Origin of the sequence: Parazoarcus communis (assembly GCF_003111665.1) — a bacterium.
GTDB lineage: Bacteria > Pseudomonadota > Gammaproteobacteria > Burkholderiales > Rhodocyclaceae > Parazoarcus > Parazoarcus communis_B.
This window is the reverse complement of the sequence record NZ_CP022188.1, coordinates 2,623,890-2,681,560: the sequence shown is the minus strand read 5'-3', so window position 1 is coordinate 2,681,560 and position 57,671 is coordinate 2,623,890. Positions and strand designations below refer to the sequence as shown.

Below are 57,671 nucleotides of genomic sequence, written 5' to 3'. Positions count from 1 at the left end.
AGGTCTGCAGCCAGGCCTTGTCTGCGATGGCGTCGGGCAAGAGATCGAGCGCACGGTCGGAGAGCACGATCCATACGCTCGCGAACAAGGCGTAGGGCAGCACCACCCGCCAGGCGGCACGACGAAGCGCCTTGCTGTCAGAATCTGTCGCCGTTGCCGACGGGTCTGCTTCCATTCGGTCAGTCTCCTGCAGCGGTCAGGTGCCGCCTGAGGACAGGGCGCGATGGACATCCCGATGTTGCTCCGCGATGTCGACAAATGCGTCGAATCCGCTCAGGAAGGCGTCGACCACGTCCGGGTCGAAGTGCAGTCCGCGCCCCGCCTCGATGAGTTTCCGCGCGTCGGCGTAAGACATGCCTGCCTTGTAGATGCGATCCGAAATCAGCGCATCGAAAACATCGGCAACGGCCATCAGCCGCGCCGAAACCGGAATCTCGTCGCCCCTGAGCCCGTCCGGGTAGCCACTGCCATCCCAGCGCTCGTGATGCCAGCGCGCGATCTCCTTTGCCAGGGCCAGAAAGGGCAAGGGCTGCTCGATGTCCCCCTCTGCCAGTTCGATCGCCTCCGCACCAAGGCGGGAGTGCGTCTGCATGATGATCCATTCATCGGCAGCAAGTGGCCCGGGCTTGAGCAGAATATGGTCCGGGATCCCGACCTTGCCGATGTCGTGCAACGGCGCCGAGCGCGTCAGCAGCTCGATGTAGCCCGGGTCCAGCCTCGCTTGAAAACGCGGATGAGCCTGCAGCCGGGTGGCCAGCAGACGCACATAAGCCTGCGTGCGCAGAATGTGGTTGCCGGTTTCCGGGTCGCGCGTTTCGGCCAGGTGAGCCAGCGCGCGGATCGTCACCAGCTGCGTCATGTCGTTCTCGGCCATTCGCCGCGCCACTTCTGACTCGAGATCAAGGTTCCGGTTGTGCAGCATTTCTCGCGCGCGTTTGACCTCAAGCTGGTTGCGCACGCGGGCGAGCACAACCGCAGGGTGAATCGGCTTGGTGATGTAGTCCGCCGCGCCGAGTGCCAGACCCTGCTCTTCGTCGCGCGGGTCGTCCAGCGCGGTGAGGAAGATCACCGGAATGTCACGTGTCGCAGGCTGCCCGCGAAGGTGCGCCAGCACCTCGTAGCCGTCCATGCCCGGCATCATGACGTCGAGCAGGATCAGGTCCGGCACGGGTCCGTGCGCACAGATCTCGAGCGCCCGTGTGCCCGAAGGCGCCGCCAGCACATCGTAGTGAGGCTGCAGCAGCACCCCCAGGACCGCGAGATTGTCCGGCACGTCATCGACGACGAGGATCGTTCCCCCAGCCTCGGGGAGCACGTCAGGACTGGGCTCCGTATTCTGTTCAGGCCACATGTATGAATTCCGTCATGTTCGGTCGTTCCCGGCAAGCACACAGCATGAAGCAGCACCCTGACATCGCGCAGTCCGCCACCTTGCACCATGCGTCACGGACGCGCCGGCGCGGTACCCGCCTGTCGCCCCCCATCATGGCTGGCGCCGCCCTGCCACGCCCACGCGGGCCGCTCGAAGGCTTCGGCCAGGTAGTCGATCAGCACACGGATCTTGACCGAGAGGTGTTTGCGCGAAGGATAGACCGCGTAGACATCGATCTCCCCGACCAGACATTCTGGCAGCACTTCAACCAGACGACCCTGTGCAAGATCATTTCCCACGAGAAAATCAGGCTGCTTTACCAGCCCCTGGTGAGCGAGCGCCAGCGCGCGGCAGGTGTCGCCGTTATTGGTGCGGACATGCGGTTTGGTCTGCACCTCTTGCTCACCCTGCGGCGTCGTGAAGCGCCAAACGTCACCCTGCGCTGCATAGCTGTATGCAATCACGCGATGACGGGCAATGTCCTCGACCGAGGCTGGCACGCCGTGCTGCTCAAGGTATTCCGGACTGGCGCAGATCAACAGCCGGGTGGACGCAAGCCGCCGATGGACAAGGGTCGAATCCTGCAGCCGACTGATGCGGATGACGACATCGAAGCCTTCGTCGACGACGTCGACCAGTCGGTCGGAGAGACTGATGTCGAGTTCGACATCGGGATACTTCGCCATGAACCCGCCCCACAGGGGCGCGAGGTGCTGTATTCCGAAAGAATAGGGCGCGTTGATGCGCAGACGCCCGACCGGATTGCCACTGACCACGCCCACTGCACGATCCGCCTCTTCCAGTTCGGCAAGGATCTGTTTGCAATGCCCGTAGTAAGCCCGCCCGGCCTCGGTCAGCGACAGCCGCCGGGTCGTGCGCTGCAGCAGGCGGGCACCGAGGCGGGTCTCGAGCTCGATCACACTGCGCGACACCGCTGCCTTGGACAGGCGCAGCACTTCGCCCGCTGCGACAAAACTGCCCGCCTCGACGACTGCAACAAAGCTGTTCATTTCGCGGAAACGTCCCATTGGGACATTGTCTCGATTTCAGAGACAGTAAGTCAAACGCTCAACTATTTATCCACCCCTGAGTCGTCAATACACTGCGGACATCGAATACGCACCAGGACAAGGCGGACCCCGTGCCACTCCCTACACTCTTCATCTCTCACGGCTCACCCATGTTCGCCGTCGAGCCCGGCCTGCTCGGCCCCCGGCTCGGCGAACTGGGTCGCAGACTGCCACGACCACGTGCCGCAGTCGTGCTGTCGCCGCACTGGATGACCCGCGGGGTCAGGGTTCAGAGCGGCGCCGCACTCGACACCATTCACGACTTCGGCGGCTTTCCGCGCGAACTGTATTCGCTCCAGTATCCCGCCCCTGCGGCGCCCGCGCTTGCCGCGGAAGTCATCGCGACGCTCGCCCACCACGGCATCGAGGCACGTGCCGACGCCGGGCGCGGTCGGGACCACGGCGCATGGGTGCCGCTGATGCACCTTTTCCCCGAAGCCGACGTTCCCGTCATTCAGGTCTCACAACCGGCCATCCCGTCGCCGCTCGCCTTGCTGGAGCTCGGTCAGGCCCTTGCCACGCTGCGCGAGCAGGACATTCTGTTCGTCGCCTCAGGCAGCCTCACCCACAACCTGCACGAAGTATTCGCTGAACACGCAGCGCAATCCGGCGTCGAAGCCTATGCCAGCACGTTTGCCGACTGGGTATGGAAGCAGATCGATGAGGGCGCACTTGGCGAACTGCTGGACTACCGTACAAAAGCGCCATTTGCAGTCCGCGCCCACCCCACCGACGAACACTTTCTGCCCCTGTTCGCGGCAATCGGCGCGGCCGGCAAGGACTGGACGCAGAGCGCACGCATTTCGGGCGGCATCACTCACGACGTGCTTGCAATGGACAGCTTCATGTTTGGCACCGGGCCCGGCCTCGCGCCGCCGAACCGATAAACCCGACGGACAAGACGATGAACACAACCTACACACGCACTGCCGTTTCGCTGCACTGGCTCATGGCACTCGGGCTGATCGGTGCATTCTCGCTCGGCGTCTACATGCACGAACTGCCGCTGTCGCCATTCAAGCTCAAGCTCTACTCATGGCACAAATGGGCAGGCGTCAGCCTTTTCATGCTGGTGCTGGTGCGCCTCGCCTGGCGCCTGCGCCACCCGGCACCGCCGCTGCCCGAGACCATGCCCAAGGCGCTGCGGATGATCGCCCATGGCACCCATGTCGCGCTCTACCTGCTGATGCTTGCCATCCCGCTTTCCGGCTGGCTGATGAGTTCGGCCAAGGGTTTCCAGACCGTCTGGTTCGGCATCGTCCCTCTGCCCGACCTGTTGTCTAAGAACGCTGAACTCGGCGACCTGCTGCAGTCGGTGCATGAAGCGCTGAACCTCAGCCTGGCCGCACTCGTCATCGCCCATATTGGCGCGGCACTCAAGCACCACTTCATCGACCGTGACGACATCCTGCGCAGGATGCTGCCGGGGAAACGACAGGGCTAATCGGCCTGAACCGCGCCCCCCATTCACCACAACAGCACCTTGCATGCTTGCAAGTGCGCACACCCACCCGGAGCCCCTCATGAAAACAGGCACACTGCGAAACTTCGCCACGGCCGCTGCCCTCTCGCTGGCCACAATCACCGCCGCAAGCGCGGCCGAATTCACCGCTATCGATAAGGCAGCAAGCCGCTTCACCTTCCAGTACACCCAGATGGGTGTCGGCATGGATGGCAAGTTCGACCGCTTCGCCGCCAATATCAGGTTCGACCCCGCCCACCCCGAAGCCGGGCGCGCCGCCTTCGACATCGAGGTCGCCAGCATCGACACCGGCTCGACCGAGGGCAATGAAGAGGTCAAGACCAGGACCTGGTTCAACACGGCCGCGCATCCGCTTGCCCGCTTCGAATCGACCGCGTTCAAGGCACTTGGAGACAAGCGCTACGAAGTCGCGGGCAAACTCACGATCAAGGGCCAGACCCGAAACGTGACCGCACCCTTCACCTTCGAAGCGCAGGGCACGGCGGCCACCGTAAAGGGCAGCTTGAAGCTCAAGCGCAACGACTTCGCAATCGGCGAAGGCGAATGGGCCGACACCACCATCGTCGCCAATGAAATCCAGATCAACTTCCAGTTGCGTGCGCTTCAGGCTGCCCCCTGAAATCGTCACTGCACCACCACTGCGCCACTTTCCCACCCTCAACTCAATCAGGACCAAAGATGAAAAAATCCCTCGCCATTCTGGCGCTCGCAGCGCCGTTCGCCCTGTTCGCGGCACCCTCGCATGCCGCGCCGGAAACCTATGCAATTGACGGCACGCATACCTTCCCGCGCTTCTCGTATTCCCACTTCGGTTACTCGAAGCAGCTGTCGCGCTTCAACAAGACCACGGGTACGGTGACCCTCGACAAGGCCGTTCGGACCGCTGCGGTAGATGTCACCATCGACATGAAATCGGTGGACACCGGCTTCGAACTCTTCGACGGCCACATCCAGGGCAGCGATTTCCTCGATACCGCCACCTTCCCCACCGCACACTTCAAATCGACGAACGTGGTGTTCGACGGCGACAAGCCGGTCAGCATCGACGGGAACCTGACCATCAAGGGCGTCACCCGTCCGGTCACCCTGACGGTCACCTCCTTCCAGGCCATGCCGCACCCCATGCTGAAGAAGGATGCCATCGGCGCCAACGCCACGACGGTGATCAAGCGTAGCGAGTTCAACGCCGGCAAGTACGCCCCCAATGTCGGCGACGATGTCACCCTCGACATCGCGATCGAAGCCATCAAGCAGTAAGGGTTCATGCAGGCACGCCGCGTCGTCCGGCGCGGCGTGCTTGTCTGCCTGCGTACATTGGGCAAGAATGCGGCATCCCGCCCACTCCGTGGCGCCACCAGGCCATGAACCGACGCCATGCCCCTGTTCAACGAACATCCCCTGCGCCTGTCCCTGAACGACGAGGTTCACGCCCGCCCCCCGGTTCCGCTCGACACCCCTGAGTTCGTCACTTACCTGGCCTTCCTGCACCACGAAGGCAGCGCGGGACGCGAGACCAGGCACCTCGAAGCACTGGCTGAGCAACTCGGCCTCCCGCAACCGCAGACCGAGACCGGCCACGTCTTCATCGATGCCGAATCGTTCCGCCTGAAGTGGGAGCGCCACAACGAGTTCTCGAGCTACACCTTCTTTCACCGCATCGCACCAGATGACAGCGCGGGCGAGAATGCCCTGCTGGCGGTACCGGCCAACTGGCGCAAGGACATTCCCGGCCAGCTCGTCGCCGCCGCGCATATCGAGCTGCGCTCGGTCTCGGACGTGCCGCCCGATACGGTCATGGTGCAGGTTTCACCACACGGCAAGACCCTGGTGGCCGCACAGGTCGCCGAAGGCGCGGGCTGGGTCTTCACCGATTTCCACATCCACGAAGACGGCTTCTCGCATTTCCTGCTGATCGACGCCGGCCTCACCCCGCGGCAGTCCGGCCGCATGGTGCAGCGCCTGGTGGAGATCGAGACCTACCGCGTGATGGCGCTGCTCGCCTTCCCGGTCGCCAAACAGGTTGGGCGGCTGCTGTCGCGCGCCGAAGACGAACTGGCGGACCTGATGGACGGGCTGGAGCAGGCGCGCAATACCGAGGACGACCGCGCTGTCCTCGCCCGGCTGACCCGTCTCGCAGCCGAGGTCGAGCGCTCGGTGGCCCGCACCACTTTCCGCTTCGGCGCCGCAGCCGCCTATTACCGCCTCGTGGGACAGCGCATCGAAGAGCTGCGGGAGGTACGCCTGCCGGGCTTCCCGACCGTGCGCGAGTTCATGGAACGCCGGCTCACGCCGGCCATCAGCACCTGCGCCACCATCGCCCGCCGTCAGGAGGATCTCTCCGGCCGGATCGCGCGCAATTCGCAACTGCTGCGCACCCGCGTCGATATCGAGCTCGAACGCCAGAATCAGGAACTGCTCGCGCAGATGAACCGGCGCGCAAAGATCCAGCTCCACCTGCAGGAGACAGTCGAAGGCCTGTCCATCGTCGCCATCACCTACTACGCATCGCAGCTGGTGAACTACATGGCCAAGGGCGCCAAGCACCTCATCGAACCAGCCACGCCGGAAATCATCACCGCTGTGTCGATCCCCGTCATTGCCGGGCTGGTAGCAATCAGCCTGAGGAGCTTGCGCAAGAAGCTGGCACAGGAATCAGAATGAAAAAACGCCAGCGAATGCTGGCGTTTTGAACTGCTTGAGACAGAAGCAATCAGGCTTGAGTCATCTTGCGACGACGAAGCACGCCAAGACCGGCGATACCGATACCGAGCAGCGCGAGCACGCCAGGCTCGGGAACGTTATTGTTACCCTGACACTGCGGCAGCGTGGGGTTCAGCTGGCAGAAGGTCAGTGTTTCCTGCAGCTTGGCGCTCGCAAAGTCAGTCACGAACTGCGTGATCTGGGCTGCATTAGTCGTGTTGAACAGCGACAGATTGAAGACTTGGCCGCTATGTCCGGTTGCCAGGGGGCCGATCGATGTAATCGTACCCGCTCCCGACAGCACGGCGTTATACAGCGCGTTGTTGGTGGTCAGAAGGCCATCGACAATTGACTGCGTCACTGCACTGCCGCCGACCGTGCCGCGAGCGGTGGTGTCGCCGTTCGACGGCTCGTCGGTAAAGATGATGATGTTCTTGACCGCATTGCTGCGGAAAGAAAACAGCGATGTCTGACCATCAAGTGCGTTGAGTGCGAAAGCGGAAGCAGTATATGCGGGTTCAGTACCACCTGAAGTCCCCAGCCCCGCAGCAGCCGTCGCGAAGAGCGATGCGGAGGTCAGATCCGTCACCATACGTGGCACAACCGAACTGTTTCCGTACCCAACCAGGCCATATCGGGCATCAACCTGCCCGGTGCCGGTCAGGGTTGAAGCGAACAGCCCGATGTTATTGCGCAGGTTGGTCTGGACAGTGCCCATGGAACCCGACTCGTCCACGATAAAGATGATGTCGCTGAGAATGGCGGATTGGGCTGGTGTGCCAAAACCGACCATCGCAAGACCCAATGCCGTGGCCGCGAAAACTTTTTTGATTTTCATCATATCCCCCAAACAGTATGCAGTCAGTTCATAAACAGTTACATGACCACCTAAAGCAAACTACGTGCCACATTATATAAATCAATAAGTTAATTCATTTTTGCGCATATTTTGGCCGTCAGTTGTAAAGAAACTCGACAATTGATCTTTAGATAGAACGAATCAGGGTGCATACATCGGCCACGACGACGGAGCATCGAATCTAAACGTTCAAGCCTCGCCCCCACGCTTGAAACGCAGCCAATTCGCCAGCGAGCCCTATAATGCTGTTTTGTCCAGACGAGACATCTTCACCGTGACCTCCCCGCTTTTCGAATCCACCATCAAGAGCCTGCCGCTGCTCGGTCGCGGCAAGGTGCGTGACATCTATGCAGTCGACGCTGACAAGCTGCTGATCGTGACCAGCGATCGCCTGTCCGCTTTCGACGTCATCCTGCCCAACCCGATTCCGGACAAGGGACGGGTGCTCATCGCGATGGCCAACTTCTGGTTCGACAAGCTCGGCCACGTCGTTCCGAACCAGCTCACCGGCATCGACCCCGAGACGGTCGTCGCCGCCGACGAGCGTGACCAGGTGCGTGGCCGTGCGCTCGTGGTGAAGCGCCTCAAGCCGTTGCCGATCGAGGCGGTGGTACGCGGCTATGTGATCGGAGGCGGGTGGAAGGACTATCAGGAAAGCGGCGCAATCTGCGGCATTCCGCTGCCCGCCGGCCTGAAACAGGCCGCAAAACTGCCGGCGCCGATCTTTACCCCGTCATCGAAGGCCGAAGCCGGCGAGCACGACGAGAACATCTCGTTCGCCCAGGCACAGGCAAACTCCGACGCGCAACTCAACGCCAGCCTTGCCGGCACCGGCAAGACCGGCGCAGGCCTTGCCGAGGAAGCACGTCAGGCAGCACTCGCGCTGTACACCGAAGCGGCCGACTATGCCGCAGGACGCGGGATCATCATTGCCGACACCAAGTTCGAGTTCGGCATCGACGCAGCCGGCACCCTGCACCTGATCGACGAGGCACTCACACCTGATTCGTCCCGTTTCTGGCCGGCCGACAGCTATCAGGAAGGCATCAGCCCGCCGTCCTACGACAAGCAGTACGTTCGCGACTACCTCGAGACCCTGGACTGGAACAAGCAGGCACCGGGCCCAGTGTTGCCTGCCGACGTTGTCGAGCGCACCGCCGACAAGTACCGCGAAGCCTATACCCGGCTGACCGGGCACACGCTGGCCTGATCCCGATCCGCCCTCTCCGCAACGGAGAGGGCTTTCAAGGCTCGCGACGGCAAACCGGGCCGTCCGTCCTGCCTGACTTCGCCTCCCCTGAATCCGCACGCGAGTCGCGAACTCGTGGCCGCAGTTCCCCTCTAACGGGGGTCCGGAACGGTTCCGCGCCAATGACGATACCGGCCGGCATCCATCCACCCGAAGGAGGTTGTCATGGGCAAGACATTCAACACCCTGGATCAGCACTTCCACCTGCCCCATGTCCGGGAGGTCAAGGCAGACCGACCGTTCAGATGGCTGGCGCTGGGCCTGAGCGACATGCGGGACAATCTCGCGGCCAGCCTTGCCTACGGGGTCTTCTTCGCAATCGCCGGTTACCTCATATTGTCCTACGCAGCGAACATGCCGTATCTGTTCACTGCGGCCATCTGCGGCTTCTTCCTGGTCGGGCCACTGGCCGCCGCAGGCCTGTATGAGATCTCGCGCCGACATGCTGCGGGACAGACTGCCTCGTTATCCGACTCCCTGGCCGGCCTGCGCAAGCACCGCGAAGGGCTGATGTATTTCGGTGCCTTCTTCGCGATCGCCCTGATCGGCTGGGAGCGCATTTCGGCCATCCTGTTCGCTCTTCTGTACCAGGGCGGGGCACCCGATCTGTCGAACTTCTATCGCGATGTTTTTCTGTCCGGCGAGTACACCCACTTTGTCATCGCCTATCTGGTGATCGGCGGTGCGCTCGCTGCGGTGGTATTTTCCCTGTCGGTGATCTCGATTCCGATGACCATGGATCGCGACACCGACGGCATCACCGCCGCAATGACCAGTATGCGCGCCGTTGGCGTGAATCTCGGCGCCATGGCGGTATGGGCTGCACTCATCGTGGCACTTGTCGGCATCGGCTTCGCCACCATGATGATCGGCATGGTGGTCATACTGCCCCTGCTCGGCCATGCCAGCTGGCACGCTTACCGTGAAATGATCGAGTGAGCGCCGACGATGAATTTCGCCAAGGGCGCCGATAGCGGCGCCCTTATCATTTTTTGCGGCACAATAGAAACATCAACGGACAAGACAACCCGGACATCATGCAAGAATCGCTTACCCCGAATACAGCCAACCCATTGCTGGACTTTTCCGGCCTGCCCCGTTTCAACGATATCCGCCCCGCGCATGTCGCACCGGCCATCCAGCAACTGCTGGGTGAATATCGCAGCCTGATCGAAACCCTGACCCACGCCACGGATACGCCGACCTGGGATGATTTCGTCGTGCCGATGAACGAAGTCGGCGAGCGCCTGGGCCGGGCCTGGGGCGTTGTCGGCCACCTCCACAGCGTGATGGACGTGCCCGAATGGCGTGAGGCCTATAACGCATTGCTGCCCGAGGTTTCGCGCTTCTATGCCGAGGTCGGGCAGAACCTTGCCCTGTTCGAAAAGTACAAGGCCCTGAGCGAAAGCCCGGAATACGCCACGCTGTCGCCTACCCGGCAACGCATCCTCGATCATGAACTGCGCGATTTCCGTCTGTCGGGTGCAGAGTTGCCGGACGCGGAAAAGCCCCGCTTTCAGGCCATTCAGGAAGCCATGTCGCAACTCGGTGCCAAGTTTTCCGAGAACCTGCTCGACGCCACCAACGCGCACGCTGAATGGGTCGAAGACGAAGCGAAGCTCGCCGGCATTCCGGCCGATGCAGTCTCTGCCGCGCGGGCTGCCGCGGAGAAAGAAGGCAAGCCGGGCTGGAAGTTCACCCTGCAGATGCCGTCCTACCTGCCGGTACTGCAGTACGCCGATGATCGCAGCCTGCGCGAGCGCATGTATCGCGCCTATGCAACCCGCGCCTCGGAACTGGGCAAGCCCGAATGGGACAACGGCCCGCTGATCGGTCGCATTCTCGCGCTGCGCGATGAAGAGGCGCGCATGCTGGGGTATCGCAATTTTGCCGAAGTGTCGCTGGTGCCGAAAATGGCCGACACTCCGCAACAGGCACTCAGCTTCCTGCACGAACTCGCCGCCAAGGCCAAGCCTTTTGCCGAGCGCGACCTGGAAGAACTGCGCGCCTTCGCCAGCCGCGAACTCGACATCGCCGACCTGCAGCCTTGGGACGTGGGCTACGCCTCGGAGAAGCTGCGCCAGGCGCGCTACGCCTACTCCGACCGCGAAGTGAAGCAGTACTTCCCCGAACCCCGGGTCCTGGACGGCCTGTTCGGCGTGATTCGCACCCTGTATGGCGTCGATATTCTCCCCGACCAGGCCCCGCTGTGGGATCCGGATGCGCACTTCTTCCGCATCGAGAAGGCGGGCGAACTGGTCGGTCACTTCTACCTTGACCTGCACGCACGCGAAACCAAGCGTGGCGGTGCATGGATGGATTCGGCCCGCAGCCGTCACCTGGGGCGACATGGCACCACGACCCCGGTCGCCTATCTGGTGTGCAACTTCTCCGGACCGGTGGACGGCAAGCCGGCAACCTTTACCCACGACGACGTCCTGACCCTGTTCCACGAAGTCGGTCACGGCCTGCATCACCTGCTGACGCGGGTCGACGAGCTGGCAGTGTCGGGCATCAACGGCGTCGAGTGGGATGCGGTCGAGCTGCCGAGCCAGTTCATGGAGAACTTCTGCTGGGAATGGGATGTGCTGAGCGGCATGACGGGGCACGTAGACACGGGCGAACCCTTGCCGCGCGCACTCTACGACAAGATGATCGCCGCCAAGAATTTCCAGAGTGGCATGCAGACCGTCCGCCAGCTCGAGTTCTCGATGTTCGACCTGCGCCTGCACAGCGAGCTCCAGCCGAGTGGGGAAGGCGATCAGGCCACGGTAGCCATCGAACGCGTGATGGCACTGCTGACCGAGGTCCGCAACGAGGTCGCGGTGCTGATTCCGCCAGCATGGCATCGCTTCCCGCACAGCTTCTCGCATATCTTTGCTGGCGGTTACGCAGCGGGCTACTACAGTTACAAGTGGGCCGAAGTGCTGTCGGCCGATGCGTTCGAGGCATTTGAAGAGGCCGGCGCGGGCAAGGGCAGCTTGCTCGACCCCGAAACCGGAGCACGTTTCTGGCGTGAAATCCTCGCAGTCGGCGGCAGCCGTCCCGCCCTGGACTCGTTCAAGGCCTTCCGCGGCCGCGAACCGCGGGTCGATGCACTGTTGCGACACAACGGAATGGTAAGCGCATGATCAGACCTGCCCTGCTCGTCCCCCTGCTTGCCTTGGGCCTGTCGGCCGCGGTGCCGGCACAGACCACTTACAGGTGGGTGGACGCGCACGGGCAGGTGCATTACTCCGACCGGCCTCCCCCACCCGAGATTCAGGAGCTCGAAGCCAGACGCTTTGCAGCGCCACCACCCGACCCGACCTTGTCCTACACCTTGCGCAAACTCACGGCGGATTTCCCTGTCACGCTGTACACGGCGAGTAACTGCGGCGATTTGTGCGATTCCGCGCGCAGCCTGCTTGGCTCGCGCGGGATTCCGTACACCGAGTTTCCGCTCGCAAATCAGGCCGATCTGGCAGCCTATCGGGAACGCTTCGGCGTACCCGAACAGGTACCGTCACTGAGTGTGGGAAGCGCGCAATTCAAGGGGTTTGAACCGGGCGCCTGGAACCGGCTGCTGAACGACGTGGGCTACCCCAAGGCGCCCTGAGCAGACGCCGGCGCAGCCTGTCGCACAACGCGCGGGCCGCGCACTCGCCGCCCGTGCACCATCCCGCGCGGAGGATCGATACGGGTCAGAACGGCAGCCCAAGGGCTCCGAGCGCCTCAGGGTCGAGTGGCTCGCCATTGACCAACAGCGCACCGTCCTTGTAGCGCATGTCGGTCGTCAGCAAACCGTCCTTCTCCAGCACCACCCCGTTACCCGTGATTCCGGCAACGCGTTCATTCACCGCGGCACTGACGGCCTGATCGATCTCGGCATCGGACGCATCGATTTCCATTTCGGTCACATAGCCGACAATGCTCTGACGCTCACTCATTTCGATCAGGCGCACAAGCAAGGCCTTGGGGATGCTTACGCGCAGGCTGGCAACGAGATCGCTGAAGGGGTTCATGCCAGCCTCCCCCTCGGTACCGACGTAGTCGATCCGGGCACCCATCTCGGCGCGGCCTTCGTTCAGGCTCGCCCCCACGCGCTTGAGCTCAATCGCGGGCGAGCGCTTCAGCATGACAGGCAGCTGCTGCATCACCGCGCCCATCAGTTCTGCCTGCTGAGCTTCGATATCGGCGGCTTCGCCTGCGGTCTGCTCGACACTGCGGGTGATGGAGTCGAGGGCGCCGGCGTCGATGCGCTCGAGGGCGAGCACGAAACTGAGGTCGTCCACGGTCTCACCGCCGCCGACCATCTGCTTCACGCCGAAATCGACGCTCATGTTGACCACCTCGCCATCGAGCGCAGCCTGGGATTCGATCTTCAGGCCATCGAGATTGAAGCTTGCCTCACCGCCGCGCGCGCTGAAGCTCGCGCGACCGACGCTCAGCGACGAAGGGCCGGTCCAGAACCGGTACTGCTGCGGCCGGGCGGAATCGAGCGTCAAGGCAAGGTTCTCGACAACCAGCACATTGCCATCCGGATCGCGGACGTCGAGCAAGGGCAGATCGATGCGCCCCTTCGCCTGCTGACGATCGGCACTGATCCTGATCTCGCCATTGATGCCGCCCCAGACCAGGTCCATTGCCTCGCCCGCCTTGCCGCGGTAATCGGGCGACGAGATACGGTGCTGCAGCTCGCCCCCCCAACCGACCAGGGTCAGGACTTCAAGCGGGGATCGCCCCTGCAAGGCAGCGTCGAATCCGTCTTTCAGTTCAGCGGGCAGAACGACATCAGAATGAACCTGAGCCGCACGTCCGGCGGGAAAGGGGCCATGGTCGATGTGGTGCGTCACGCGAAAGTCGATCGGCTCGTCGCCATCGTTCAAGGTCCATAGCGTGTGCGCCTCGGCACCGAAGATGCCGCGCTTGTAGTCGAGCACCCGGATCTGCACCGCGGGACTGCTCATCGCCATCATGCTGTCCCTGAAACCTGACTCGATATTGCCGCCGATCGCATAGCTCCCACCGACCAGCGCCAGCGCTGCCGCACCGATCGCCCCTGCTACCACTACTGCCTTGCCCATAACATCCTCTTTAGCCCGGAAAGCTTCGCGCATGCGCGCGAAAGGCCGTCATTATCACCGCATGTTCCGGCTGGCGCATCCGGATCGCACAAATAACGCGCAATTGTCGTCAGTCGGCAGAAACTCAGCGCGGCATCATGCGCACCCGCCCCATCTCTGACAGCGCCTTGGGCACGCCAAGATGGAAGCCCTGCCCATAATCGACGCCAATCTCGCGCAAGACCTCCAGAACTGCCTCGTTCTCCACGAACTCTGCAATCGTGACCAGGCCCATGGTGTGGCCGATGGTGTTGATGGCCTGCACCATGGCGCGGTTTGTCGGGTCGGTCGCGATGTCACGTACGAAGGAGCCGTCGATCTTCAAGTAATCGACCGGTAGCGTCTTCAGGTAAGCGAATGAGGACAGGCCACTGCCGAAGTCGTCAAGGGCAAACGCACACCCCAGCTTTCTGAGCTCCCCCATGAAGCTGACCACCCGTGACAGGTTGGCCACTGCCGAGCTTTCGGTGATCTCGATGCAGATTGCCCCCTGCGGCAGCGCTGCGCGCACCAGGCCGGCACAGATGTCCTCCAGCAGACGTTCGTCACTCAGGGAGTTTCCCGACAGGTTGATGCACCAGGTGCCCTCGACCCGACCCTCCTTGCGGTAAGTGTCGCTCACCCACGCGAGTACATTACGGAACACCCATTCGTCGATGCGCGGCATCAGGTTGTAGCGCTCTGCAGCCGGAATGAAGCTCCCCGGGCTGATCAGGCGTCCGTCCTCCTCCAGCCGCACCAGCACCTCGTAGTGAATGGAGTGCGCCACCGAAAGCGGCACGATGGGCTGCACGAACAGCCGCAACCGGTCTTCGTCGAGTGCGCCATGCAGTCTCGCGACCCATTGCATCTGGCCGTGGCGCTCCATCAACTGATCGTCATCGGGGCGGTAGACGTGCACACGGTTGCGCCCGCCCTCCTTCGCCGCATAACAGGCGGTATCCGCGGCAGAGAGGATGCGGCCCATCTCGCGCTCGGTTTCGGTCACCGGCACCAACCCGATGCTGACGCCGATCGAGAACGACTTTCCCTCCCAGGCAAAGCGGTAGGCACGGATCGCCTCGCGGAAGCCCTCTGCCATCGCAATGGCCTTTTCCACCGGGCAGTTGAAGAAAATCACGCCGAACTCATCGCCGCCGAGACGTGCGAGCAGATCTGCTGCGCGCATGCGTTCGCGCATCAGCGTGCACACCTGACGCAGGAGTTCGTCGCCGGCCACGTGGCCACAGGTGTCGTTCACGACCTTGAACTGGTCGAGATCGAGATAACAGAGGATGTGCGTTGTCCCTGGAGGTACGCCGGGTGTCAGCAGGTCGGCAAGCCGGCGTTCGAATTCGCGCCGGTTGGGGATACCGGTCAGCGCATCCTGGCTGGCCTGCCGGGTCAGTTCGCGGGTCAGATTCAGGGTCACAGTGACGTCCTGACACACGAGCACCACGCCGATCAGGTAGCCCAGGCGGCTGCGTATCGGGGCAGCGGAATCCTGCACCGGAATGCGCTCCCCGTCCCGGCGCACGAGCAGGCCATGATCGGGCGCCCGCATCTCGCGGCCGTTCGAGAGCACGGTGCGGACCGGATTCTCCAGCGCACGCCCGGTGAGCTCCTCTTCGAGACAATAGATGCTTGCGATGTTGCGGCCCTTGGCCTCGTCCAGCGTCCACCCGGTGAGGCGCTCGGCCATCGGATTGAGGTACTGCACCGTGCCGGTTTCGTCGGTCGTGATCACGCCGTCGCCGATGGACGCCAGCGTCACCTGCGCGAGATCACGTTCGTTCTGCAACTGATCGGCAATCTGGCGGCGTTCGGTCACATCCCGCATCAATCCGGTATAGACCTTCTCACCCTGTGCGCGGCCCTCGCTGACCGAGATCTCGAGCACACGGGGCGTCTTCCCCTGCCGGTGCAGTCGCAGTTCCATCTTGTCCTGCAGTCCCATCAGCCGTTCGATCTGACGCGCCGGCCGCAGCGGCGGGTCAGCCAGCAGATTGGCCAGCGGCATGCCGACAGCGTCTGCACCCTGCACCTCAAGCAGTTTCTCCGCGCCCGGATTCAGGCTGCGCAGGAGGCCATCCTGACCAAAGGTGACAATGCCATCGCGCACATCGCGGATGATGGCGCGGGTCTGCCCCACCGCACGCTCCAGTGCCTCCATCATGCGGTTGTATGCGGAGGCGATCTGCCCGACTTCGGTAAACGGCTCGACCGGCACCCGTACCGACAGTTCGCCGGTCTTTTCCTGCACCTCCATCGCCCGCAGCAACTCGAGCAGTTCGGTGCGCGCGCCATGTTCCGACACGTTGAGACCGAGAACCTCCTCCTCCGCAGAGACTCGCAGGGGGATGAAGCGGTCCAGTCCGCGCAGCAGCACCCAGGCCAGCCCGAAAGACCACACGCCGCACGTAACCACCCCGAGCAGTTGCACCAGAAACTGCTCCCCGCGCCCGAGGCCGGTACCCAGCGCAAGCGGGTCGGCAAACAGTGCAACCGCGAGCGTGCCCCATATGCCTGCCGCAAGATGCGCCGGGATGGCCCCGACGGCGTCGTCGACGCGGTATCGCAGCAGCAACTCATGGCAGGACACCATCGCCAGCGCACCGCCTGCGCCGACAATGAGCGCCGCGCCGGAATCGAGCACGTGCGCCCCCGCCGTCACCGCGACCAGACCTGCAATGCCGCCATTCAGGGTATGAACCACGTCAGCGTAGCCGCGCTGACGCCAGCCCAGGGCCAGACCTGCGAGCACGCCCGCCACCGCTGCCAGCACGGTATTGACCAGAATGCCCGGCACCCGTCCGTCGAGCGCCAGCGTGCTGCCGCCGTTGAACCCCAGCCAGCCGAACAGCAGGAGCATGACACCGAGCATCGCCAGCGGCAGATTGCCGCCCGAGATGGGCTGCTCCCTGTCCTCCGCATCAAAGCGTCCGCTGCGCGGGCCGATGATCAGTACGCCGGCCAGTGCAACCCAGCCCCCGACGCCATGAACGACCGTTGAACCCGCGAAGTCGATGAAACCGAGGGCTGCCAGCCAGCCGCGTTCGCCGCCGAGTGTGCCACCCCAGGCCCAGTGACCGAACACCGGATAGATCAAACCGCCAATGATCGCAGCCACACCGAGATAGGCAGAAAAGCGCATGCGCTCCGCAACGGCGCCGGAAACGATCGTCGCCGCAGTCGAACAGAACATGGCCTGAAACAGGAAGAAGGCAGCCAGCGCACTCGTGCTGCCATGTCCAACCGAAAGCATGAAGTGATCGGTACCGGTCAGTCCGGCCGCTGACGAGCCAAACATCAGCGCGAATCCGAACGCCCAGTAAAGCGCCACCGCAACCGCAAAGTCCACCACGTTCTTGATCGCGACGTTGATCGCATTGCGACTGCGAGTGAGCCCGGACTCAAGACACAGGAAGCCCGCCTGCATCAGGAACACCAGGCCCGCACACAACACCACCCACATCACATCAATGTCGACCGCACTCATCGGATCATCCCGTTCTCCGTGCCTGCCGCACGGGATGGGGCGATACGCCCCATCGACCGCACCAGCCTGGTGCATTAGGCCAGCCTGCACACGGTGCAGGCGGATGCTCCCTCGTTGTCAGCAAGAAGAGTGCCGCTCCGAACCTTGCGCCGACGCTCATGGCACAATAGGCGCTGTTCCCACTGTCCGTCGCACCGGTCGGCCTGACGCAAGCGCGCGTCGCCCGGTGCCATAAGAGTTTCATGAAAATCGCCACCTGGAACGTCAACTCCCTGAAGGTCCGCCTGCCTCACGTCCTCGACTGGCTGGCGGCCAACAAGCCCGATGCCCTGTGCCTGCAGGAACTGAAGATGGAGGACAAGGCCTTTCCTGTCGCCGAACTGGAAGCGGCGGGCTATCACGCTGCCTTTATCGGACAGAAAACCTACAACGGTGTGGCGATCCTGAGCCCCAAACCGATGGACGCTGTCGTGCGCAACATCCCGGACTTCGAAGACGAACAGAAGCGCATCATTGCGGCTACGATCGATGGCGTCAGGGTGATCTGCGGCTATTTTCCGAACGGTCAGGCGGTCGGCTCCGACAAGTTCGAATACAAGCTGCGCTGGCTTTCGGCCCTGACCGAATGGGTCAAGGAAGAGATGCGCCAGTATCCGAAACTGGTCCTGACCGGCGACTTCAACATCGCCCCCGAAGCGGCCGATGCACATCCCGACTGGAAGGACGAGATTCACGTTTCAGAGCCCGAGCGCGCGGCCTTCCGCGCCCTCACCGCACTGGGGCTCATCGACGCCTTCCGGCTGTTCGAGCAGCCCGAGCGCAGCTTTTCATGGTGGGACTATCGAATGATGGCCTTCCGGCGCAATTTCGGTCTGCGCATCGACCACATCCTGGTGTCGCCCGCGTTGCAGGCCGATTGCAGCAGTTGCACCGTCGACAAGGCGCCGCGCAAGCTCGAGCGCCCTTCGGACCACGCACCGGTCGTCGTCGAACTCGCTGGGTGAGCACCTCATGACGAGTGCCGAGCGTTTGCAGAAAAACTATCCGGTCATCGACGAACTGTCGCCCGCTGCGCGCGCGCGCCTGCTGAACGCTGCACGATGGATGGAAGTGCCGGCGGACACGCTGCTTTTCGACGACCATCAGTCCTGCGAAGGTTTCCCTTTCGTGATCGAAGGCTCGGTGCGGGTCGCAAAGTGCGCCCCCAATGGCCGGGAACTGCCGCTCTATCGCGTTACGCCAGGTGAGACCTGCATCATTTCCTCGTCCTGCCTGCTCGGCAACGAGGACTACAACGCCCGCGGCATCACCGAGACCGACACCCTGCTGATGCTGCTGCCCAAGCCGGTGTTCGACGAACTGCTGGCCGAGCCGGCTTTTCGCGGCTTCGTCTTCAACCTGTTCGCCGAACGCATTGCCGATCTGATGCAGTTGATCGAGGAAGTGGCTTTCCACCGCCTGGACCAACGCCTCGCCACCCTGCTGCTGGGCAAGGGACGTATCCTGCATACGACGCATCAACACCTCGCAGACGAACTCGGCAGCGTGCGCGAATTCGTCAGCCGCCTGCTCAAGGGCTTCTCCGCGCAGGGTCTGGTCAGACTATCGAGGGAGCAGATCGAGATCCTCGATCCTGCAGGATTGCGCCGGATTGCCAGCGGCGCCGACAACCGCAGCCCCTGACTCGCGGTTCGAGGCAATAACAGCCACGCAGCTGAAATCCCGTGCTATGTATCCCCGGTTACAGACCGGGCCTCCTGCCGCGTGCTCCAATAGCGTCACTTTCCCCTTGGAGCACATCATGAAATCGAACGTGGGCAGCATGGACAAGATTCTTCGCATCGTTGCCGGCATCGTCTTGCTGGCACTGGCCATCATGGGCATTGGTACGCCGTGGACCTATATCGGTATCGTACCGCTGGTCACCGGCGTGATGGGTTGGTGCCCGGCCTACACCCTGCTCGGTGTAAACACCTGCCCGATGAAGAAACAGTAAGCTTCACGGCACACACGCAAAAGCCGGGCAAGCCCGGCTTTTTCATGCCTTTTTGCCCGCACTGCTGCAGTAGTTGGCGATAGCAACAAACTCGGCAACCGACAGGCGCTCGCCGCGCAGCCCGGGGTCGAGCCCCAGCGCAGCGAACCCTGCCTCATCGAGAAACTCCCGCAGGGTATTGCGCAGCGTCTTGCGCCGCTGACCGAAGGCCGCGGTCACGATGGCCCCCAGCAGGGCTTCATCCCTGGCGGTAAGTTCCTCGGCCGGCAGCGGCACCAGGCGCACGATGCTCGACATCACCTTGGGCGCCGGACGAAATGCCCCCGGCGGCACATCGAACATCCGCCCCATGCGGAACCGGTACTGCAACATCACCGACAGGCGGCCATAGTCCTCGGTACCCGGCTCGGCCACCATCCGCATCACCACTTCCTTCTGCAACATGAAGGTCATGTCCTGCACCTGCTCCGCAAAGACCGCGAGGTGAAACAGGATGGGGGTCGAGATGTTGTACGGGAGGTTGCCGACGATGCGCAGCGGATTACCCAGCGTGCCGAAATCGAACTTCAGCGCATCGCCCTCGTGGATGCTGAGGCGTTCTGGCGAGTAACGCTCGCGCAGGCGGGCAATCAGATCGCGGTCGATCTCGACGACATGCAGATGATCGATACGGTCAAGCAAGGGCGCGGTCATCGCGCCCAGCCCAGGCCCGATCTCGACCATGGTCTCGCCGGGCTGCGGACGAATGGCATCGATGATGCGACGGATGATGTTGGGGTCGGACAGGAAGTTCTGACCAAAGCGCTTGCGTGCGCGATGGCCGTCTGTTTCGCGATCGTTGCTCATGCGGATTTCCGTTTTGAGGCCGCCATCGAAATCGCCAGCTCCACCGCAGCAAAAAGGCTGCCGGGGTCGGCGCGACCGCTGGCGGCCAGATCCAGTGCCGTACCATGATCAACCGAGGTCCGGATGACTGGCAGGCCCAGAGTGACATTGACGCCGCCGCCGAAGCTGGCGTGCTTGAGCACGGGCAGGCCCTGATCGTGATACATCGCCAGCACCGCATCGCCCTGTGCCAGTGTGTGCGGCACAAACAGGGTGTCTGCCGGCAGCGGGCCGACAAGCATCATGCCTTCCGCGCGCAGACGATCGAGAACGGGTGTGATCACCTCAATCTCCTCACGTCCCATGTGCCCGCCCTCGCCCGCGTGCGGATTGAGGCCGGCCACCAGAATCCGGGGAGCCTCGAGGCCGAAGCGGCTCTCAAGGTCACGATGCACGATACGCAGCGTCTGTTCGAGCAGTGCCGGGGTAATCGCAGCCGGCACCGCCGACAGCGGGAGGTGGGTCGTGACAAGGGCCACCCGCATTCCGCCGCCGACCAGCATCATCACCACCAGGGGCGTAGACGTCTTTTCCGCGAGGTACTCGGTATGGCCGGTAAAGGGCACACCGGCATCGCAGATCACGCCCTTGTGCACCGGCGCGGTCACCATGCCAGCAAACTCGCCCGACACGCAGCCCTGCAAGGCACGGTCAAGCAGGGCAAGCACGTAGGGCGCGTTCTCCGCATTCAACTCACCGGCCACCGCGGGGGAGGCAAGCGGCTGATGCAACACGTCGATCATGCCCAGCGCGGGGGCAAGTCCGGGCTGAAAACTGCGCACCTGCACTGCGCTGCCGATGCGGGCGAGGCGCTCTTCGATCAGTTCGGCATCGCCCAGCACAACCAGGTGGGCAGGCCACTCACGATCGGCCAGACTGGCGCAAAGCTCGGGACCGACGCCTGCCGGCTCGCCACTGGTAACCGCGAGCACCGGCAAATCGCCGGTCACGATGCTCACTCGCGTTCCATGCGGTAATCGACGTACGTGCTGTCACGCAGCTGACGCAACCAGTCCTCGTACGCGGCCTCGGCCTTGCGCTCACGCAGAATGGCACGCGCTGCGTTCAGCTTGCGCTCTTCGGTCACGTCCTGCACGCGGCGCTCCGTTACCTGGATCAGGTGCCAGCCGAAGGGCGAGCGCACCGGGGCGCTGATGTCGCCGGGTTTGAGGGCATTCATCGCACGCTCGAACTCGGGCACGGTGTCGCCCGGATTCACCCAGCCCAGATCTCCACCCTTGGCCGCCGACAGGTCGGCAGAGTTGGCCTTGGCAAGCTCACCGAAATCCGCGCCATTGACCACGCGCTCACGAAGTGCGAGCAGACGGGCCTCGGCTTCGGTATCGGAAAGCACCTCGGAAGTCTTGATCAGGATATGACGGGCACGGGTCTGTTCAAGTTGCTGCGGGCCAGCCGCCGCGCCGCCGCGCTTGTCCACCAGCTTGACGATATGCAGGCCGGAGGCACTGCGCAGCACCGGCGACAGCTCGCCCGGCTTCAGGTCGCGAGCGGCATCCGCATAGAGTGCCGGCAAGCGGTCGCGTTCGCGCCAGCCAATGTTGCCACCGCTGATGCCGTCGGACGCGTCCGAGGTTTCAGCCGCCACGCGGGCAAAATCCTCGCCCGAACGTAGCCGCGCCATCACCTTCTCCGCACGCTCGCGCAGCCGGGCGATCTGCTCCGGGCTGGCACTTTCGGGCGCGCGCAACAGGATGTGCGCGAGCTGGAATTCGATGCCGGAGAAGGCATCCGGATTGTTGGTCAGGAAATTCTCGATTTCCGCATCGGTTACGACAACCTTGTTGTCGACCTCGCGCTCGCGCAAGCGAGTCAGCACGATCTCGGTACGGATCTCGTTGCGAAACCGGCTCCAGCTCACGCCATCGCGTTCAAGCGCAGCACGCAGTTCGGTCGCAGAGAGCTTGTTGTTCTCGGCAATCCGGGCAATAGCGCGCTCAAGCATGCCGTCGTCGACACGCAGCGAGGTTTCACGCGCAAGTTGCAACTGCGCACGCTCGACGATGAGCCGCTCCAGCAACTGGCGCTCGAGCACCTCAGCAGGCGGCAACTGACCGCCCTGACGCTGAAGCTGGCGCGTCGCCTGCGCAACACGCTCACGCAGTTGCAGGGCGGTAATCACCTCATTGTTGACAACGGCGACGATACGATCGACTTCGATCGCCTTGACAGCGGCATGGGCCGGCAATGCGAGTGCAGCACAAGACAGGCCGACGGCCACCAGGGCACGGGAACGGGACAGGAATCGGTTCATGGTTTCTCTATGAAATGGGCCGCAGACGGTCATTCGACGCCGAAGACACGGTTACCGCCGGACTCGTTGATCTTGCCATAGCCCGGCACACTGCGTTTGATCAGGTTGACCGGACTGGTGCCGATGCTGGCAAGGTCGTTGAGTTCGAGTTGAATGAAGACTGACTTGGTCACATCGTTGGCATCAGTCGCGAAGCGGTGCATCGCCACCCGCACGACCCAGCAGCCGCCATCGTACTCAATGCCGCCAATCGCTTCGGTCAGACGATCTTCCTTGAGCGAATGCGTCAGGCGGGTCACACCGTACCAGCGCCCGCCAAGCGGCCACTGGCCGGAGATATCGAGGTCACGCAAGGTGTCCTTCGTATAGCGGTAGCTCAGGTTCAAGGTCTTGGCAAAGCCGGGCTGGTAACGCAGCGTGGTGTTGAAGCGCTCGGTACGGTCGTCACGCGGGTTGTACTGCCACAGGGACTCGAGGGTGGCGTCGGTCGCAATCCTGCCACTGAAACCGGCAAGGACGTCGGCCCGTTTACTGGTACGCGCGGTTTCGTTCTCAACCAGCGTTCCGCTCTCGTCGTAGTAGTTGCTCGTGACGCGCTGATCTTCGAAGTAATAGCGCTGACCAAGCAGGAACTTCATCCACTCCTCACCGGTTTCGGGATTGATCAATCGCGAGGTCACCGCTGCAGTCAGCTGGTTGGCGTTGGCAATACGGTCACTACCGGAGTAGAGGTTCTCGGAAAAGATCTGCGCAAAGCCAAAGTCGTAGCTACTGGTGTCAAACAGCGGAATATCGTCCTGATAACGGTAGGCCGTCTTCAGGTAGTAGAGCCTCGGCTCCAGCGTCTGGATGACATCGCGACCAAAGAAATTGGCTTCACGCTCGAACGTCATGCCCGAGTCGATCGAGAAAATGGGAATCGAGCGGGTAATTGAATCCCGCAGCGTTGCCGTCGGATCACGGTCTATGTTGTAGCTGGTGTAATGCACGCCGATTTTCGGCGTGATGTAGTAGCCCGAGCGCTCGATCGGCAGCGACAGCTGTGGATACGCCACGAAACGGGTAGCGTCGGGGTTGTCCTCGTCCGGGTGTGAAAAATTGACGAACTCGCTGTTCCACGCAAGATTCAGCCCCCCTGGGAGATCAGGCCGCGATGCATTGAGCTGCAACTGCGGCAATCTGCGATACGGCGTGGTGACCGTTTCATCCGGATCGGGGTTCAGGGTCTGATAACTCTGGACCAGCGCGGACGCACTCCACCACTCGCTGCCGGTGTAGATCAGACGCCCTTCACGCAGCAGGTTCACTTTGGAGGCGATCGAGATGTTGGAGCTCAGGTCCTCGAAGTAATCGTCATCGGAAACCCCGTTCAGGTCGAGCGAGCCATACAGTGTCGGTGTAATCCATTGCTGGTGCTGAAGCGAGCCGAGCGTGCGCTCTTCGCCAGTCTTGTTGTCGCGCGACAACCATTCGGCACTCACATCACCGCGGTAGGTTTCACCCATGTAGCGGACTTCACCACCAAGCTGAAGTCCACGCTGACTCATCCAGCGCGGTGTGATCGTCGCATCGTAGTTGGGCGCGATATTCCAGTAGTACGGCACGGCAAGGTCGAAACCGGTGGTGTTCGAGTAACCGATGGTCGGTGGCAGCACACCCGACTGCCGCTGCCCTGCCAGGGGAAACTCCGCCCACGGCATCCAGAACAGCGGTACGCCCTGAAACACGACGGTGCTGTCACGTGCCACGCCCAGGTCGCGATCGTAGTCCAGCGACATGTCCCCGGCCTTGATGTACCAGTCCGGATCGTCGACGCTACAGGTAGACCAGGTGGCATTTTCGGCGCGGTACTGGTTCTCGCCTTCAAAGTAGAGGACGCTCGCGCGCCCGCCACCGTTAACCTCGCGCGGCGGGTCACCCTGCTCCAGCGGCTCGCGGGTTCGAACGATCGAGTAGCGCGGCGCATCGAAGGAGCCGGTGCGCTCACCCAGCACGATAGACGCCGACGGACCGGACATCTCGTCCCTGCCCTGGCGCAGGCGCACATTGCCTTCGGCCACGGCTTCATCGGTCGGCTCGCGATAGATCAGCTTGTCGGCTGTCAGCAACAGCTCGCCGCGCTGCAACTCGGCATCGCCATCGGCAACGAGTTCGACCGCGCGGGTGCCGCTGATACGAACCGCGCTCACCTCCGTCGCGCCCGATGCAGCCTTGGTGCTCTGCACGACGGGCTCCGGACGCGTCGGCGTAAGCGCAGCAGGCTTCGCCTTGGCGGCAGGCGCCACAGGTGCCGTTGCGCCCGCTGCCTTCACCGGTTCGCGCGTTGCCGGCATCGCCGGCTCAACCCGTTGCACGGCCTGCGGCTTCACTTCGCGCACTTCGACGCCAGTGTTTGCCGCTGCAGCCGGTTTCGAAGTCGTCGCAGCATCGGTTTTCGTGCCCCGTGCGGTTACCGGGTTACGAATCAGGTCCGGCGACACCACCAGCGCCGGCATGTCGGCAGCCATGGCAGAGCCGGACATCCAGCACAACAGTAGCGGAATCAGTCGCATCCGCGTGTTCAAACCCAAGTCTGGCAAAGCGAACCCCAGTCGGCAGAATGTGAACGACTGCCCGCACAGGCAGCCGTATTGATAAACTCGCGAATTCTACACGAACGATCGCGGAGAACCTGCTTGCCCAGACTCGCCCAACTCCAGCACTGGCTCGACGGCCAGCTTTCCGGCCGCAGCTACGAGCTCAGTCCGGCCTCGGCCGATGCCAGTTTCAGGCGCTATTTTCGCATTCGTTTCGCTGACGGCAGCCCCAGCCTGATCGTGATGGATGCACCGCCGGCACAGGAAGACTGCCACCCCTGGCTGGCCATCGCCGGGTTGTTCCGTACTGCCGGCGTACACGTCCCCGACGTCCTTGCGGAAGACCTGCAGCAGGGCTTCCTACTTCTCTCGGACCTCGGCAGCACGACCTATCTGTCTGCATTGCAGGCGCCCGGGTGCGATCAGATTCAGGCGGCCCATCTGTATGCAGACGCAATCGGCTCGCTGATTGCGATCCAGGCTGCCAGCCGGCCGGACGTCCTGCCCGAATATTCCGAAACGCTGCTCAGACGCGAACTGATGCTGTTCCCGGAATGGTATATCGGCCACCACAAGAAAATGACGCTGGACGCCAAGGACGAGGCCACGCTGATGTCCGCCTTCGACCAGATCATCGCGGCCAACCTCTCACAGCCACGGGTGTTCGTTCACCGGGACTACCATTCCCGCAATTTGATGCACATCGAGGACGGCACCAACCCGGGCGTCATCGACTTCCAGGATGCGGTCTACGGGCCGATCACCTACGACCTCGTCTCCCTGCTCAAGGACGCCTACATTCGCTGGGACGAGGACTTTGCGCTGGATATTCTCGCGCGCTACTGGGAAACGGCGCGCCAGCTCGGCCTGCCGGTACGCGAGGATTTCGGCGATTTCCATCGCGATTACGAATGGATGGGTGTCCAGCGCCACCTGAAGGTGCTCGGCATCTTTGCCCGGCTGAGCCATCGCGACGGCAAGGAGGCCTATCTCCAGGACATGCCGCTGGTAATGGAATACCTGCGCAAGGCCTGCGACCGCTATCGGGCGCTGGGCCCGCTGCTCAAGGTCATCGACAAGCTCGACCCGGTTCCGGTCCAGTACGGTTACACCTTCTGATGAAGGCAATGATCCTCGCTGCCGGCCGCGGCGAGCGCATGCGACCGCTCACCGACGACTGCCCGAAGCCGCTGCTGATGGCAGGCGGAAAGCCGCTGATCGTGTGGCATATCGAGCGCCTGCGCGACGCTGGTATCCGCGAGCTGGTCATCAACCATGCGCACCTCGGACATCAGCTCGAAGCCGCACTTGGCGATGGCAGCGCCTTGGGCGTTTCCATCGCCTGGTCCCCGGAGACCAGCGCACTCGAAACCGCCGGCGGCATCCGCAAGGCGCTTCCACTGCTCGGCGACAGCGCCTTCATCGCGGTCAATGGCGATGTGTACTGTGACGTCGATTTCACTGCCTTGCAGACGGCCGCCAAGTGCCTGGGCGCCAGCGCCGACCTTGCCCACCTCGTTCTGGTCGCCAACCCCGAGCACAACGTCGATGGCGATTTCGCGCTTGAGGCCGGACGGGTGCTTGCACAAGGGGCGCCACGGCTCACCTTCTCGGGCGTCGGCGCCTATCATCCGCAGCTCTTCGGCGAACTCGCCGCAGATGTCCCTGCCAAGCTCGCCCCGCTGCTACGCTTGGCGATGGAGGCAGGCCGGGTCAGCGGCATTGTGCATACCGGCCGGTGGATCGATGTCGGCACACCGCAGCGCCTGGAGGCGCTCGACGCCCTGCTTACCCGCGCAGCCAGGCCGACCGAAAGACCATCCTGAATCGCGCCGCACCTTTTCCCGAACCGGCGGTCGGAGTCTGGGTCGCCGACACGTGCCATAATTTCACCATGAACGCACTGACAGACCCCCTGCACCTGGACACCCTTCCCTTCCGCGCCCGTCGCGAGCGTCTGCTGGCGCGAATGGATGCAGCCGGCGGCGGCATCGCCATCCTGCCCACCGCACCGGAACGCACGCGCAACCGCGATGCGCACTACCCCTATCGCCACGACAGCTACTTCTACTACCTGAGCGGCTTCCGTGAGCCGGAAGCGGTACTGGTACTGATTGCGGGCGATGCGCCGAAGCAGATTCTTTTCTGCCGCGAGAAGAACGAAGAGCGCGAAATCTGGGATGGTTACCGCCACGGGCCGGAAGCGGCCAGTGCCCTGTTCGGCTTCGACGAAGCATGGACCATCGGCGAACTCGAAAAGCGCTTGCCCGACCTGCTCGCAAACCAGGCCGTGCTGTGGTGCGGACTGGGCTACGACAACGAGTGGGACGCGCGGATCATGACCGCACTCAACGCAGTGCGCGCCAACGCCCGTACCGGCGTCACGCCACCGCACTCGGTGCGCGACCTGCGCGCCGACCTCGACGAGATGCGCCTGATCAAGGACGCCAGCGAACTGAACACGATGCGCCGCGCCGCGAGCATTTCGGCTGCAGCCCACTGCCGCGCGATGCAGCAGACGCAACCGGGCCGCTTCGAATACGAGATCGAGGCAGAACTGCTGCATGCGTTCCGCTCGAACGGCAGCCAGGCGCCTGCCTACACCTCGATCGTCGCCAGCGGCGCGAACGCCTGTGTGCTGCATTACGTCGAGAACGAGCGCCGAATGCGCGATGGCGAACTGCTGCTGATCGATGCCGGCTGCGAACTCGACGGCTACGCCTCCGACATCACCCGCACTTTCCCGGTCAACGGTCGTTTCAGTGGCCCGCAACGGGATGTCTACGAACTGGTGCTGGCATCCCAGCATGCAGCAAAGGCAGCCATCCGACCCGGCGCACACTGGAACGAGGCCCACGAAGCCGCTGTCGAGGTACTCGCCCGCGGCATGGTTGACCTCGGCCTGCTCCGCGGCAGCTTCGACGAAGTCATGGAAAAGGGCGATTACCGCCGCTTCTACATGCATCGCACCGGGCACTGGCTGGGCATGGACGTGCACGACGCCGGCGAATACAAGCTCGCAGGCGAGTGGCGCCCACTTGAGCCTGGCATGGTGCTGACGGTCGAGCCCGGCTGCTACATCCGCCCGTCGGCCGACGTGCCCGAGGCATTCTGGAACATCGGCATCCGCATCGAGGACGACGCGGTCGTCACCGCAGATGGCTGCGAGTACATCACCGATGGCGTGCCGCGCGAAATCGATCAGATCGAAGCCCTGATGCGGGACCAGGCCGATGCAGCGGCATGACCTCCTGATCGTCGGCGCCGGCCCGGTCGGGCTGGCGCTGGCGCTGTTTCTCAAAGACGCCGGACTGGACATCATCCTGGCCGACACCCGGGCCAGAAACGCAGCCACCGAGGACCCCCGCATCCTCGCGCTGGCGCATGGAACCCGCCTCACGCTCGAACAGCTTGGCGTGTGGCAAGGCCTGCCGGCCACCCCGATCAAGACCATCCACATCTCGCAGCAGGGCAGCTTCGGTCGAGCCATGCTGCACGCAGCGGATTACGATATTCCCGCGCTGGGGCACGTCATGCCGGCCGGGGCGCTGGCTGGCGCGCTGCGACGCAAGGTGGACGAAGCCGGCATTCGGGTTCTCGACGAAACCAAAGTCAGCCATCTCGCGCCTGGCGCGGACGACGTCATCGCCAGCCTCAAAGGGCGGCACGCCGGCACGCTGTCCGTGCAACTGGCAGCCTGCGCCGAAGGCGGCATGAACGCTGGCGACGATGAAATGGTCGAGCACGACTACCACCAGCATGCACTGATTTCCCAGGTCGCCGTCTCGGGCGGCCACCGCAACACCGCCTTTGAGCGCTTCACCAGCGCAGGACCGGCAGCATTGCTGCCCTGCGCACAGGGCTTCGCAGTCGTCCATGTCGTCGCCGCCGACGCTGCCGACAGCCTGCTCGAACTCGACGACCACACCTACCTTTCCCGCCTTCAGGCCATCTTCGGCCATCGCGTAAGCCTGACCGCCGTCACTGATCGTCTGCGCTACCCGCTCGTGCTGCGCTACCGCAAAACTCCGGTCGGACAGCGCACGGTGTGGCTCGGCAACGCGGCACAGACCATGCACCCGGTGGCAGGCCAGGGCTTCAACCTTGCCCTGCGCGACGTGCGCGCATTTGCCGACCTGTTGGTCGAACGTGGCGGCGATCCCGGTAACGCGGCGCTACTGGGCGCCTATGGCAGCACCCGTGGCCTCGACCGTCTCGGCACGATCCGCTTCACAGACAGTCTGGTGCGACTGTTCAGCAACGACATCGCCCCCTTGCGCCACGCCCGTGGCGCGGGCCTGTTCGCACTCGATCTGTGCCCGCCTCTGCGCCATTTCGTTGCCAAGCGCATGATGTTTGGCGCGCGCGCCTGGCCGTAATCGCGGCTGCGGCAAGGCAGCGGAAGCCGGGGTGAAGGGTTGCACCCGCGCCACGCTGCCCCCCAGCGCCCCCGGCATGGGGTAAAATGCCGCTCTTTTCCCGCCCGCCTCAGCCCATGCAGTTCGCCGGATTCACCTTACGCAACAACCTCTTTGTCGCCCCGATGGCCGGTGTGACCGACCGTCCGTTCCGCCAGTTGTGCAAGAAACTGGGGGCCGGTGTTGCCGTATCCGAGATGGTGACCTCGAACTCACTGCTGTACGGCAGCGCGAAAACCCAGCGTCGCGCCAACCACGACGGCGAGGTCGACCCGATCTCGGTGCAGATCGCAGGCGCCGACCCGGCAATGATGGCCGAGGCCGCACGCCACAACGCCGACCGCGGCGCCCAGATCATCGACATCAACATGGGCTGCCCGGCAAAGAAGGTGTGCAACGTCATGGCCGGCTCCGCGCTGATGCAGGACGAGCCCCTGGTTGCCCGCATCCTCGAAGCCGTCGTGAATGCAGTGCCGAACACCCCGGTCACGCTCAAGTTCCGCACCGGCTGGAACCGCGAGAACAAGAACGCACCGACCATCGCCCGCATTGCCCAGGAGTCGGGCATCCGCGCGATCGCCATTCATGGCCGCACCCGCGCCGACCAGTACATGGGCCAGGCGGAGTACGACACCATTGCACTGGTCAAGTCGCTGGTGAACATCCCGGTGATCGCCAACGGCGACATCACCACCCCGCAGAAAGCCAAGTTCGTGCTCGACTACACCGGCGCCGATGGCGTCATGATCGGGCGTGCCGCGCAGGGCCGGCCGTGGATCTTCCGCGAGATCGAGCATTTCCTGCGCACCGGCGAAGAACTGCCGCCCCCCCTGGTCACCGAGATTCTTCAGGTCTGCCGCGAGCACCTCGCCGACCTCTACGCCTTCTATGGCGAAGAGACCGGCGTGCGCATCGCGCGCAAGCACATCTCCTGGTACACCAAGGGTCTGGTCGGATCGGCGGCTTTCCGCCACACCATGAATCAACTGCCGGACGTGTCGGCACAGCTTGCAGCAGTAGACGAGTTTTTCGGTCGTCTCGCTGAAGCCGACACCCGTCTGCGCTACGAAGAAGAACTGCCTCAGGAACTTGCCGCATGAGCCGCAGCAACGAGATTGCCGATTCCGTATTCCGGACACTCGATCAGTACTTCCGCGACCTCGACGGCGAACGTCCGGCTGCGATCTACGACATGGTGATCCGCAACGTCGAGCGCCCGATGCTCGAATTTGTGCTGCAGCAGGCCAAGGGCAACCAGACCGTGGCTGCCGACATGCTCGGCATCAACCGCAATACCCTGCGTCGCAAGCTGACCGACTACGACCTGCTCTGATACACACGCTGCGGCTGCCGGCCCCCCCCCAGTAACGGCGCCGCGCCGCAACACCGATTTCCGATTCAACTCTCCAAGCCAGGCCCCACGATGAACGTCACCCAAGCCCTGATCAGCGTCTCCGACAAAAGCGGCGTGCTCGAATTCGCCCGCGAACTCGCCGGACTCGGCGTCAAGCTCCTGTCCACCGGCGGCACCGCCAGCCTGCTGCGCGAAGCCGGCCTCGACGTCACCGATGTGGCCGATCACACGGGCTTTCCAGAAATGCTCGATGGCCGGGTCAAGACCCTGCACCCCAAGGTGCACGGCGGCATCCTCGCCCGTCGCGACCTGCCCGAGCACATGGCAACGATCGCCGAGCACGACATCGGCCGTATCGACCTGGTCGTGGTGAACCTCTACCCCTTCCAGCAGACCGTTGCCCGCCCCGACTGCACGCTCGAAGATGCGATCGAGAATATCGACATCGGCGGCCCCACCATGGTCCGCGCTGCAGCAAAGAACCACGGCACTGAAGCCGGCGGCGTCGGCATCGTGACCGACCCTGCGGATTACGCCGACATCGTGGCCGAACTCAAGGCCGGCGCGGGCAAGCTGAGCTACAAGACCCGCTTCGCCCTCGCGGTAAAGGCCTTTACGCACACCGCACGCTACGACTCCGCGATCTCCAACCACCTCACCGCACTGGTCACCAACGAAGTCGGTGACGTGTCGAAGCAGACCTACCCCGAGCGCTTCCAGCTCGCCTTCGACAAGGTCCAGAACCTGCGCTACGGCGAGAACCCGCACCAGAGCGCGGCCTTCTACAAGGAGCCGAATGCGCCCGAGGGCTCGATCTCCAGCTACGCACAGCTGCAGGGCAAGGAACTGTCCTACAACAACATTGCCGACGCCGATGCAGCGTGGGAATGCGTCAAGGCTTTCGACACCGGCGCCTGCGTCATCGTCAAGCACGCCAACCCCTGTGGCGTGGCGATCGGCGCTACGCCGCTCGAAGCCTACAAGAAAGCCTTCTCCACCGACCCGACCTCGGCCTTCGGCGGCATCATCGCCTTCAACAGCGAAGTCGATCGTGCTGCAGCCGAAGCCGTCTCCGCCCAGTTCCTCGAAGTGCTGATCGCCCCGTCCTACACGGCTGAAGCCCTCGAACTGCTGCGTGCCAAACAGAACGTGCGCGTGCTCACCTGCCCGCTGGGCAAGCCTGCCGGCGCCTTCGACTACAAGCGCGTGGGCGGTGGCCTGCTGGTGCAGAGTGCGGACGAAGCCCGCATCCAGATCGCCGACCTCAAGGTGGTGACCAAGCGTGCGCCGACCGAGACCGAGATGCGCGACATGCTGTTTGCCTGGCGCGTCGCCAAGTACGTCAAGTCGAACGCCATCGTCTATTGCCGTGACGGCATGACCATCGGCGTTGGCGCCGGCCAGATGAGCCGCGTGGATTCTGCCCGTATTGCCAAGATCAAGGCGGAGAACGCAGGCCTGCAGATCGCCGGTTGCGTGGTGGCATCGGATGCCTTCTTCCCCTTCCGCGACGGTCTCGACGTCCTTGCGCAGGCTGGCGCCACTGCGGTGATTCAGCCCGGTGGCTCGATGCGTGACGCCGAGGTGATCGCCGCTGCCGACGAGCAGAACATCGCGATGGTGCTCACCGGCTTCCGCCACTTCCGTCACTGATCGCTCACACCCGGAGCAGCACATGAAAGTCCTCGTCATCGGCTCGGGCGGACGCGAACACGCGCTGGCCTGGAAACTCGCACAGTCGCCCAAGGTCACGCGCGTTCTGGTCGCCCCCGGCAACCCGGGCACCGCGCGCGAGCCCAAGCTGCAGAACGTGGCAGCAACCGAAGTCGCCGACCTCGTGGCGCTTGCCCGCAGCGAGCAGGTCGGCTTCACCGTGGTCGGCCCCGAGGCACCGCTTGCAGCCGGCGTGGTCGACGCCTTCCGCGCCGCCGGCCTGCCGATCTTCGGGCCGACGAAGAATGCCGCCCAGCTCGAGAGTTCGAAGGACTTCGCCAAGCGCTTCCTGCTGCGCCACGGCATTCCGACCGCGAAGTATCAGACCTTCTCAGACGCCGCCGAAGCCCATGCCTACATCGACGCCGAAGGCGCACCGATCGTGATCAAGGCCGACGGCCTTGCCGCAGGCAAGGGCGTGGTGGTGGCGATGACAGCGGAGGAAGCCCACGCTGCCATCGACATGATGCTGCTCGACAACAAGATGGGCGACGCCGGCGCACGTGTCGTCATCGAAGAGTTCATGCAGGGCGAGGAAGCCAGCTTCATCGTGCTGGCTGACGGCAAGAACGCACTGCCTCTGGCCACCAGCCAGGACCACAAGCGTCTGCTCGACGGTGATCAGGGCCCCAACACGGGCGGCATGGGCGCGTACTCGCCCGCCCCGGTGGTGACGCCTGACGTCCACGCCCGCGTCATGCGCGAAGTCATCCTGCCGACGCTGGCCGGCATGACCGCCGACGGCCTGCCCTACACCGGCTTCCTCTATGCTGGTCTGATGATCGATGGCGAAGGCAAGCCACGGGTGGTCGAGTTCAACTGCCGCATGGGCGACCCCGAAACCCAGCCGATCATGATGCGCCTCAAGACGGATCTTGCCGATCTCATCGAAGCAGCCATTGCCGGCAAACTCGATCAGATCGAGGCCGAATGGGACCGTCGGGTCGCGCTCGGCGTGGTGCTTGCCGCTGCGGGCTACCCTGACAGTCCGCGCAAGGGCGACCCGATCACCGGCCTGACACCCGCTGGCGAGGACAGCACACACGTCTTTCACGCCGGCACCGCCGAACGCGACGGTGAAGTCGTCACCTCCGGCGGCAGAGTGCTGTGTGTGACCGCGCTCGGAGACAACGTGAAGGCGGCGCAGAAGGCGGCATACGATCTCGCAGCAACGATTCAGTTCGATGGCTGCCAGTACCGCCGCGATATCGGCTATCGCGCAGTTGCGCGCAAAGGTTGAATCGGGTCAAACAAGGACATATGCCACGGCGGTATGATCTTTACACGGGTTATGCTTGTGAAGGTGCGGTCTGGATACAGCTGACCGCGACATCCCCATCAAGCGCAGGAAGGAGAAACCGATGACCCTTAAGTTCGAGATCACCAAGTCCGCCGGCGGCGAGTTCTTTTTCAAGCTCGTTGGCGAAAACGGCAAGACCCTGGTTCGCAGCGAGGGCTACAACGCCAAGGCAAGCTGTACCAATGGCGTCGAATCGGTCCGCAAGAATTCGACCGAAGACAAGCGCTATGCACAGAAGACCGCGTCCGACGGACGTCCCTACTTCAACCTGACCGCCACCAACGGCCAGGTCATCGGCACCAGCCCGATGTTTGCAGACGCAGCCGCCTGTGAGGCCGCCATCGCTGCAATGAAGACCGGCGCCGCTGCTGCGGCCGTAGACGATCAAAGCTGAGAATCAATGACCCCGAGCACCGTCAAGCCCTACTTCACCGATCTTCAAACCCGGATCGTCACCCGCCTCGAACAGTTCGACGGGCAGGCGTTCAAGGCAGATGGATGGGAGCGACCGGGCGGCGGTGGCGGTCTGAGCCGTGTCATCGAGGAAGGCAACTTCTTCGAGCGCGGCGGGGTCAATTTTTCGCATGTCATGGGCGACGGCATGCCCGCCTCGGCCACCGCTCACCGGCCGGAACTGGCCGGCAGGCGCTTCGAGGCAATGGGCGTGTCGCTGGTCCTGCATCCGCGCAACCCCTACTGCCCCACGGTGCACATGAACGTGCGCTGCTTCATCGCCCTGGCCGAAGGCAAGGAACCGGTGTGGTGGTTTGGCGGCGGCATGGACCTGACGCCTTATTATGGCTACGAGGATGACGTCCGCCACTTTCACGCGACCTGCAAAGCGGCAGTCCTGCCCTTTGGCGGCGAAGCCGAGCATGCGCGTCTGAAGGATTGGTGCGACCGCTATTTCTTCCTCAAGCATCGCAACGAACCGCGCGGCGTCGGCGGACTCTTCTTCGACGATCTCGGCGCTGACGGCAAGACCGATTTCGACACCGCATTCGGCCTGACGCGATCGGTTGGCGACGCCTTTGTCGACGCCTATCTGCCCATCATCGAACGTCATCGCGACGCGCCATATGGCGAGCGCGAACGCGACTTCCAGGCATATCGTCGCGGTCGCTACGTCGAATTCAATCTGGTTTTCGACCGCGGCACCCTGTTCGGCCTGCAATCGGGCGGACGCACCGAATCCATCCTGATGTCGATGCCGCCCATCGTCAAATGGCGCTACGACTGGCACCCCGAAGCCGGTTCGCCGGAGGCCCGTCTCTACGACGTCTTCCTGCAGCCCAAAGACTGGGTGTAAGCACCCCGCAGGGCGCTCACCCTCATCAGTTCGGATACACCACTTCTACCGCCTCGGGCGGCAGCCACTCGCGCAGGCTCTCGAGCAGACTTTCCTCCAGTCGCACGCGCCAGCCATCGCCAAAAGGCAGTTCCGCCTCCGCCACGGCGTTGCGATAACGCACCTTGACCGGGCAGCCACCATCGCGGAACGGCGTCAGCAAGGTCTGCAGACGGTCGGCCGTTGCCGCCGCGCCGCCACTCTCGCCCACTTCACCGTTGAGCTTCAGTTGCAGCGCACGCGCGAATCGGCTGCGCGCCTCACCCAGTGTCAGCAGCTTGTCGGCGATGATGCGGAAACCGCCCGAGAACTCGTCATTGCTGACCTTGCCCTCGATCACCAGCACCTCGTCGGTGACGATCTTGCCGCGGTTGGCATCGAGCACTTCGGAATAGACCGCCACCTCGCGCGGTTGCGTGCCGTCGTCGAGCAGCACGAAGGCCATCTTGCCGCGGTTGCCCACCTTCGTCCGCACCTCCATCACCACACCGGCCATCATGGTCAGGTCACGCGACGGCTCGATCTGGGCCAGCGTACGGCGCACGAAGCGGCGCACTTCGCCCTTGAAGGCATTGAAGGGGTGACCGGAGAGGAAGAAGCCGATCGCGGTCTTCTCTTCCTTGAGGCGCTCGCGCTCGGTCCACGGCCGCACCTTGACGAACTCGACACCTGCCCCTGCCGCCTCCGGCATCATGTCGAACAGGCCGCCCTGCATCGCATTGGCAGCCACCTGCTCGGCGGCCTCCATCGCCAGCGACACGGTCGCCATCAGTTGCGCGCGATCGAGCCCCTTGTGGCCCTCCAGCGTATCCATCGCCCCTGAGCGAATCAGGGCCTCGATCACCCGGCGGTTGGCCAGACGACGGTCGACACGCTCGCAGAAATCAAACAGGTCACGGAAAGGCGCGCCTTTCTCGCGTGCCGCGATGATCGCGCGCACCGCCGGCTCGCCAACGCCCTTGACCGCGCCCAGACCATAGCGGATCACCTTGCGATCGACCGGCACGAAGCGGTAATCGGATGCGTTGACGTCGGGCGGCAGCACCTCGATCTTGTTGGCAACGGTGTCTTCGTAGAAGATCTTCACCGTGTCGGTGTTGTCGAGGTCGGACGACATCGTCGCCGCCATGAAGGCCGCGCAGTAGTGGGCCTTCAACCATGCCGTGTGGTAGGTGACCACCGCATAGGCCGCGGTGTGCGACTTGTTGAAGCCGTACTCCGCGAACTTGGTCATCAGGTCGAACAGTTGCTCAGCCAGCGCCGGATCGTAGCCCTTCTGCTTCGCACCGTCGGCAATGGTGGCGCGGTGCTTGGCCATCTCCTCGGCTTTCTTCTTGCCCATCGCCCGGCGCAGCATGTCCGCCCCGCCCAGGGTGTAGCCGCCGATGATCTGGCTGATCTGCATCACCTGTTCCTGGTACACGATCACGCCGTAGGTCGGCTCCAGGCAGGCTTTGAGGTCGGGGTGGAAGTAGTCGATCTCCTGCTGGCCTTTCTTTCGCAGGATGAAGTCATCCACCATGCCCGAACCGAGCGGGCCGGGGCGATAGAGCGCCAGCACGGCGATGATGTCTTCGAAACGGTCGGGCGCGAGCTTCTTGAGCAGCTTCTTCATGCCGTCCGATTCGACCTGGAAGATCGCCGTGGTATTGGCGTCCTTCAGGATCTGGTAGGCCGCGGGGTCCTTGAAGCCGAGGCTCATCAGGTCGGGGCGCTTGCCGGTCTCGCGCTCCACGTACTGCAGCGCAAGTTCGATAATCGTCAGGTTGCGCAGACCGAGAAAGTCGAACTTCACCAGGCCTACGGCTTCTACGTCGTCCTTGTCGAACTGCGACACCGGGGTCGCATCATCACCATCGGCGATGTAGAGCGGACAGAAATCGGTCAGCTTGCCCGGCGCGATCAGCACGCCGCCGGCGTGCATGCCCACGTTACGCGACAGGCCCTCGAGCGGCAGCGCCAGGCTCCACAACTCCTGCACTGATTCGCCGTCGTTGCCGTCCTTCATCATGTCGCCGATCTGCGGCTCCATCTCGTAGGCACGGGTCAGTGAAACCGGCTTCGCGCCTTCAACCGGCACCAGCTTGGACAGCCTGTCACACAGGCCATAGGGCAGATCCAGCACGCGCCCCACGTCGCGCACCACGGCCTTCGAGGCCATCGTGCCGAAGGTGGCGATCTGGCTGACCGCATCCTTGCCATAGCGCTCGCGCACATACTCGATCACGCGATAGCGGTTGTCCTGGCAGAAGTCGATATCGAAGTCGGGCATCGACACCCGCTCCGGGTTGAGGAAGCGCTCGAACAGCAGTGCGTACTCAAGCGGATCGATGTCGGTAATATCAAGCGAATAGGCCACCAGCGAACCGGCACCGGAACCTCGCCCCGGCCCCACTGGCACGCCGTTCGCCTTGCCCCAGCGGATGAAGTCGGCAACGATCAGGAAGTAACCGGGAAAGCCCATCTGGATGATGGTGTCGGTTTCGAACTTCAGCCGATCCTCGTAGCGCTGGCGCTGACGCTCGCGCTCCTCCGGGCTCGGGTACAACTGGGCGAGCCGGCGTTCCAGCCCGTCCTTGGCCTCCTGCACCAGGAAGTCGTCCAGCGTCATGCCTTCTGGCGTCGGGAACTGCGGCAGGAAGTTCTTGCCCAGTTGCACCGTCAGCGAGCAGCGGCGCGCGATCTCGACCGCGTTCTCAAGTGCCTCGGGGAGATCTGCGAACAGTTCGCACATCTCGTCCTGGCTCTTGAGGTACTGCTCTTCGGTAAAGTCACGCGGACGACGCTTGTCAGCCAACACGTAGCCCTGCGCGATACATACGCGCGCCTCGTGTGCCTTGAAATCCTCGCGGGTGAGGAACTGTACCGGATGCGTCGCCACCACCGGCAGACCGAGCTTGTTCGCCAGCACCAGCGCCTGGCGGATATAGGCTTCGGTGCCAGGATGCCCGGCGCGCTGCAGTTCGATATAGAAACCGCCGGGAAATAGCCGCTTCCAGTCGGCCGCCAGCAGTTCTGCAATCTCGGGATTGCCGTTGACCAGGTTCTGGCCGATATCGCCCATCATGGCGCCGGAAAGACAGAGCAGATCGCTCGCGGCGCCGTCCTCAAACCACGCGCGGCGCAGTTCTGCCCGCCCGCGGTGCTTGTTCTCCAGGTAGGCGCGCGTCAGCAGTTCGGACAACTGCCCATAACCATTGCGATTCTTGCAGATCAACAGTACGCGATACGGCTTGTCGCGCTCGACCTCGTTCTCGATCCAGACATCCGCGCCAATGATCGGCTTGATGCCCTTGCCGCGGCTACCCTTGTAAAACTTGACCATCCCGAACAGGTTGGCGAGATCGGAGATGCCAAGCGCAGGCATGCCGTCAGCCGCTGCGGTCGAAATGGCCTGATCGATCTGGACGATGCCGTCCGTGATCGAATATTCGGTGTGAAGACGAAGATGAACGAAACGGGGGGAATGTGCGGAACTCATGGGCGCAATTTTACCCGAGCGACGCCATCCCCCCCGTACTCGGGAAGAAAAAGTCCGGTGCCGTCATGCCGCCACCGGACCCAAGTCCAGCTTCAGTCCTTGCCGGGTTCGTCCTTGCGCAACTTGGCCAGCCAGTACTCCATCTGGCGACCGGCCGCTTCGCGACCACCCAGTCCGAAGGACAGGGCCACCGCCACTGCGACCGCGCCAAAACCCAGGCCGAAAGCCAGATTGACGATATCGTCGGCGATGCCCATCGCACGCAAGCCCATTGCGATCACCAGTCCGAGAATGGCAATGCGGGCAATGCGAGCCAGGCCGCTTGTATGCTCGCCACTGGCCCGGCTGATGGCCTCGGCAGCGAGGTTGGCGAGCCAGAAACCGGCAACGAGGATCACCGCGCCGAGCAGGATGTCGCCACCAAACTGAACAAACATCGTCACCAGTTCGCTGATCTGACCGAACCCCAGGCGATTTGCCGCTTCCACCACAGCAAACAGCATCGCAAAGAACAGCACCAGGCGCCCCACCAGCGCCGATGCGGTGCGCCCTTCGCCAATCGCGTGCCCAAGGCCCAGCTTCGCCGGCAGCAGGTCGAACCCGACGCCTGCGAGCAGTCGCGCAACCAGACCCGACGCGAAGCGGGCAACGAACCAGGTCACGCCCAGAATCACCGCCGCAGCCAGGATATTGGGCACGGCACCAAAGAACTGGTCGAGCATGCTGATCGCCGGGGCGGACACGGCCTCGATCTTCAAGGCGTCGAGTGCTGCGATCAGGCTCGGCACGAAGACCAGGATGAACACCAGCACGCCGGCAAGGCGCGACAGTTTCACGGTCTCATCCAGTCCGATGCATGTGCCGAGCTTGTCGGCGCCCGCAGCCGCAAGGAGATTGCTGACCAGCCCGCGCAAGACCCTGGCCACCAGCCAGCCTACGAATCCGATGACCAGCGCGGCAAAGATGTCGGGCACCATCGACAAGGCGCGATCGACCATGCCCTGCACCGGCTCAAGCAGGCCCTGGAGCTGAAAGGCACCGAGAATGGCCGGCAGGAACAGCAGGATCACCAGCCAGAACGCGACATTGCCCATGTTGGCGCTCATCGGCTCCATGCCGGCCTCAGTTGCGAGGCGTTCATCCAGCGTGGTTGTTGCCAGCATCTTGCTCGTGAGCGCCCGAAGGACGGTCGCGAGCACCCAGGCAAGCACCGAAAGGATGGCACCCGCCAGCAGATGTGGCAGGTAGGTGGTGATCTGGGCCAGCAAGGCGGCAAACGGAGACGACAGGCTCTCCAGATCGAGAATATTGAGTACCGCGACGACGGTAATCAGCAATACCAGTCCGAACAAGCCGAGGCTGAGCATCGACTCAAGGTCGAACGCCTGCCCGGTGCCACTCTGAAGCTTCTGGTTGATGCCCGCGACCCGCAATATGCGGCGACTGCCCGCGCGAACAAGGACTGCGGCAAACCAGCCCAGCGCCAGGATGGCAAGCGCACCGAGTATGCCCGGCAGGCTGCCGCCCAAGGTCGATTGCAAGCTCGCAATCAGCGTGTTCTGTTCCATTGTTGTCGATCTCCCTGGTCGTCATGAGATGAGCGGTAGCACACGTGACGCTTGTTTCATCACGCAAATGCTGCACCGCGTCATACAGGGAACATATGCCAGACCCAACAACTTTGCAACAAACATAAACTCACCAAACGACCCGAGCCACCGCAGACCGGTCAGGGCAACAGAATGCTGGAACCCGTCGTCAGGCGCGCCTCAAGATCGGTATGCGCGCGGGCAGCTTCGCTCAGCGGATAACGCTGGTTGATCTCGATCTTCAGCTTTCCAGCACTCACGACATCGAACAGATCAGCCGCCATTGCGACCAGATCGTCCCGCTCCGCGGTGTAGGTAAACAGTGTCGGACGGGTCAGGAACAGCGACCCCATCTTCGCCAGCAGGCCGCAATCGAAAGGTGGGACCGGGCCGGATGCTGCGCCGAACAGCACCATCATGCCCATGGGCCGCAGGCAGGCCAGTGAATCCATGAAGGTATCCGCACCGATCGAGTCGTAGACCACCGGCACACCGCGCCCACCGGTGATGGAGCGGACCTGTTCGGCAAAGCGTTCGCGGGTATAGACAATCGGATGATCGCAACCGTGGGCGCGTGCGATCTCGGCCTTTTCGTCCGAACCGACCGTACCGATCACCGTCGCCCCGAGCGCCTTCGCCCACTGGCACACCATCAGTCCCACCCCGCCCGCAGCGGCGTGGATGAGGATGGTGTCACCCGGCTGCACGCGATACGTGCGGCGCAGCAAATACTGGGCGGTCAGGCCCTGCAACATCATTGCCGCGCCCTGCTCGAACGAAATCGACTCGGGAAGGGAGACCAGACGGTCTGCGGGGATGTTACGTACTTCGGCATAGGCACCGAGCGGGCCGCCCGCATACGCGACGCGGTCACCCACCTTGAGTCCATCGACCCCGTCACCGAGCGCTTCGACCACGCCAGCCCCCTCGAGACCGATGCCCGAAGGCAAGGGGACCGGATACAGGCCACTGCGGTGATAGGTATCGATGTAGTTCAGGCCGACGGCGTGGTGGCGCACGCGTGCCTCACCGGCAGCAGGCGCGGCGGGGTCGAACGACTCCCATTGAAGGACGTCGGGCTTACCAGTCTGATGAAAGCGGATGGCGTGCGGCATGGCGGTCTCCTGGCGGGCGCACCCGCTGCGGAAACCGCCGGATGACGCCTTATCTTACGATCGAAACCCCGATTCTAAACTGAGGACCACGGCCCACGTTGTAATCGAGCAGCGTCTCGCCGTACCCGTTGAAATACTGCAGATGTGCGAAAGCACCGACCCCCGAAAACACGCTCTGGCGCAGCGGATAGGACAGATCGAGCTGCGTGCTACCCACGCCCGCCTTGCCCTTGCGCAATAATGCGGCGAGCATCAGGCCGTCGTCGCTTCCCAGCCGCAAACCGAGCTGGGCGTAACCCCGATAGTCGGTGATATCGGGATTGTCGTCCTTGTCGATATAACCCCAGACCTTGGGCTCAACGCCCAGATAGGTGCGACCGTTCGGGAAGTAGTAACGAGCATCGATACGCGCAAACAGGGTGTCGATACTGCGCGAATCCTCTTCATCGCGCCCGTTGGACTCGTGCTCGTAACCGGCAGCCAGTGCGACCGAATTCCCCTCGCTGGGATCGGACAGCTTCCACTGATAGAACAGCGAAGGCCGGAAACTGGTATCGCGAAACGGCTTGGACTCTGATGACAGGTCCCACAACGAGGTCTGCGTAAAGCCGAAATACAGACCGCGCACCAGCGGAAAGCTCTCGGCCACGACGCCCTGATCGTCGAACAGACGGTAGCGGAAGCTGATCTGGTAGCGCGCCGACTTCGGATCCGTGCCACCGACGACGAAATACATCGGCTCGTGAAAACTCAGCGCGGCAGGGGCTACGGGCTCATCCGAACGCTTCTGCTGGGTCACCGACCCTGCGTTGGCGACGTTGCCCGCCTGCGCGGACGCCGCAGGCGACCGCAACGCGGCCCCGGAATCGAAAATCAGCCGTGCAGAAGGCGACTCGAGCAGGGAAAGCGTTGCCATGCCGACCACTTCGCCAGGCCATTGGCCAATGTAGCGCCGCTGCGTTTCCCCGAGAGAGCTCGCCCGCACGAGTTCGACCGCAATACGCGGCCCGCCGTCCGGCAGCTCGACCTGAGCCGGCAGACGCTCCGGCCACATGCCATCCACCGGCGCACCGATGACAATCAGTTCAAACGACTGCCCGGGCACCACTCGGGGCTCGGGCGACGCAAGCAACCAGCCCCCCGCCTGCGCCGGCGCAACCGCGGCCAGCGCAAGGGGAAGCAGGCTGGCCCGCACGAGGCGGGCCACCAGACCGGACTCAGCCACCCTTGGAGCGCCTCAGTTCGGCGGCATCGACCACTGCCAGCGCGGTGATGTTGACCAGGCGACGAACCGTGGCCGACGGCGTCAGGATATGCACAGGCTGTGCAGCACCCAGCAGAATCGGACCAACAGACACGCCGTCGCCATTCGCCATCTTCATCAGGTTGAAGGAGATGTTGGCTGCATCGAGGTTGGGCATCACCAGCAGGTTGGCATCTGCCGTCAGAGCCGAATCCGGATGCAGCTTGGCGCGGATCTCGGGCGACAGTGCCGCATCGCCGTGCATCTCGCCATCGCATTCGAGTTCGGGTGCCGTGGTACGCAGGATCTCACTGGCTGCACGCATCTTTCGCGCCGACGCCGAGCTTGAGCTGCCGAAATTGGAGTGCGACAACAGGGCCACGCGCGGCTCGATACCGAAACTGCGCAACTCGGCAGCCGCCATAAGCGCGATCTCGGCCACTTCATCCGCATTCGGGTTCTCGTTGACGTAGGTGTCGGTCACCGCAAGCATGCGCTTGGGCAGCAGCAGCAGGTTCATCGCCGCAAACTGCTTGGCGCCCGGCTTGAGGCCGATGACGTCCTGCACCTGGCGCAGGTGATAGTCATAGGTCCCGAACGTGCCGCACACCAGCGCATCCGCATCGCCACGACGCAGCAGCATCACGCCGATCAGGGTCGTGTCGCGACGCATCTTGGCCTTGGCCAGATCCGGCGTCACGCCGTCACGGGCCATCATGCGGTAGTAGTCGTTGCACAGCTCACGATAGCGCGGATCGGATTCCGGATTGACGATATCGAAGTCGCGCTCGGGCACGAGGTTGAGACCGATCTTCTTGATCCGCATCTCGATCACGCTGGGACGACCGATCAGGATCGGACGCGCCAGGCCCTCGTCGATGGCCACGCGCGCGGCATGCAGAACACGTTCGTCCTCACCCTCGGCGTAGAGCACGCGTTTCTGCTCCATCGGCACGCGCTTGGCTGCGGAGAACACCGGCTTCATGACGATGCCGGTCGTGTACACGAAGTCGCTCAGCGTAGCCGCATACGCCTGCATGTCCTCGATCGGATGGCTCGCAACACCGGAATCCATCGCAGCCTGGGCCACTGCGGGCGCGATCTTCACGATCAGGCGCGGATCGAAAGGCTTGGGAATGATGTAGTCGGGACCGAAGGTCAGCTCCGCGCCGCCATAGGCCGAAGCCACGATGTCGCTCTGCTCGGCCTGGGCCAGTTCGGCGATCGCCTTCACGCAGGCAAGCTTCATCTCCTCATTGATCGTGCTGGCGCCCACGTCGAGCGCGCCGCGGAAGATGAAGGGGAAGCACAGCACGTTGTTGACCTGGTTCGGGAAGTCCGAACGCCCGGTCGCCACGATGCAGTCCGGGCGCACCGCCTTCGCATCAGCGGGCAGGATTTCCGGATTCGGGTTCGCCAGCGCGAAGATCAGCGGCTGGTCAGCCATATTGGCGACCATCTCGGGCTTGAGCACGCCCGCGGTGGACAGGCCGAGGAAGACGTCGGCACCAACGATGGCATCACCCAGGGTGCGCGCATCGGTGACCTGAGCATAACGGGCCTTGGTCGGCTCCATCTTCTCGTCACGGCCCTGATAGATCACGCCCTTGGAGTCGCAAACGTAGACGTTCTCACGCTTCAGACCAAGGCTGACCATGAGGTCCAGGCAGGCAATGGCGGCCGCGCCGGCGCCGGAACACACCAGCTTCACGGTGGCGATGTCCTTGCCGACGACCTTGAGACCGTTGATCAGGCCCGCCGACGAGATGATTGCGGTACCGTGCTGGTCATCGTGGAAGACCGGAATCTTCATGCGCTCGCGCAGCTTCTTCTCGATGTAGAAGCACTCCGGCGCCTTGATGTCCTCGAGGTTGATACCACCCAGCGTCGGCTCAAGCGAGGCGATGATGTCGATCAGCTTGTCGGGGTCATTCTCGTTGAGCTCGATATCGAACACGTCGATATTGGCAAATTTCTTGAACAGGCAGCCCTTGCCTTCCATGACCGGCTTCGACGCCAGCGGGCCGATATTGCCCAGACCGAGCACTGCTGTGCCGTTGGTGACCACGGCTACCAGGTTGCCACGGCTGGTGAGTTCACGTGCCTGTGCGGGGTCTGCGACGATGGCATCGCAGGCGGCTGCCACACCGGGCGAATAGGCAAGCGCGAGATCGCGCTGGTTGGTCAGGCCCTTGGTGGGCACGACCGAAATCTTGCCGCGTGTCGGCGCACGGTGATAGTCCAGAGCCGCTGCGATGAAATCCTGATCCATGAGTTCTCCCTCTCGGTACAGTATGGTGTTCGTGTGAACATCCGGACAGGACAATAGGCGCTTGCCCTTGTCCTGCCAATTGCGATCATCCGCAGCGTTTTCTTTTTGCTCTGGCACGAGCTGCCTTGCCACGGACCGGACCCGACCGGGCCCGCATGCCGAGCGCCCCGGGGAGTAGGCTGCAACGGTCATGAATAACGAGTCGGAAGTTTAGCGCAGCGCTCGCGGCTTGGGCAGGTGTGCCCTGCGCAAAACAGCTATCCGGGATAGGTTTGCCGATTTTTGGCACAATGCCGCAACAACCGGAGGGGAATCGACGATGCGACGCGTGGTGTTCAATCAGAAAGGTGGGGTCGGCAAATCCACCATTACCTGCAATCTGGCAGCAATCAGCGCCCAACAGGGCAAGCGCACGCTGGTCATCGACCTCGACCCGCAGGGCAACTCCACGCAGTACCTTCTCGGCGTCTCGGGCGACTCGCTTGACAGCACGCTGGCCGACTTCTTCGACCAGACGCTAAATTTCAAGCTCAATCCGAAAGCAACCAGCGACTTCATCGTCGCCAGCCCCTTCGACGGCCTGCACGTCATGCCCTCCCACCCGCAACTGGAAGAGCTGCAAAGCAAGCTGGAATCGCGCTACAAGATCTACAAATTGCGCGACGCACTCGACGAACTCGCCGAGGAATACGACTGCGTCTATATCGACACGCCGCCCGCGCTCAACTTCTACACCCGCTCGGCCCTGATTGCCGCCAACGCCTGCCTGATCCCGTTCGATTGCGACGACTTCTCGCGCCGCGCGCTCTACTCCCTGCTCGAGAACGTGGAGGAAATCAAGACCGACCACAACCGCGACCTGAAAGTCGAAGGCATCGTGGTGAATCAGTTCCAGGCACGCGCCAGCCTGCCGCAAAAAGTGGTGCAGGAACTGATCGATGAGGGCTTGCCCGTACTTGAGCCCTACCTGTCGGCCTCGGTGAAGATCAAGGAGTCACACGAACAGGCCAAGCCGATGATCCACCTCGAGCCCAAGCACAAACTCGCGCAGGAATTCGTCTCCCTGCACGACAATCTGGCACGCAAGTACGGCGCCTGAGCGGCGTGGGCCTGCACAGGCCCGCCGCCACTCTGGAACGCACTCAGGCCGGATCGAGCTTGGCCACTGCGAGCAGAAGCCACTTCATCCCCGCCGAGCCGAAGTTCACCTGAACACGGGCGTCACTGCCGCCGCCCTCGGCGGCGACGATCACGCCCTGCCCGAACTTGGCGTGGCTCACGTTCTGACCAATGCGCAGACCGCCGGGCAAACTGGCAAACGCAGGCCGCGGTTCGCGCTGCGTTGCGGCCGGTTTCGCGGACGACGTGAAGTAGGCTCCGCCAGCGCCGCCGGTCGCGCCACCAAGTGCCGCACGGGGACTCGGCGGGCTGAGCCACTTGGTGAGCCCGACCGGAATCTCCTCGAGAAAGCGTGAGCGCAGGTTGTAGCGAGTCTGACCGTGGAGCATCCGGCTCTGTGCAAATGACAGATACAGGCGCTCGCGGGCGCGCGTCACCGCCACATACATCAGCCGCCGCTCCTCCTCGAGCCCCTCGGCTTCGAGAATGCTGTTCTCATGCGGAAACAGGCCTTCTTCAAGCCCCGACAGGAAGACCACGTCGAATTCCAGCCCCTTGGACGAATGCACGGTCATCAACTGCACCGCATCCGCCCCCTGATCCGCCTGATGGTCGCCCGCCTCGAGCGACGCATGGGCAAGAAAGTCGGCAAGCTGACGGTGCTCGCCGGCATCCGCCGGATCTGCGCCGGGCGCGCCCGCCTGCTGCTCTGCAACGAAGTTGGCTGCCGCGTTCAACAGTTCGTCCAGGTTCTCCAGGCGCTCGCTCCCCTCTTTCTCACTCTTGTAGTGATCTCGAAGACCGGAACGATCCAGTACGTGATCAATGAGTTCGGGAAGGGTCAGCGGCCCGGTATCACGCCGCAGATCCTCGATCATCCTCAGGAACTGGCCCAGCGCGGTTCCCGCCTTGCCCGTCAGGTGGGGCACGGTGGCATACAGGCTGGTGTTGTAGGTGCGCGCGGCGTCCTGCAGCACCTCGATCGAACGGGCACCGATACCGCGCGTGGGAAAATTCACCACCCGCGCGAACGCAGTGTCGTCGTCCGGATTGGCGATCAGGCGCAGATAGGCAAGCGCGTGCTTGATTTCCTGGCGCTCGAAAAAGCGCAGGCCGCCATAGACCCGGTACGGAATACCGGCCGAGAAAAGGCGATGCTCCAGCACGCGCGACTGCGCGTTTGAACGGTACAGCAGCGCAATCTCGGCGCGGGAACGTCCATCGCGCACCAAGCCCTGTATTTCCTCCACGATCCAGCGCGCCTCGTCAGAGTCGGCATAGGCCTCGAACACACGGATCGGCTCGCCCGCCCCCTGGTCGGTCCACAGGTTTTTGCCCAGGCGGTGCGTATTGAAGCGAATGATCGCATTCGCCGCATCCAGGATATTGCTGTGCGACCGATAGTTCTGCTCGAGGCGAATGACGTTCTTGACCTGAAATTCACGCTCGAAATCGCGCATGTTGCCAACTTCCGCACCGCGAAACCGATAGATGCTCTGGTCGTCATCCCCTACGCACAGCAAGGCAGCGCCCCCCTCGGCGCCATCTGCCGCCAGCAGCTTCAGCCAACGGTACTGCAGCCTGTTGGTGTCCTGAAACTCATCGACCAGGATGTGCCGGAAACGCCGCTGATAGTGGCGCCGAATCGGCTCATTGCGTTCGAGCAACTCGTAGGTGCGCAACAGCAACTCCGCGAAATCCACAACAGACTCGCGCTGGCACTGCGCTTCATACTCTTGGTAGAGCTGAACGCGTTGTTTGGTGAAGTCGTCCCAGGCCTCGACTGCATGGGGGCGATTTCCCGCCTCTTTCTGGCCATTGATGAAGTGCTGAAGCTCACGTGGCGGGAATTTCTCGTCGTCGACATTCAGCGTCTTCAGCAAGCGCTTGATCGCGGCCAGCTGGTCGGCCGAATCCAGAATCTGGAACAGCTGCGGCAGGCCGGCATCACGATGATGTGCGCGCAACAGCCGGTTGCACAGACCATGGAACGTGCCGACCCACATGCCACGCGGGCTGACTGGCAGCATCGCGCCAAGGCGGGCGAGCATCTCCTTTGCCGCCTTGTTGGTGAAGGTGACGGCGAGAATGCCGGACGGATCGACCTGGCCGGACTGGATCAGCCAGGCAATACGGGTGGTCAGGACGCGGGTCTTACCCGAACCTGCGCCCGCGAGAATGAGCGCATGTTGCGGCGGCAGGGTAACGGCCTGAAGTTGTTCGGGATTCAGATTGGCAAGCAGTTGGGACATGAGTTTTCCTTTACTGCTTCTATTTTAACCGCTGATGCCGCACAGCCCGCTAGCGCTGGCGTCGAGCGGGACCGGTTGTGGTGAGCGGGGGGTGACTATAACTAATGGAATAGTGTTGCGTTTCCGACACAGAAACTTGATCCCGGCTGGGGGCTGCGATACGCTGAAATTGTGCACAGCAACAAATTGATGAACTTTTTCACGGCAATCTTGCCAGACACCGCATAGAATGCTTCTTAAGAAGCCAATATTTTTTATCGCAGCACAACATACGGAGCGCAAGGCGCAGGTCCACAAGACCCCGAACGCGCACGAGGGCCGACAACGGCCACACGGAGAATACAGATGAAAGCACCCAAACTACTTCCCTGGTACGCCCGCAAGGCTGGCGTCCCGATCGAGCGCGCCAATGCACTATGGCGCAAGGCCGTACGCGAAGCCACCGCCGAAACCGGCTGGGTGGGCAATTCAGAGTACTGGGGTGCTGCCAATGATATTTTCCTCGACCTGCTCGAAGCCGAAAAGGAAACCTTGTGCACACCGTGCGTCACGCCCATTCTTCGCAGCCAGCAGCGCATGTGGAACATGCCCCTGACCGCGATGGAAGACATGCTCAAGGCGATGTCCACCAACTGGCAGCGCCAGACCGGCATCAAACCCCAGAAAGCCGCCTGATCGATTCGAATTCGGCCGCTGCCACCACTGCGCAGCGCCCACCGCCTCCCTCCCTCTCCTTCATCGGAGATTTGGCATCCGGCCCCTCCGCCGGGTGCCATTTTTTTGCTGAACCCCCGAAAAGAGCAGTTCTCCAGCCCCACACCGGCAGCGGAATCGGCATTCAGGCCCGACTGCCCGAGCGCCGACACCGGGCTTCGCGATATACTTTCGCGTTTTCAACGCTTTGAGCGCACGCACCCCGCCCATGCAGGACAAATACCAGCCCGCCGCCGTCGAAACGGCCGCCCAGCAGCACTGGGACGCCACCTCGGCCTTCCGTGTATCCGAAGACGCCAGCCGTCCCAAATACTACTGCCTGTCGATGTTCCCGTACCCGTCGGGCAAGCTGCACATGGGACATGTGCGCAACTACACGATTGGCGACGTACTGGCGCGCTTTCATCGCATGCGCGGTTACAACGTGCTCCAGCCCATGGGCTGGGACGCCTTCGGCATGCCCGCCGAGAACGCGGCCATCCAGAACAACGTCCCGCCGGCGAAGTGGACCTACGCCAACATCGATTACATGAAGACCCAGCTCAAGCGCCTGGGCTTTGCCATCGACTGGTCACGCGAGATCGCCACCTGCACGCCGGAGTACTACCGCTGGGAGCAGTGGCTGTTCACCCGCCTCTACGAAAAAGGCCTGATCTACAAACGACTTGGCACGGTGAACTGGGACCCGGTCGACGACACCGTGCTCGCCAACGAGCAGGTCATCGACGGCCGCGGCTGGCGCTCAGGCGCACTCGTCGAGAAGCGCGAGATCCCCATGTACTACATGAAGATCACCGCCTACGCCGACGAACTGCTTGAAGCGCTGGATGGCCTGTCCGGCTGGCCGGAGCAGGTCAAGCTGATGCAGAAAAACTGGATCGGCCGCTCGGAAGGGGTCGAGGTGCACTTCCCCTACGACCTCTCGACCGTTGGCGCATCAGGCGTACTCAAGGTGTTCACCACCCGCGCCGACACGCTGATGGGCGCAACCTACGTCGCCGTCGCTGCCGAACACCCCCTCGCCACCCAGGCGGCTGCAGGCAACGCCGAACTGGCTGCCTTCATCGAAGAATGCAAGCGCGGCGGCGTCGCCGAAGCTGATCTGGCAACGATGGAAAAGAAAGGCATGCCCACCGGCCTGCGCGTGGTGCATCCGATCACCGGCGAATACCTGCCGGTGTGGGTCGCCAACTACGTGCTGATGGGCTACGGTGAGGGCGCTGTGATGGCGGTTCCCGCCCACGACGAGCGCGACTTCGCCTTCGCCACCCGCTACAAACTGCCGATCACGATGGTGGTGCGCTCCACCCGCGACGCCTACGAGCAGACCGTTTCACCGTGGATCGACGCCTACGCCGAACAAGGCCGGCTGGTCAATTCCGGCAAGTACGATGGACTGCACTTCCAGGATGCAGTCGATGCGATCTCTGCCGACCTCGAAGCCAAGGGACTGGGCAGTAAGCGTATCCAGTATCGCCTGCGTGACTGGGGCATTTCGCGCCAGCGCTACTGGGGCTGCCCGATCCCGATGATCCACTGCGACGACTGCGGCGACGTGCCAGTGCCGGACGAGCAGTTGCCGGTGGTGCTGCCCGAGAACGTCGAGGTGACCGGTCGCGGTTCGCCGCTGGCCAAGATGGCGTCCTTCTACGAATGCAGCTGTCCCAAGTGCGGCAAGCCGGCCAAGCGCGAAACCGACACCATGGACACTTTTGTCGAGTCGTCCTGGTACTTCCTGCGCTACGCCTGTGCCGACAGCAACACTGCAATGGTCGACGAGCGCGTCAATTACTGGGCCCCGGTGGACCAGTACATCGGCGGCATCGAGCACGCCATCCTGCACCTGCTGTATTCGCGCTTTTTTACCCGCGCCATGCGCGATTGCGGCCTGGTCAATGTGTCCGAGCCCTTCGCCAACCTGCTCACGCAGGGCATGGTGGTTGCCGAAACCTATTACCGCGACCTCGACGGCGGCAAGAAGCAGTGGATCAACCCGGCTGACGTCACTGTCGAGCGTGACGAGCGCGGTCGCATCGTGGCCGCCAAGCTCACCAGCGACGGCCTGCCGGTCGTGATCGGCGGCGTCGAGAAGATGGCGAAGTCGAAGAACAACGGTGTCGACCCCCAGGCGCTGGTGGATCAGTACGGCGCGGATACCGCACGTCTGTTCACCATGTTCGCCGCCCCGCCCGATCAGCAGCTGGAATGGTCCGACTCCGGCGTTGAGGGCGCGTCGCGCTTCCTGCGCCGGGTGTGGAACCTCGGCCATGTCTTCGGCAGCGAGATGCGCGCTGCACTGCCCGCTGCACGCCAGCTGGCTGCAGGCAAGCTGCCGGCCGATCTTGCCGACGTGCGCCGCGAGATTCACACCCATCTGAAACAGGCCAACTACGACTTCGGCAAGCACCAGTTCAATACCGTGGTGTCGGCCGCAATGAAGATCCTCAACGCGCTCGAAAAGGCGCCGCGTGACAACGCCGCAGCCCACGCCGAACTGACCGAAGAGGGGCTTTCCATCCTGTTGCGCCTGCTGTCGCCGATCACCCCGCATATCGCACATGCGCTGTGGACGGACTGCGGCTTCGGTGAAGACATCCTCGCTTCAAGCTGGCCCGAGCCCCTCGAGGCCGCGCTCAAGCAGGACGAAATCGAGCTGATGGTGCAGGTCAATGGCAAGCTGCGCGGCAGCATCAAGGTTGCTGCAGAGGCCAGCAAGGCCGAGATCGAAGCGCTCGGACTGGCTTCCGAAGCCGCACAGAAGTTCATGGAAGGGAAGCCGCCGAAGAAAGTCGTCGTCGTTCCCGGCCGTCTGATCAACATCGTGGTCTGAGGACGCACTCATGCACTCCAATACTGCCCGCCGCCGCCTGCTCAAAGCAGGCGCGGCACTCGCAGCCTCGGCCATGCTTGCCGGCTGCGGCTTCCATCTGCGCGGGCCTCAACCCCTTGCCTTCTCCACCCTGCATGTCAGTGTCAGCGAGTTCTCCGACCTTGGCTCGGCGATTCGCCGCAAGGTGGAAAACAGCGGTACCACAACGGTCACCGAAAATGCAGGCAAGGCGGAGGCCAGACTTCAGATTCTTGCAAACGAGCGTGGCCGGGAAATCCTCAGCCTCACGAGCTCCGGTACGGTGCGCGAGTACCAGCTCACCCAGCGCATCCGTTTCCGCCTCATCGACAACAAGAACGTCGAGCTGATCCCGCCAACGAACATCTCGGGACAGCGCGAGTACACCTTCGACGATGAAGAGGTGCTAGGCAAGGAGCAGGAAGAAGCGCTGCTCTATCGCGACATGCAGGCCGACCTCGTGCAGCAGATCATGCGCCGCCTGGCGGCCTATCGCCGGCCACAGTGAACCTGAGGCCAGACCAGCTCGCGAGCCAGCTCGACAAGCCACTGGCGCCACTGTGGGTGCTTTTCGGCAACGAGCCCCTGTTGGTGCTCGAGGCCGGCGATGCAATCCGGGCAAGCGCCAGGCGGCAGGGCTTCTCCGAACGTGAAACGCTGGTCGTCGGCCAGGGTTTCCGCTGGGAAAGCCTGACCATGGCGGCCGGCAACATGTCGCTGTTCGGCGGCGAAAAGCTGGTCGACCTGCGCATTCCCACAGGCAAGCCCGGCCGCGAAGGCGGGGACGCACTGCAACGCTACCTCGCCCACTTGCCTGCGGGCGTGCTCACCCTGATCACGCTCCCCGAACTCGACTGGCAGACGCGCAAGACGGCCTGGTTCAAGGCGCTCGGCGAGCACGGCATCATCATCGAGCTCAATGCGCCCGAGCGCGAACGCCTCCCTGCCTGGATCGCGCATCGCCTTGCCGCCCAGCAGCAGTCTGCCGACCCCGAAGCACTGAGCTTCATCGCGGACCACGTCGAAGGCAACCTGCTTGCGGCCCACCAGGAGATCCGCAAGCTCGGTCTGCTGCATCCGGAAGGCAAACTCAGCCTCGAACAGATTCAGGACGCCGTGCTCAACGTTGCCCGCTACGACATCGACAAGCTGCGTCAGGCGGTGCTCGAAGGCGACCCTGCACGTTGTGCGCGACTCCTCGAAGGACTCAAGGGAGAAGGTGCTGCCCCTCCGCTGATCCTGTGGGCGCTCGCCAACGAAACCCGCAGTCTCGCCAGTCTGCGCGCCGGGCGCGATGCAGGGCAGCCACTCGCCGCGCTGTTCAAGAGCGAGCGCATCTTCGACAACAAGCGTCAGCAGGCGCTGGGTCGTGCGCTGGAGCGCCTGAGCCAGTCCGGGCTGCGCGCCGCGCTGATGCACGCAGCGCGCATCGATCGCATGATCAAGGGGCTGGTCGCCGGCGATGTCTGGGACGAGTTTCTGCAACTGGCACTGCGACTCGCCCGCCGATAAGTTCAATGGCCGGATTGCACAAGCGAACCACACGAAGCACTTTCAATGCTTTAATTCCTGTTTGGCTCTAGCGCTGCGAAGATACAGATGGACATCCAGAACTACATGCAAACTCTCGGGCGACAGGCCCGCGCCGCATCCCGTCTGCTGGCTGCGGCCTCATCCGAGGCCAAGAACACTGCCCTGCTGGCCATGGCAGCTGACATTCGGGCACGTGCCGCCACCTTGCTGGCCGCCAACGCGCAGGACCTTGAAGCTGCGCGTCGCGCCGGTCTCGAGCCGTCCATGATCGACCGCCTGACGCTCACCGAGAAGGGCGTCGAGGCCATCGCCGTCGGCCTCGAACAGGTCGCGGCACTGCCCGACCCGGTCGGCGAGATCACCGACGTCAAGCGCCGCCCGTCGGGCATTCAGGTCGGCAAGATGCGGGTGCCGCTCGGCGTCATCGGCATCATTTACGAAGCCCGGCCCAACGTCACAGCGGATGCTGCCGCGCTATGCCTCAAGTCAGGCAATGCGGCCATCCTGCGCGGTGGCAGCGAGGCCCTGCACTGCAACCAGGCGATTGCCGAGTGTGTGCGCAACGGACTTGCCGCCGCTGGTTTGCCGGAACATGCAGTACAGGTTGTCGACACCACCGACCGGGCTGCCGTCGGTGCCCTCATCACCATGCCCGAGTTCGTGGACGTTATCGTGCCGCGTGGAGGCAAGGGCCTGATCGAGCGCATCTCGCGCGAATCCAGAGTCCCCGTGATCAAGCACCTCGATGGCAACTGTCATGTGTACGTCGATGACGAAGCCGACCCGACGCGTATCGTACCCATCGTCGAGAACTCAAAGACCCAGCGCTACGGCACCTGCAACACCGCCGAGTCGCTGCTCGTTTCGCGCACGGTGGCCGACCTCTGCCTGCCCGCCATCGGCACCATGCTCGCCGGCAAAGGCGTCGAGATGCGCGCCTGCCCGGAATCACTCGCGCTGCTGACGGAAGCCGGCATCGCCGCCGACAAGCTCGTGGCCGCGACGGAGCAGGACTGGAGCGAGGAGTACCTCGGGCCGATCATCGCGGTGAAGATCGTTGCTGGCCTGGATGAAGCCATCGAGCACATCAACACCTACAGTTCGGGACACACCGAGTCGATCCTGACCGAGAATTACACGAACGCCATGCGCTTTCTGCGCGAGGTCGATTCGGCCTCCGTCATGGTGAATGCGTCCACGCGCTTCGCAGATGGTTTCGAATACGGCCTCGGCGCAGAGATCGGAATCTCGACCGACAAGATCCACGCCCGCGGCCCTGTCGGACTTGAAGGCCTGACCAGCCAGAAGTGGATCGTTTTCGGCAACGGAGAAATCCGCCGCTGATTGCGCTCGAAGCACTATCGCACCGTATATCGAACAGATAGCATTGGAACGCCCGTCATTGCACGGGCGTTCCGCTTTCAGCCCCGTGATCGACGGCGCATCCGCACTCGCTGCAGGGACGGCGCCAGCACTCAGGTAACACGATGCCCACACGGCAACCCCGACAGCAAGCGTTCGCCGCCGTGCTGAACCTGCCCTTCGGCAAGTTCGGCATCCGTATCGCCGGCGATAGCGTCACAGAGATGGTATTTCTGCCGCCAGACACGCCAGAACAGGCTCCGTGCTCGCCGGTCGCTGCCGCGGTCGCCACTCATATCCGCGACTGGATCGCATCGCCAGGACAGGCGCTGGCGCTCCCCCTCGCTGCGTGCGGCACGGCCTTTCAGCGCCGGGTGCGGGATGCTCTGCAGGCTATTCCGGCGGGCGAGGTGCGCACCTACGGCGAAATAGCCCGCCTGCTCGACAGCGCCCCACGTGCAGTCGGGCAGGCCTGTGGTGCCAATCCGTTTCCGCTGGCCGTCCCCTGCCACCGCGTTGTCGCTGCACAGGGTATCGGCGGCTTTGCCAACGCCCGCGACGGCTACTTGATTGCCGCCAAGCGCTGGTTGCTGAACAACGAAATGCAATGAGCCGGACACCTGCACCTCCCCTGCCCGACACCTTGCGCGATGAGCTTGACGCCTTCGTCGACACCCTGTGGCTGGAGCACGGACTGGCGCGCAACACCCTGTCCGGCTACCGCAGCGACCTCGCCTTGTTCGGCAAATGGCTCGCCGCTCGCGGAATTCCCCTTCAATCGGCACCGGCAGCCGAGCTGAGCGCCTATCTGGCCGAATTCAGCCTGCGCGCCAAGGCCACCAGCCAGCGCCGACTGCTATCGGCCTGGCGGCGCTATTACCGCCATCTGCTGACGCAGGGCCGGATCAGCGAAGACCCCACCCTGCAACTGGATTCACCCCTGCCCTCCGACCGGTTTCCAAAGACGCTTTCGGAAGTCCAGGTCGAAGCCCTGCTCGCCGCCCCCGACACCGACACCGAACTCGGCATCCGGGATCGCTGCATGCTTGAGGTATTGTATGCATGTGGTCTGCGCGTTTCCGAACTGACCGAACTCAAGCTGTTCGCGATCAGCCTGAACGAAGGCGTGGTCCGCATCATGGGGAAAGGCAGCAAGGAACGACTCGTCCCGCTCGGTGAAATTGCATCCGAATGGATTGCCCGCTACGTCGGCGATGCCCGTAACACCTTGCTCGCCGGACGCAATTGCGACGCCATTTTTGTCACGCGGCGCGGTAGCGGAATGACAAGACAGATGTTCTGGCGGATCATCAAGCAATACGCCGTGCAGGTTGGCATTCCGGTACAGCGTATATCGCCGCACACCGTTCGACATGCGTTTGCCACCCACCTGCTCAATCACGGCGCCGATCTGCGGGTCGTGCAAATGCTGCTCGGCCATGCGGACATTTCGACCACGCAGGTTTATACGCATGTCGCCCGCGAACGCTTGAAACAACTTCATCAACTTCATCACCCGCGCGCCTGAACCACGAGACCGACTGATACTTCGCCAATTGTCAGTCCTTAATGGCCGTCACGCGATATTGCCGTCATCAGGAAATCCGATCATGAGCAAAATTGAAAAACACGCACCGGAAACACCCGCAACCCGCTTCTTGCGACAGCACGGGATCGCCCACTCCGATCACCTCTACGAATATGAAGAGCACGGCGGGACAGAGGTCTCTTCACGCGAATTGAATGTGGCCGAACACGCCGTCATCAAGACCCTGATCATGGAAGACGAAAACGCCCAGCCGCTCGTCATGCTCATGCATGGCGACCACAAGGTTTCAACCAAGGAACTGGCGCGGCAGGCCGGTCGAAAGCGCATCGAACCGTGCAAACCGGAGGTCGCCAACCGGCACTCGGGCTTTCTGATCGGCGGCACGTCGCCCTTTGGCACCCGTAAGAAAATGCCCGTATACATGGAAAAATCGATTCTCGACCTGCCGCTGATCTATATTAATGGCGGCAAGCGCGGCTATCTGGTTGGCATTCACCCGCACGACCTGCTCCGCGTATTGCAGGCCAATCTTGTTCAGGTCGCAAACTGAGCACTTTGCAGCGGCCTCCTCACGGACGAATTGACGTCTGAAAAACGGAGATTATCCGGACTTCAGAAAAATCGTTTTATTTTCAGAGTGATTTACTGTCAAAATACGCCCGTGCAATTGCATTCAACAGCAGGATCAACATCCCCACATTTCAATTATGGACATAAGCCGGAGAAAAATCATGGAACTTGGCAATCTGTCGCTGACCGAATTGCGCCGCCTGCAATCGAAAGTTGAAACCGAAATCCGGCGCCGCAGCGACACTGCGCGGCGCGACCTGATCAAGCGCATGCAGAAGATGGCTGCCGAACAAGGCCTGTCGCTCGATGACGTGCTCGGCACCTCGAGCACGGAGAAAGCTGCGGCAAAGCCGGCAAAGGCAGCCAAAACACCGAAGGCAAAAAAGCCGGCCAAGGTCAGTGTCGTCAAGTACCGCAACCCGGCCAACCCGGATCAGGGCTGGAGCGGTCGTGGCCGCAAGCCGCAATGGGCACTCGACTGGCTCGCCCAAGGCAAGTCGATCGAAGAACTCGCGGTCTGAAAATTCAGGCAAATTCAAACCCGGCAGCGCCGGGTTTTTTTACGTCACGTGATTTCAGCCCATTCCCGGCGGCAGGGTAACGCCTTCCCGTCCGCGCTGAATGAATACGCCAACCCGGCGCACGCCTTTCATCACACCGATTTTTGCGATGCGAATCTTTACCCACGGCGCACCGAACTCCTCGAACAGCAGGTTCACGACGAATTCGCCGAGCGTTTCGATCAGGTTGAAGTGGCGCTCGGCCAATTCCCCCCGGATCCGCTCGATCACTTCCGCATAATTGATCGTATCCGCAATATCGTCCTGCTCCGCTGCGGCATCGGGC

Annotated in this window: 49 protein-coding genes (2 of these 49 cut by a window edge); 32 read left to right on the top strand and 17 right to left on the bottom strand. The window is 63.0% G+C overall.

Features of this window, described 5'->3' with window-relative positions:
* The 3 genes from CEW87_RS12290 to CEW87_RS12280 form a co-directional block, all read right to left on the bottom strand.
* Nucleotides 1-175 carry the 5' end (the start) of a PAS domain-containing hybrid sensor histidine kinase/response regulator gene (locus tag CEW87_RS12290; protein ID WP_108973383.1) on the bottom strand. The gene continues 2,348 nt to the left of window position 1, outside the view, so 175 of the gene's 2,523 nt are visible here — the first part of the coding sequence; it begins with the start codon at nucleotides 173-175; its stop codon lies off the left edge, out of view.
* 21 nt (nucleotides 176-196) lie between these two features.
* Nucleotides 197-1,351 (bottom strand): response regulator, encoded by a 1,155-nt coding sequence (locus tag CEW87_RS12285; protein WP_108973381.1) that lies wholly within the window; start codon nucleotides 1,349-1,351, stop codon nucleotides 197-199.
* A gap of 92 nt (nucleotides 1,352-1,443) precedes the next feature.
* A complete protein-coding gene (locus CEW87_RS12280; RefSeq protein ID WP_234421527.1) occupies nucleotides 1,444-2,382 on the bottom strand; it encodes a LysR family transcriptional regulator in 939 nt (312 codons plus the stop codon).
* A gap of 131 nt (nucleotides 2,383-2,513) precedes the next feature.
* Here CEW87_RS12280 and CEW87_RS12275 point away from each other — a divergent pair, with 131 nt between their 5' ends.
* The 5 genes from CEW87_RS12275 to CEW87_RS12255 all read left to right on the top strand — a co-directional run bounded on the left by CEW87_RS12275 (nucleotide 2,514) and on the right by CEW87_RS12255 (nucleotide 6,586).
* On the top strand, nucleotides 2,514-3,329 hold the full coding sequence (locus tag CEW87_RS12275) for a DODA-type extradiol aromatic ring-opening family dioxygenase (RefSeq protein ID WP_234421526.1): 816 nt from the start codon (nucleotides 2,514-2,516) through the stop codon (nucleotides 3,327-3,329).
* Nucleotides 3,330-3,346: 17 nt separating this feature from the next.
* Nucleotides 3,347-3,886: a cytochrome b gene (locus CEW87_RS12270; protein ID WP_108973376.1), complete on the top strand. Its 540-nt coding sequence runs from the start codon at nucleotides 3,347-3,349 to the stop codon at nucleotides 3,884-3,886.
* Between the two features lie 79 nt (nucleotides 3,887-3,965).
* Complete coding sequence (locus tag CEW87_RS12265; RefSeq protein WP_108973374.1) at nucleotides 3,966-4,544, top strand: YceI family protein; 579 nt, start codon at nucleotides 3,966-3,968, stop codon at nucleotides 4,542-4,544.
* A 59-nt stretch (nucleotides 4,545-4,603) separates the two neighbouring features.
* Nucleotides 4,604-5,182 carry a YceI family protein gene (locus CEW87_RS12260; protein ID WP_108973372.1) on the top strand — a complete coding sequence of 193 codons (579 nt, stop codon included), beginning with the start codon at nucleotides 4,604-4,606 and terminating at the stop codon, nucleotides 5,180-5,182.
* A gap of 117 nt (nucleotides 5,183-5,299) precedes the next feature.
* The gene (locus tag CEW87_RS12255; protein ID WP_108973371.1) at nucleotides 5,300-6,586 is read left to right on the top strand and encodes a DUF3422 family protein; all 1,287 of its coding nucleotides are present in this window, start codon (nucleotides 5,300-5,302) and stop codon (nucleotides 6,584-6,586) included.
* 49 nt (nucleotides 6,587-6,635) lie between these two features.
* Here the strand turns inward: CEW87_RS12255 and CEW87_RS22805 are convergent, their stop codons facing one another.
* The gene (locus CEW87_RS22805) at nucleotides 6,636-7,466 is read right to left on the bottom strand and encodes a vWA domain-containing protein (RefSeq protein ID WP_108973369.1); all 831 of its coding nucleotides are present in this window, start codon (nucleotides 7,464-7,466) and stop codon (nucleotides 6,636-6,638) included.
* A gap of 292 nt (nucleotides 7,467-7,758) precedes the next feature.
* Between CEW87_RS22805 and CEW87_RS12245 the strand changes: the two genes are divergently transcribed.
* From CEW87_RS12245 to CEW87_RS12230, 4 genes are all read left to right on the top strand, one after another.
* Nucleotides 7,759-8,694 (top strand): phosphoribosylaminoimidazolesuccinocarboxamide synthase, encoded by a 936-nt coding sequence (locus tag CEW87_RS12245; protein WP_108977169.1) that lies wholly within the window; start codon nucleotides 7,759-7,761, stop codon nucleotides 8,692-8,694.
* Nucleotides 8,695-8,898: 204 nt separating this feature from the next.
* Nucleotides 8,899-9,672, top strand: a complete 774-nt coding sequence (locus tag CEW87_RS12240; RefSeq protein WP_108973367.1) for a DUF2189 domain-containing protein — start codon at nucleotides 8,899-8,901, stop codon at nucleotides 9,670-9,672.
* A gap of 98 nt (nucleotides 9,673-9,770) precedes the next feature.
* Complete coding sequence (locus CEW87_RS12235) at nucleotides 9,771-11,864, top strand: M3 family metallopeptidase (protein ID WP_108973366.1); 2,094 nt, start codon at nucleotides 9,771-9,773, stop codon at nucleotides 11,862-11,864.
* Nucleotides 11,861-12,331 carry a glutaredoxin family protein gene (locus tag CEW87_RS12230; RefSeq protein ID WP_108973364.1) on the top strand — a complete coding sequence of 157 codons (471 nt, stop codon included), beginning with the start codon at nucleotides 11,861-11,863 and terminating at the stop codon, nucleotides 12,329-12,331. The genes CEW87_RS12235 and CEW87_RS12230 overlap by 4 nt, the downstream gene beginning before the upstream one ends.
* 85 nt (nucleotides 12,332-12,416) lie before the next feature.
* Here the strand turns inward: CEW87_RS12230 and CEW87_RS12225 are convergent, their stop codons facing one another.
* On the bottom strand, nucleotides 12,417-13,799 hold the full coding sequence (locus tag CEW87_RS12225) for a YdgA family protein (RefSeq protein ID WP_159098158.1): 1,383 nt from the start codon (nucleotides 13,797-13,799) through the stop codon (nucleotides 12,417-12,419).
* Between the two features lie 124 nt (nucleotides 13,800-13,923).
* Nucleotides 13,924-17,316 carry an ammonium transporter gene (gene amt, locus CEW87_RS12220; RefSeq protein WP_108973360.1) on the bottom strand — a complete coding sequence of 1,131 codons (3,393 nt, stop codon included), beginning with the start codon at nucleotides 17,314-17,316 and terminating at the stop codon, nucleotides 13,924-13,926.
* Nucleotides 17,317-17,558: 242 nt separating this feature from the next.
* On the opposite strand from amt, the gene xth reads away from it, so the two are divergent.
* The 3 genes from xth (at nucleotide 17,559) to CEW87_RS12205 (ending at nucleotide 19,312) form a co-directional block, all read left to right on the top strand.
* Nucleotides 17,559-18,320, top strand: a complete 762-nt coding sequence (gene xth, locus CEW87_RS12215) for an exodeoxyribonuclease III (RefSeq protein ID WP_108973359.1) — start codon at nucleotides 17,559-17,561, stop codon at nucleotides 18,318-18,320.
* Nucleotides 18,321-18,327: 7 nt separating this feature from the next.
* Nucleotides 18,328-18,999, top strand: a complete 672-nt coding sequence (locus CEW87_RS12210; protein WP_108973357.1) for a Crp/Fnr family transcriptional regulator — start codon at nucleotides 18,328-18,330, stop codon at nucleotides 18,997-18,999.
* Between the two features lie 118 nt (nucleotides 19,000-19,117).
* On the top strand, nucleotides 19,118-19,312 hold the full coding sequence (locus tag CEW87_RS12205) for a YgaP family membrane protein (RefSeq protein ID WP_108973355.1): 195 nt from the start codon (nucleotides 19,118-19,120) through the stop codon (nucleotides 19,310-19,312).
* A 42-nt stretch (nucleotides 19,313-19,354) separates the two neighbouring features.
* Here CEW87_RS12205 and rsmA read toward each other — a convergent pair whose 3' ends face one another.
* The 4 genes from rsmA to CEW87_RS12185 are packed head-to-tail and all read right to left on the bottom strand — an operon-like array spanning nucleotide 19,355 to nucleotide 25,021.
* A complete protein-coding gene (gene rsmA / locus CEW87_RS12200) occupies nucleotides 19,355-20,158 on the bottom strand; it encodes a 16S rRNA (adenine(1518)-N(6)/adenine(1519)-N(6))-dimethyltransferase RsmA (protein ID WP_108973353.1) in 804 nt (267 codons plus the stop codon).
* Nucleotides 20,155-21,156 carry a 4-hydroxythreonine-4-phosphate dehydrogenase PdxA gene (gene pdxA / locus CEW87_RS12195; RefSeq protein WP_234421525.1) on the bottom strand — a complete coding sequence of 334 codons (1,002 nt, stop codon included), beginning with the start codon at nucleotides 21,154-21,156 and terminating at the stop codon, nucleotides 20,155-20,157. The genes rsmA and pdxA overlap by 4 nt, the downstream gene beginning before the upstream one ends.
* Complete coding sequence (locus tag CEW87_RS12190) at nucleotides 21,153-22,469, bottom strand: peptidylprolyl isomerase (protein ID WP_108973351.1); 1,317 nt, start codon at nucleotides 22,467-22,469, stop codon at nucleotides 21,153-21,155. The genes pdxA and CEW87_RS12190 overlap by 4 nt, the downstream gene beginning before the upstream one ends.
* Nucleotides 22,470-22,498: 29 nt before the next feature.
* The gene (locus CEW87_RS12185; RefSeq protein ID WP_234421524.1) at nucleotides 22,499-25,021 is read right to left on the bottom strand and encodes an LPS-assembly protein LptD; all 2,523 of its coding nucleotides are present in this window, start codon (nucleotides 25,019-25,021) and stop codon (nucleotides 22,499-22,501) included.
* A 123-nt stretch (nucleotides 25,022-25,144) separates the two neighbouring features.
* Here CEW87_RS12185 and CEW87_RS12180 point away from each other — a divergent pair, with 123 nt between their 5' ends.
* The 10 genes from CEW87_RS12180 (at nucleotide 25,145) to hemF (ending at nucleotide 35,139) form a co-directional block, all read left to right on the top strand.
* Nucleotides 25,145-26,164, top strand: a complete 1,020-nt coding sequence (locus CEW87_RS12180) for an aminoglycoside phosphotransferase family protein (RefSeq protein WP_108973349.1) — start codon at nucleotides 25,145-25,147, stop codon at nucleotides 26,162-26,164.
* Nucleotides 26,165-26,172: 8 nt separating this feature from the next.
* Nucleotides 26,173-26,871 (top strand): N-acetylmuramate alpha-1-phosphate uridylyltransferase MurU, encoded by a 699-nt coding sequence (murU, locus tag CEW87_RS12175; protein WP_108973347.1) that lies wholly within the window; start codon nucleotides 26,173-26,175, stop codon nucleotides 26,869-26,871.
* 68 nt (nucleotides 26,872-26,939) lie between these two features.
* Nucleotides 26,940-28,292 carry a Xaa-Pro aminopeptidase gene (gene pepP / locus CEW87_RS12170; protein WP_108973345.1) on the top strand — a complete coding sequence of 451 codons (1,353 nt, stop codon included), beginning with the start codon at nucleotides 26,940-26,942 and terminating at the stop codon, nucleotides 28,290-28,292.
* The gene (locus tag CEW87_RS12165; protein ID WP_108973343.1) at nucleotides 28,279-29,424 is read left to right on the top strand and encodes an FAD-dependent monooxygenase; all 1,146 of its coding nucleotides are present in this window, start codon (nucleotides 28,279-28,281) and stop codon (nucleotides 29,422-29,424) included. The genes pepP and CEW87_RS12165 overlap by 14 nt, the downstream gene beginning before the upstream one ends.
* A 116-nt stretch (nucleotides 29,425-29,540) precedes the next feature.
* Nucleotides 29,541-30,563, top strand: coding sequence for a tRNA dihydrouridine synthase DusB (gene dusB, locus CEW87_RS12160; RefSeq protein WP_108973341.1), 1,023 nt, complete (start codon nucleotides 29,541-29,543; stop codon nucleotides 30,561-30,563).
* Nucleotides 30,560-30,796, top strand: a complete 237-nt coding sequence (locus tag CEW87_RS12155) for a helix-turn-helix domain-containing protein (protein WP_108950997.1) — start codon at nucleotides 30,560-30,562, stop codon at nucleotides 30,794-30,796. Before dusB ends, CEW87_RS12155 begins: the two co-directional genes overlap by 4 nt.
* A gap of 90 nt (nucleotides 30,797-30,886) precedes the next feature.
* Complete coding sequence (purH, locus tag CEW87_RS12150) at nucleotides 30,887-32,470, top strand: bifunctional phosphoribosylaminoimidazolecarboxamide formyltransferase/IMP cyclohydrolase (RefSeq protein ID WP_108973339.1); 1,584 nt, start codon at nucleotides 30,887-30,889, stop codon at nucleotides 32,468-32,470.
* A 22-nt stretch (nucleotides 32,471-32,492) separates the two neighbouring features.
* Nucleotides 32,493-33,770 (top strand): phosphoribosylamine--glycine ligase, encoded by a 1,278-nt coding sequence (gene purD / locus CEW87_RS12145; RefSeq protein ID WP_108973338.1) that lies wholly within the window; start codon nucleotides 32,493-32,495, stop codon nucleotides 33,768-33,770.
* Between the two features lie 121 nt (nucleotides 33,771-33,891).
* The gene (locus CEW87_RS12140) at nucleotides 33,892-34,224 is read left to right on the top strand and encodes a YegP family protein (RefSeq protein ID WP_108973336.1); all 333 of its coding nucleotides are present in this window, start codon (nucleotides 33,892-33,894) and stop codon (nucleotides 34,222-34,224) included.
* 6 nt (nucleotides 34,225-34,230) lie between these two features.
* Nucleotides 34,231-35,139, top strand: a complete 909-nt coding sequence (gene hemF / locus CEW87_RS12135; protein ID WP_108973334.1) for an oxygen-dependent coproporphyrinogen oxidase — start codon at nucleotides 34,231-34,233, stop codon at nucleotides 35,137-35,139.
* Nucleotides 35,140-35,164: 25 nt separating this feature from the next.
* On the opposite strand, the gene dnaE is transcribed toward hemF, so the two are convergent.
* The 5 genes from dnaE to CEW87_RS12110 all read right to left on the bottom strand — a co-directional run bounded on the left by dnaE (nucleotide 35,165) and on the right by CEW87_RS12110 (nucleotide 44,878).
* The gene (gene dnaE / locus CEW87_RS12130; RefSeq protein WP_108973332.1) at nucleotides 35,165-38,659 is read right to left on the bottom strand and encodes a DNA polymerase III subunit alpha; all 3,495 of its coding nucleotides are present in this window, start codon (nucleotides 38,657-38,659) and stop codon (nucleotides 35,165-35,167) included.
* Nucleotides 38,660-38,751: 92 nt separating this feature from the next.
* Nucleotides 38,752-40,227 (bottom strand): mechanosensitive ion channel, encoded by a 1,476-nt coding sequence (locus CEW87_RS12125; protein WP_108973331.1) that lies wholly within the window; start codon nucleotides 40,225-40,227, stop codon nucleotides 38,752-38,754.
* Nucleotides 40,228-40,388: 161 nt separating this feature from the next.
* Nucleotides 40,389-41,363: a quinone oxidoreductase family protein gene (locus tag CEW87_RS12120; protein ID WP_108973329.1), complete on the bottom strand. Its 975-nt coding sequence runs from the start codon at nucleotides 41,361-41,363 to the stop codon at nucleotides 40,389-40,391.
* Between the two features lie 49 nt (nucleotides 41,364-41,412).
* Nucleotides 41,413-42,588, bottom strand: a complete 1,176-nt coding sequence (locus CEW87_RS12115) for a phospholipase A (RefSeq protein ID WP_234421522.1) — start codon at nucleotides 42,586-42,588, stop codon at nucleotides 41,413-41,415.
* Complete coding sequence (locus CEW87_RS12110) at nucleotides 42,581-44,878, bottom strand: NADP-dependent malic enzyme (RefSeq protein ID WP_108973327.1); 2,298 nt, start codon at nucleotides 44,876-44,878, stop codon at nucleotides 42,581-42,583. The genes CEW87_RS12115 and CEW87_RS12110 overlap by 8 nt, the downstream gene beginning before the upstream one ends.
* Nucleotides 44,879-45,197: 319 nt before the next feature.
* Here CEW87_RS12110 and CEW87_RS12105 point away from each other — a divergent pair, with 319 nt between their 5' ends.
* Complete coding sequence (locus CEW87_RS12105) at nucleotides 45,198-45,977, top strand: ParA family protein (RefSeq protein WP_108973325.1); 780 nt, start codon at nucleotides 45,198-45,200, stop codon at nucleotides 45,975-45,977.
* Between the two features lie 43 nt (nucleotides 45,978-46,020).
* On the opposite strand, the gene CEW87_RS12100 is transcribed toward CEW87_RS12105, so the two are convergent.
* Nucleotides 46,021-48,249 (bottom strand): UvrD-helicase domain-containing protein, encoded by a 2,229-nt coding sequence (locus CEW87_RS12100; RefSeq protein WP_108973323.1) that lies wholly within the window; start codon nucleotides 48,247-48,249, stop codon nucleotides 46,021-46,023.
* Nucleotides 48,250-48,594: 345 nt separating this feature from the next.
* Between CEW87_RS12100 and CEW87_RS12095 the strand changes: the two genes are divergently transcribed.
* From CEW87_RS12095 to CEW87_RS12055, 9 genes are all read left to right on the top strand, one after another.
* Nucleotides 48,595-48,924 carry a hypothetical protein gene (locus CEW87_RS12095; RefSeq protein WP_108973322.1) on the top strand — a complete coding sequence of 110 codons (330 nt, stop codon included), beginning with the start codon at nucleotides 48,595-48,597 and terminating at the stop codon, nucleotides 48,922-48,924.
* 247 nt (nucleotides 48,925-49,171) lie between these two features.
* A complete protein-coding gene (gene leuS / locus CEW87_RS12090) occupies nucleotides 49,172-51,793 on the top strand; it encodes a leucine--tRNA ligase (RefSeq protein WP_108973320.1) in 2,622 nt (873 codons plus the stop codon).
* 10 nt (nucleotides 51,794-51,803) lie between these two features.
* Complete coding sequence (lptE, locus tag CEW87_RS12085) at nucleotides 51,804-52,319, top strand: LPS assembly lipoprotein LptE (RefSeq protein WP_108973318.1); 516 nt, start codon at nucleotides 51,804-51,806, stop codon at nucleotides 52,317-52,319.
* On the top strand, nucleotides 52,316-53,323 hold the full coding sequence (gene holA, locus CEW87_RS12080) for a DNA polymerase III subunit delta (protein ID WP_108973316.1): 1,008 nt from the start codon (nucleotides 52,316-52,318) through the stop codon (nucleotides 53,321-53,323). Before lptE ends, holA begins: the two co-directional genes overlap by 4 nt.
* 87 nt (nucleotides 53,324-53,410) lie before the next feature.
* Nucleotides 53,411-54,688, top strand: a complete 1,278-nt coding sequence (locus CEW87_RS12075) for a glutamate-5-semialdehyde dehydrogenase (RefSeq protein WP_108973314.1) — start codon at nucleotides 53,411-53,413, stop codon at nucleotides 54,686-54,688.
* Between the two features lie 143 nt (nucleotides 54,689-54,831).
* Entirely contained in the window at nucleotides 54,832-55,317 is a 486-nt protein-coding gene (locus CEW87_RS12070) for a methylated-DNA--[protein]-cysteine S-methyltransferase (protein WP_108973312.1), read from the top strand.
* Nucleotides 55,314-56,234 carry a site-specific tyrosine recombinase XerD gene (gene xerD, locus CEW87_RS12065; RefSeq protein ID WP_108973310.1) on the top strand — a complete coding sequence of 307 codons (921 nt, stop codon included), beginning with the start codon at nucleotides 55,314-55,316 and terminating at the stop codon, nucleotides 56,232-56,234. The genes CEW87_RS12070 and xerD overlap by 4 nt, the downstream gene beginning before the upstream one ends.
* Nucleotides 56,235-56,316: 82 nt before the next feature.
* Complete coding sequence (gene ybaK, locus CEW87_RS12060) at nucleotides 56,317-56,805, top strand: Cys-tRNA(Pro) deacylase (protein WP_108973308.1); 489 nt, start codon at nucleotides 56,317-56,319, stop codon at nucleotides 56,803-56,805.
* A 181-nt stretch (nucleotides 56,806-56,986) separates the two neighbouring features.
* The gene (locus CEW87_RS12055; protein ID WP_108973306.1) at nucleotides 56,987-57,346 is read left to right on the top strand and encodes an H-NS family nucleoid-associated regulatory protein; all 360 of its coding nucleotides are present in this window, start codon (nucleotides 56,987-56,989) and stop codon (nucleotides 57,344-57,346) included.
* A gap of 54 nt (nucleotides 57,347-57,400) precedes the next feature.
* Here CEW87_RS12055 and CEW87_RS12050 read toward each other — a convergent pair whose 3' ends face one another.
* Nucleotides 57,401-57,671, bottom strand: the 3' portion of a protein-coding gene (locus CEW87_RS12050) for a dihydroneopterin aldolase (protein WP_108973304.1). 107 nt of this gene lie beyond the right edge of the window; 271 of the gene's 378 nt are visible here — the last part of the coding sequence; its start codon lies off the right edge, out of view; it ends in the stop codon at nucleotides 57,401-57,403.

Bases quoted from the DNA above. Each gene is read 5' to 3' on its own strand.
- purD (WP_108973338.1), top strand. From the start codon at position 32,493: ATGAAAGTCCTCGTCATCGGCTCGGGCGGACGCGAACACGCGCTGGCC.
- CEW87_RS12140 (WP_108973336.1), top strand. From the start codon at position 33,892: ATGACCCTTAAGTTCGAGATCACCAAGTCCGCCGGCGGCGAGTTCTTT.
- CEW87_RS12070 (WP_108973312.1), top strand. From the start codon at position 54,832: ATGCCCACACGGCAACCCCGACAGCAAGCGTTCGCCGCCGTGCTGAAC.
- hemF (WP_108973334.1), top strand. From the start codon at position 34,231: ATGACCCCGAGCACCGTCAAGCCCTACTTCACCGATCTTCAAACCCGG.
- CEW87_RS12265 (WP_108973374.1), top strand. From the start codon at position 3,966: ATGAAAACAGGCACACTGCGAAACTTCGCCACGGCCGCTGCCCTCTCG.
- CEW87_RS12205 (WP_108973355.1), top strand. From the start codon at position 19,118: ATGAAATCGAACGTGGGCAGCATGGACAAGATTCTTCGCATCGTTGCC.
- CEW87_RS12125 (WP_108973331.1), bottom strand. From the start codon at position 40,227: ATGGAACAGAACACGCTGATTGCGAGCTTGCAATCGACCTTGGGCGGC.
- CEW87_RS12105 (WP_108973325.1), top strand. From the start codon at position 45,198: ATGCGACGCGTGGTGTTCAATCAGAAAGGTGGGGTCGGCAAATCCACC.
- CEW87_RS12280 (WP_234421527.1), bottom strand. From the start codon at position 2,382: ATGAACAGCTTTGTTGCAGTCGTCGAGGCGGGCAGTTTTGTCGCAGCG.
- CEW87_RS12225 (WP_159098158.1), bottom strand. From the start codon at position 13,799: ATGGGCAAGGCAGTAGTGGTAGCAGGGGCGATCGGTGCGGCAGCGCTG.
- pepP (WP_108973345.1), top strand. From the start codon at position 26,940: ATGAACGCACTGACAGACCCCCTGCACCTGGACACCCTTCCCTTCCGC.
- CEW87_RS12165 (WP_108973343.1), top strand. From the start codon at position 28,279: ATGCAGCGGCATGACCTCCTGATCGTCGGCGCCGGCCCGGTCGGGCTG.
- CEW87_RS12120 (WP_108973329.1), bottom strand. From the start codon at position 41,363: ATGCCGCACGCCATCCGCTTTCATCAGACTGGTAAGCCCGACGTCCTT.
- CEW87_RS12235 (WP_108973366.1), top strand. From the start codon at position 9,771: ATGCAAGAATCGCTTACCCCGAATACAGCCAACCCATTGCTGGACTTT.
- CEW87_RS12210 (WP_108973357.1), top strand. From the start codon at position 18,328: ATGACGAGTGCCGAGCGTTTGCAGAAAAACTATCCGGTCATCGACGAA.
- CEW87_RS12075 (WP_108973314.1), top strand. From the start codon at position 53,411: ATGGACATCCAGAACTACATGCAAACTCTCGGGCGACAGGCCCGCGCC.
- CEW87_RS22805 (WP_108973369.1), bottom strand. From the start codon at position 7,466: ATGATGAAAATCAAAAAAGTTTTCGCGGCCACGGCATTGGGTCTTGCG.
- leuS (WP_108973320.1), top strand. From the start codon at position 49,172: ATGCAGGACAAATACCAGCCCGCCGCCGTCGAAACGGCCGCCCAGCAG.
- xerD (WP_108973310.1), top strand. From the start codon at position 55,314: ATGAGCCGGACACCTGCACCTCCCCTGCCCGACACCTTGCGCGATGAG.
- dusB (WP_108973341.1), top strand. From the start codon at position 29,541: ATGCAGTTCGCCGGATTCACCTTACGCAACAACCTCTTTGTCGCCCCG.
- CEW87_RS12190 (WP_108973351.1), bottom strand. From the start codon at position 22,469: ATGAACCGATTCCTGTCCCGTTCCCGTGCCCTGGTGGCCGTCGGCCTG.
- CEW87_RS12270 (WP_108973376.1), top strand. From the start codon at position 3,347: ATGAACACAACCTACACACGCACTGCCGTTTCGCTGCACTGGCTCATG.
- CEW87_RS12100 (WP_108973323.1), bottom strand. From the start codon at position 48,249: ATGTCCCAACTGCTTGCCAATCTGAATCCCGAACAACTTCAGGCCGTT.
- dnaE (WP_108973332.1), bottom strand. From the start codon at position 38,659: ATGAGTTCCGCACATTCCCCCCGTTTCGTTCATCTTCGTCTTCACACC.
- CEW87_RS12260 (WP_108973372.1), top strand. From the start codon at position 4,604: ATGAAAAAATCCCTCGCCATTCTGGCGCTCGCAGCGCCGTTCGCCCTG.
- purH (WP_108973339.1), top strand. From the start codon at position 30,887: ATGAACGTCACCCAAGCCCTGATCAGCGTCTCCGACAAAAGCGGCGTG.
- CEW87_RS12185 (WP_234421524.1), bottom strand. From the start codon at position 25,021: ATGCGACTGATTCCGCTACTGTTGTGCTGGATGTCCGGCTCTGCCATG.
- CEW87_RS12230 (WP_108973364.1), top strand. From the start codon at position 11,861: ATGATCAGACCTGCCCTGCTCGTCCCCCTGCTTGCCTTGGGCCTGTCG.
- ybaK (WP_108973308.1), top strand. From the start codon at position 56,317: ATGAGCAAAATTGAAAAACACGCACCGGAAACACCCGCAACCCGCTTC.
- amt (WP_108973360.1), bottom strand. From the start codon at position 17,316: ATGAGTGCGGTCGACATTGATGTGATGTGGGTGGTGTTGTGTGCGGGC.
- rsmA (WP_108973353.1), bottom strand. From the start codon at position 20,158: ATGAGCAACGATCGCGAAACAGACGGCCATCGCGCACGCAAGCGCTTT.
- murU (WP_108973347.1), top strand. From the start codon at position 26,173: ATGATCCTCGCTGCCGGCCGCGGCGAGCGCATGCGACCGCTCACCGAC.
- CEW87_RS12285 (WP_108973381.1), bottom strand. From the start codon at position 1,351: ATGTGGCCTGAACAGAATACGGAGCCCAGTCCTGACGTGCTCCCCGAG.
- CEW87_RS12255 (WP_108973371.1), top strand. From the start codon at position 5,300: ATGCCCCTGTTCAACGAACATCCCCTGCGCCTGTCCCTGAACGACGAG.
- xth (WP_108973359.1), top strand. From the start codon at position 17,559: ATGAAAATCGCCACCTGGAACGTCAACTCCCTGAAGGTCCGCCTGCCT.
- lptE (WP_108973318.1), top strand. From the start codon at position 51,804: ATGCACTCCAATACTGCCCGCCGCCGCCTGCTCAAAGCAGGCGCGGCA.
- CEW87_RS12095 (WP_108973322.1), top strand. From the start codon at position 48,595: ATGAAAGCACCCAAACTACTTCCCTGGTACGCCCGCAAGGCTGGCGTC.
- CEW87_RS12155 (WP_108950997.1), top strand. From the start codon at position 30,560: ATGAGCCGCAGCAACGAGATTGCCGATTCCGTATTCCGGACACTCGAT.
- CEW87_RS12055 (WP_108973306.1), top strand. From the start codon at position 56,987: ATGGAACTTGGCAATCTGTCGCTGACCGAATTGCGCCGCCTGCAATCG.
- CEW87_RS12240 (WP_108973367.1), top strand. From the start codon at position 8,899: ATGGGCAAGACATTCAACACCCTGGATCAGCACTTCCACCTGCCCCAT.
- CEW87_RS12110 (WP_108973327.1), bottom strand. From the start codon at position 44,878: ATGGATCAGGATTTCATCGCAGCGGCTCTGGACTATCACCGTGCGCCG.